Source organism: Peribacillus asahii (genome assembly GCF_004006295.1).
GTDB classification, from domain to species: domain Bacteria; phylum Bacillota; class Bacilli; order Bacillales; family DSM-1321; genus Peribacillus; species Peribacillus asahii_A.
In genome coordinates this window covers 3,152,207-3,209,877 of record NZ_CP026095.1, presented here as the reverse complement: position 1 = coordinate 3,209,877, position 57,671 = coordinate 3,152,207, and the positions used below count along the sequence as shown (strand labels likewise).

The 57,671-nt window shown below is 36.7% G+C and carries 55 protein-coding genes and 1 pseudogene (2 of these 56 running past the window's edge); 41 read left to right on the top strand and 15 right to left on the bottom strand.

Annotated elements, in window-relative coordinates; translation table 11 throughout:
* Both BAOM_RS15805 and BAOM_RS15800 read left to right on the top strand, forming a co-directional pair.
* Window positions 1-162: the final stretch of an ABC transporter substrate-binding protein gene (locus BAOM_RS15805; protein WP_127761098.1), read on the top strand. 855 nt of this gene lie to the left of the window's left edge; only the last 162 of its 1,017 coding nucleotides appear in the window; its start codon lies off the left edge, out of view; it ends in the stop codon at window positions 160-162.
* A 12-nt stretch (window positions 163-174) separates the two neighbouring features.
* Window positions 175-942: an SDR family oxidoreductase gene (locus BAOM_RS15800; protein WP_127761097.1), complete on the top strand. Its 768-nt coding sequence runs from the start codon at window positions 175-177 to the stop codon at window positions 940-942.
* A gap of 274 nt (window positions 943-1,216) precedes the next feature.
* Here BAOM_RS15800 and BAOM_RS15795 read toward each other — a convergent pair whose 3' ends face one another.
* A complete protein-coding gene (locus tag BAOM_RS15795) occupies window positions 1,217-1,780 on the bottom strand; it encodes a glutamine amidotransferase (protein ID WP_218973844.1) in 564 nt (187 codons plus the stop codon).
* A gap of 149 nt (window positions 1,781-1,929) precedes the next feature.
* Entirely contained in the window at window positions 1,930-2,109 is a 180-nt protein-coding gene (locus BAOM_RS15790; RefSeq protein WP_119115270.1) for a small acid-soluble spore protein H, read from the bottom strand.
* A gap of 713 nt (window positions 2,110-2,822) precedes the next feature.
* On the opposite strand from BAOM_RS15790, the gene BAOM_RS15785 reads away from it, so the two are divergent.
* The 5 genes and pseudogenes from BAOM_RS15785 to spxA all read left to right on the top strand — a co-directional run bounded on the left by BAOM_RS15785 (window position 2,823) and on the right by spxA (window position 5,755).
* Window positions 2,823-3,143 (top strand): 2Fe-2S iron-sulfur cluster-binding protein, encoded by a 321-nt coding sequence (locus BAOM_RS15785; protein WP_127762600.1) that lies wholly within the window; start codon window positions 2,823-2,825, stop codon window positions 3,141-3,143.
* Window positions 3,144-3,179: 36 nt separating this feature from the next.
* Window positions 3,180-3,296: pseudogene (locus BAOM_RS15780) on the top strand (transcriptional regulator); the annotation flags it as partial.
* Between the two features lie 31 nt (window positions 3,297-3,327).
* Window positions 3,328-4,269, top strand: a complete 942-nt coding sequence (locus tag BAOM_RS15775) for a ring-cleaving dioxygenase (protein WP_127761096.1) — start codon at window positions 3,328-3,330, stop codon at window positions 4,267-4,269.
* Window positions 4,270-4,390: 121 nt separating this feature from the next.
* Entirely contained in the window at window positions 4,391-5,038 is a 648-nt protein-coding gene (cdaS, locus tag BAOM_RS15770) for a sporulation-specific diadenylate cyclase CdaS (protein WP_127761095.1), read from the top strand.
* Window positions 5,039-5,359: 321 nt separating this feature from the next.
* A complete protein-coding gene (gene spxA, locus BAOM_RS15765; RefSeq protein ID WP_127761094.1) occupies window positions 5,360-5,755 on the top strand; it encodes a transcriptional regulator SpxA in 396 nt (131 codons plus the stop codon).
* A gap of 214 nt (window positions 5,756-5,969) precedes the next feature.
* Here the strand turns inward: spxA and BAOM_RS15760 are convergent, their stop codons facing one another.
* Window positions 5,970-7,538, bottom strand: a complete 1,569-nt coding sequence (locus tag BAOM_RS15760) for a bifunctional metallophosphatase/5'-nucleotidase (protein WP_127761093.1) — start codon at window positions 7,536-7,538, stop codon at window positions 5,970-5,972.
* A gap of 46 nt (window positions 7,539-7,584) precedes the next feature.
* On the opposite strand from BAOM_RS15760, the gene BAOM_RS15755 reads away from it, so the two are divergent.
* From BAOM_RS15755 to BAOM_RS15745, 3 genes are all read left to right on the top strand, one after another.
* Window positions 7,585-7,785 carry a hypothetical protein gene (locus BAOM_RS15755; RefSeq protein WP_127761092.1) on the top strand — a complete coding sequence of 67 codons (201 nt, stop codon included), beginning with the start codon at window positions 7,585-7,587 and terminating at the stop codon, window positions 7,783-7,785.
* A 254-nt stretch (window positions 7,786-8,039) separates the two neighbouring features.
* Window positions 8,040-8,420, top strand: a complete 381-nt coding sequence (locus BAOM_RS15750) for a hypothetical protein (protein WP_252282545.1) — start codon at window positions 8,040-8,042, stop codon at window positions 8,418-8,420.
* Window positions 8,410-8,892 carry a hypothetical protein gene (locus BAOM_RS15745; RefSeq protein WP_127761091.1) on the top strand — a complete coding sequence of 161 codons (483 nt, stop codon included), beginning with the start codon at window positions 8,410-8,412 and terminating at the stop codon, window positions 8,890-8,892. The genes BAOM_RS15750 and BAOM_RS15745 overlap by 11 nt, the downstream gene beginning before the upstream one ends.
* A gap of 212 nt (window positions 8,893-9,104) precedes the next feature.
* Here the strand turns inward: BAOM_RS15745 and BAOM_RS15740 are convergent, their stop codons facing one another.
* From BAOM_RS15740 to BAOM_RS24565, 3 genes are all read right to left on the bottom strand, one after another.
* The gene (locus BAOM_RS15740; protein ID WP_127762598.1) at window positions 9,105-10,541 is read right to left on the bottom strand and encodes an alkaline phosphatase family protein; all 1,437 of its coding nucleotides are present in this window, start codon (window positions 10,539-10,541) and stop codon (window positions 9,105-9,107) included.
* Window positions 10,542-10,720: 179 nt separating this feature from the next.
* Entirely contained in the window at window positions 10,721-10,924 is a 204-nt protein-coding gene (locus tag BAOM_RS15735; RefSeq protein ID WP_127761090.1) for a DUF1657 domain-containing protein, read from the bottom strand.
* Between the two features lie 51 nt (window positions 10,925-10,975).
* Window positions 10,976-11,143 carry a hypothetical protein gene (locus BAOM_RS24565; protein ID WP_164853259.1) on the bottom strand — a complete coding sequence of 56 codons (168 nt, stop codon included), beginning with the start codon at window positions 11,141-11,143 and terminating at the stop codon, window positions 10,976-10,978.
* Between the two features lie 274 nt (window positions 11,144-11,417).
* Here BAOM_RS24565 and BAOM_RS15730 point away from each other — a divergent pair, with 274 nt between their 5' ends.
* The gene (locus BAOM_RS15730) at window positions 11,418-14,864 is read left to right on the top strand and encodes a BadF/BadG/BcrA/BcrD ATPase family protein (protein WP_127762597.1); all 3,447 of its coding nucleotides are present in this window, start codon (window positions 11,418-11,420) and stop codon (window positions 14,862-14,864) included.
* Window positions 14,865-14,887: 23 nt separating this feature from the next.
* Window positions 14,888-16,540 carry a 2-hydroxyglutaryl-CoA dehydratase gene (locus BAOM_RS15725; RefSeq protein WP_127762596.1) on the top strand — a complete coding sequence of 551 codons (1,653 nt, stop codon included), beginning with the start codon at window positions 14,888-14,890 and terminating at the stop codon, window positions 16,538-16,540.
* 151 nt (window positions 16,541-16,691) lie between these two features.
* Here BAOM_RS15725 and BAOM_RS15720 read toward each other — a convergent pair whose 3' ends face one another.
* On the bottom strand, window positions 16,692-17,231 hold the full coding sequence (locus BAOM_RS15720) for a LysR substrate-binding domain-containing protein (RefSeq protein ID WP_252282544.1): 540 nt from the start codon (window positions 17,229-17,231) through the stop codon (window positions 16,692-16,694).
* On the opposite strand from BAOM_RS15720, the gene BAOM_RS15715 reads away from it, so the two are divergent.
* On the top strand, window positions 17,182-17,892 hold the full coding sequence (locus BAOM_RS15715) for a YbfB/YjiJ family MFS transporter (RefSeq protein ID WP_257467379.1): 711 nt from the start codon (window positions 17,182-17,184) through the stop codon (window positions 17,890-17,892). The two genes, BAOM_RS15720 and BAOM_RS15715, sit on opposite strands and share 50 nt — an antisense overlap.
* 428 nt (window positions 17,893-18,320) lie before the next feature.
* Window positions 18,321-18,593 (top strand): DUF3885 domain-containing protein, encoded by a 273-nt coding sequence (locus BAOM_RS25585; protein ID WP_127762595.1) that lies wholly within the window; start codon window positions 18,321-18,323, stop codon window positions 18,591-18,593.
* A gap of 18 nt (window positions 18,594-18,611) precedes the next feature.
* Here BAOM_RS25585 and BAOM_RS15705 read toward each other — a convergent pair whose 3' ends face one another.
* On the bottom strand, window positions 18,612-19,262 hold the full coding sequence (locus tag BAOM_RS15705; protein WP_127761088.1) for a TetR/AcrR family transcriptional regulator: 651 nt from the start codon (window positions 19,260-19,262) through the stop codon (window positions 18,612-18,614).
* Between the two features lie 240 nt (window positions 19,263-19,502).
* Between BAOM_RS15705 and BAOM_RS15700 the strand changes: the two genes are divergently transcribed.
* Complete coding sequence (locus BAOM_RS15700) at window positions 19,503-20,492, top strand: NADPH:quinone oxidoreductase family protein (RefSeq protein ID WP_127761087.1); 990 nt, start codon at window positions 19,503-19,505, stop codon at window positions 20,490-20,492.
* A gap of 55 nt (window positions 20,493-20,547) precedes the next feature.
* On the opposite strand, the gene BAOM_RS15695 is transcribed toward BAOM_RS15700, so the two are convergent.
* Both BAOM_RS15695 and BAOM_RS15690 read right to left on the bottom strand, forming a co-directional pair.
* Window positions 20,548-22,053 carry an ATP-binding protein gene (locus tag BAOM_RS15695; RefSeq protein ID WP_127761086.1) on the bottom strand — a complete coding sequence of 502 codons (1,506 nt, stop codon included), beginning with the start codon at window positions 22,051-22,053 and terminating at the stop codon, window positions 20,548-20,550.
* 658 nt (window positions 22,054-22,711) lie between these two features.
* Complete coding sequence (locus tag BAOM_RS15690) at window positions 22,712-23,203, bottom strand: hypothetical protein (RefSeq protein WP_127761085.1); 492 nt, start codon at window positions 23,201-23,203, stop codon at window positions 22,712-22,714.
* 219 nt (window positions 23,204-23,422) lie between these two features.
* Here BAOM_RS15690 and BAOM_RS15685 point away from each other — a divergent pair, with 219 nt between their 5' ends.
* The 8 genes from BAOM_RS15685 (at window position 23,423) to BAOM_RS15645 (ending at window position 28,819) form a co-directional block, all read left to right on the top strand.
* On the top strand, window positions 23,423-24,142 hold the full coding sequence (locus BAOM_RS15685; RefSeq protein ID WP_127761084.1) for a VCBS repeat-containing protein: 720 nt from the start codon (window positions 23,423-23,425) through the stop codon (window positions 24,140-24,142).
* Window positions 24,143-24,701: 559 nt separating this feature from the next.
* Window positions 24,702-25,037 (top strand): hypothetical protein, encoded by a 336-nt coding sequence (locus BAOM_RS15675; RefSeq protein ID WP_127761083.1) that lies wholly within the window; start codon window positions 24,702-24,704, stop codon window positions 25,035-25,037.
* Between the two features lie 18 nt (window positions 25,038-25,055).
* Entirely contained in the window at window positions 25,056-25,160 is a 105-nt protein-coding gene (locus BAOM_RS25205; protein WP_252282542.1) for a nitroreductase family protein, read from the top strand.
* A gap of 29 nt (window positions 25,161-25,189) precedes the next feature.
* Entirely contained in the window at window positions 25,190-25,645 is a 456-nt protein-coding gene (locus BAOM_RS15670) for a nitroreductase family protein (protein WP_252282541.1), read from the top strand.
* A gap of 370 nt (window positions 25,646-26,015) precedes the next feature.
* Window positions 26,016-26,243, top strand: coding sequence for a hypothetical protein (locus tag BAOM_RS15665; RefSeq protein WP_127761082.1), 228 nt, complete (start codon window positions 26,016-26,018; stop codon window positions 26,241-26,243).
* Between the two features lie 325 nt (window positions 26,244-26,568).
* Window positions 26,569-27,159, top strand: coding sequence for a TetR/AcrR family transcriptional regulator (locus tag BAOM_RS15660; protein WP_127761081.1), 591 nt, complete (start codon window positions 26,569-26,571; stop codon window positions 27,157-27,159).
* Window positions 27,156-27,596, top strand: a complete 441-nt coding sequence (locus BAOM_RS15655; protein ID WP_127761080.1) for a DUF5367 family protein — start codon at window positions 27,156-27,158, stop codon at window positions 27,594-27,596. Before BAOM_RS15660 ends, BAOM_RS15655 begins: the two co-directional genes overlap by 4 nt.
* A gap of 416 nt (window positions 27,597-28,012) precedes the next feature.
* Entirely contained in the window at window positions 28,013-28,819 is an 807-nt protein-coding gene (locus BAOM_RS15645; RefSeq protein ID WP_127761079.1) for a hypothetical protein, read from the top strand.
* Between the two features lie 100 nt (window positions 28,820-28,919).
* On the opposite strand, the gene BAOM_RS15640 is transcribed toward BAOM_RS15645, so the two are convergent.
* Window positions 28,920-32,630 (bottom strand): trifunctional glycoside hydrolase family 18/polysaccharide deacetylase/glycosyltransferase family 2 protein, encoded by a 3,711-nt coding sequence (locus tag BAOM_RS15640; protein WP_127761078.1) that lies wholly within the window; start codon window positions 32,628-32,630, stop codon window positions 28,920-28,922.
* A gap of 1,059 nt (window positions 32,631-33,689) precedes the next feature.
* Here BAOM_RS15640 and BAOM_RS15635 point away from each other — a divergent pair.
* Window positions 33,690-34,310 (top strand): hypothetical protein, encoded by a 621-nt coding sequence (locus BAOM_RS15635; RefSeq protein ID WP_127761077.1) that lies wholly within the window; start codon window positions 33,690-33,692, stop codon window positions 34,308-34,310.
* Here BAOM_RS15635 and BAOM_RS24560 read toward each other — a convergent pair.
* On the bottom strand, window positions 34,307-34,459 hold the full coding sequence (locus tag BAOM_RS24560; protein WP_164853258.1) for a hypothetical protein: 153 nt from the start codon (window positions 34,457-34,459) through the stop codon (window positions 34,307-34,309). The two genes, BAOM_RS15635 and BAOM_RS24560, sit on opposite strands and share 4 nt — an antisense overlap.
* Before the next feature lie 103 nt (window positions 34,460-34,562).
* Window positions 34,563-35,129, bottom strand: coding sequence for a permease (locus BAOM_RS15630; protein ID WP_127761076.1), 567 nt, complete (start codon window positions 35,127-35,129; stop codon window positions 34,563-34,565).
* A gap of 287 nt (window positions 35,130-35,416) precedes the next feature.
* Between BAOM_RS15630 and BAOM_RS15625 the strand changes: the two genes are divergently transcribed.
* The 3 genes from BAOM_RS15625 (at window position 35,417) to ku (ending at window position 40,328) form a co-directional block, all read left to right on the top strand.
* Complete coding sequence (locus tag BAOM_RS15625) at window positions 35,417-37,573, top strand: type IA DNA topoisomerase (protein WP_127761075.1); 2,157 nt, start codon at window positions 35,417-35,419, stop codon at window positions 37,571-37,573.
* A 228-nt stretch (window positions 37,574-37,801) separates the two neighbouring features.
* The gene (locus tag BAOM_RS15620) at window positions 37,802-39,253 is read left to right on the top strand and encodes a UDP-N-acetylmuramoyl-L-alanyl-D-glutamate--2,6-diaminopimelate ligase (RefSeq protein WP_127761074.1); all 1,452 of its coding nucleotides are present in this window, start codon (window positions 37,802-37,804) and stop codon (window positions 39,251-39,253) included.
* Window positions 39,254-39,488: 235 nt separating this feature from the next.
* Complete coding sequence (gene ku / locus BAOM_RS15615) at window positions 39,489-40,328, top strand: non-homologous end joining protein Ku (protein WP_127761073.1); 840 nt, start codon at window positions 39,489-39,491, stop codon at window positions 40,326-40,328.
* A gap of 50 nt (window positions 40,329-40,378) precedes the next feature.
* Here the strand turns inward: ku and BAOM_RS15610 are convergent, their stop codons facing one another.
* The gene (locus tag BAOM_RS15610) at window positions 40,379-41,404 is read right to left on the bottom strand and encodes a YeiH family protein (protein WP_127761072.1); all 1,026 of its coding nucleotides are present in this window, start codon (window positions 41,402-41,404) and stop codon (window positions 40,379-40,381) included.
* Window positions 41,405-41,540: 136 nt separating this feature from the next.
* On the opposite strand from BAOM_RS15610, the gene BAOM_RS15605 reads away from it, so the two are divergent.
* The 8 genes from BAOM_RS15605 to mntR all read left to right on the top strand — a co-directional run bounded on the left by BAOM_RS15605 (window position 41,541) and on the right by mntR (window position 49,506).
* Window positions 41,541-42,425, top strand: a complete 885-nt coding sequence (locus BAOM_RS15605; RefSeq protein WP_127761071.1) for a LysR family transcriptional regulator — start codon at window positions 41,541-41,543, stop codon at window positions 42,423-42,425.
* Window positions 42,426-42,450: 25 nt separating this feature from the next.
* The gene (locus tag BAOM_RS15600; RefSeq protein ID WP_127761070.1) at window positions 42,451-42,774 is read left to right on the top strand and encodes a thioredoxin family protein; all 324 of its coding nucleotides are present in this window, start codon (window positions 42,451-42,453) and stop codon (window positions 42,772-42,774) included.
* 288 nt (window positions 42,775-43,062) lie between these two features.
* Entirely contained in the window at window positions 43,063-44,718 is a 1,656-nt protein-coding gene (locus BAOM_RS15595) for an AraC family transcriptional regulator (protein WP_127761069.1), read from the top strand.
* Window positions 44,719-44,780: 62 nt separating this feature from the next.
* Window positions 44,781-45,743, top strand: coding sequence for an ABC transporter substrate-binding protein (locus tag BAOM_RS15590; RefSeq protein ID WP_127761068.1), 963 nt, complete (start codon window positions 44,781-44,783; stop codon window positions 45,741-45,743).
* Between the two features lie 367 nt (window positions 45,744-46,110).
* The gene (locus BAOM_RS15585) at window positions 46,111-47,127 is read left to right on the top strand and encodes a FecCD family ABC transporter permease (RefSeq protein ID WP_127761067.1); all 1,017 of its coding nucleotides are present in this window, start codon (window positions 46,111-46,113) and stop codon (window positions 47,125-47,127) included.
* Window positions 47,120-48,163 (top strand): FecCD family ABC transporter permease, encoded by a 1,044-nt coding sequence (locus BAOM_RS15580; RefSeq protein WP_164853257.1) that lies wholly within the window; start codon window positions 47,120-47,122, stop codon window positions 48,161-48,163. Before BAOM_RS15585 ends, BAOM_RS15580 begins: the two co-directional genes overlap by 8 nt.
* Before the next feature lie 11 nt (window positions 48,164-48,174).
* Window positions 48,175-48,927 carry an IucA/IucC family C-terminal-domain containing protein gene (locus BAOM_RS15575; RefSeq protein ID WP_127762593.1) on the top strand — a complete coding sequence of 251 codons (753 nt, stop codon included), beginning with the start codon at window positions 48,175-48,177 and terminating at the stop codon, window positions 48,925-48,927.
* Between the two features lie 150 nt (window positions 48,928-49,077).
* Entirely contained in the window at window positions 49,078-49,506 is a 429-nt protein-coding gene (gene mntR / locus BAOM_RS15570) for a transcriptional regulator MntR (RefSeq protein WP_127761065.1), read from the top strand.
* A 232-nt stretch (window positions 49,507-49,738) separates the two neighbouring features.
* Here mntR and metA read toward each other — a convergent pair whose 3' ends face one another.
* Complete coding sequence (metA, locus tag BAOM_RS15565; protein ID WP_127761064.1) at window positions 49,739-50,647, bottom strand: homoserine O-acetyltransferase MetA; 909 nt, start codon at window positions 50,645-50,647, stop codon at window positions 49,739-49,741.
* 165 nt (window positions 50,648-50,812) lie between these two features.
* Here metA and BAOM_RS15560 point away from each other — a divergent pair, with 165 nt between their 5' ends.
* The 6 genes from BAOM_RS15560 to BAOM_RS15535 all read left to right on the top strand — a co-directional run.
* Window positions 50,813-51,355 carry a hypothetical protein gene (locus tag BAOM_RS15560; RefSeq protein WP_127761063.1) on the top strand — a complete coding sequence of 181 codons (543 nt, stop codon included), beginning with the start codon at window positions 50,813-50,815 and terminating at the stop codon, window positions 51,353-51,355.
* Between the two features lie 38 nt (window positions 51,356-51,393).
* Window positions 51,394-51,876, top strand: coding sequence for a glutathione peroxidase (locus BAOM_RS15555; protein WP_127761062.1), 483 nt, complete (start codon window positions 51,394-51,396; stop codon window positions 51,874-51,876).
* Window positions 51,877-51,937: 61 nt separating this feature from the next.
* Window positions 51,938-53,821 carry an ABC-F family ATP-binding cassette domain-containing protein gene (locus BAOM_RS15550; RefSeq protein ID WP_127761061.1) on the top strand — a complete coding sequence of 628 codons (1,884 nt, stop codon included), beginning with the start codon at window positions 51,938-51,940 and terminating at the stop codon, window positions 53,819-53,821.
* Between the two features lie 344 nt (window positions 53,822-54,165).
* Window positions 54,166-55,302, top strand: a complete 1,137-nt coding sequence (locus BAOM_RS15545) for a conserved virulence factor C family protein (RefSeq protein WP_127762592.1) — start codon at window positions 54,166-54,168, stop codon at window positions 55,300-55,302.
* Between the two features lie 296 nt (window positions 55,303-55,598).
* Entirely contained in the window at window positions 55,599-57,284 is a 1,686-nt protein-coding gene (ilvD, locus tag BAOM_RS15540) for a dihydroxy-acid dehydratase (protein WP_127761060.1), read from the top strand.
* A 142-nt stretch (window positions 57,285-57,426) separates the two neighbouring features.
* On the top strand, window positions 57,427-57,671 hold the 5' portion of the coding sequence (locus BAOM_RS15535) for a BrxA/BrxB family bacilliredoxin (protein WP_127761059.1). Its footprint extends 190 nt past the window's final position; 245 of the gene's 435 nt are visible here — the first part of the coding sequence; the start codon lies at window positions 57,427-57,429; the stop codon falls past the right edge of the window.

The window sequence follows — 57,671 nt, the reverse complement described above, 5'->3', positions numbered from 1 at the left end:
AATGCTTCTAGCGTATCTCCTGAAACAAATCAACATGGTTTAGGAGCGCTTGATGCGAATATCTTGCAGGATGGTGCGGATACGTATCAAAAATTAGGATTGATTAAAGAAAAGCTTAATATGGATGAGGTAGTAGTTGATACATTACTTCCAAAAAAATAAAGGAGAACATACATGGGGAAATTTAGTGGAAAAGTCGTTCTTGTTACGGGCTCCAGCCGAGGAATTGGAGCAGCGATTGCCATTGAATTTGCAAGAGAAGGGGCCTTCGTTATTGTCAATTATTTGAAAAATGTTAAAGCAGCTGAACAAATTGTGTCAGCTTGTATCGAAGTTGGAGGAGATGCTTGGGCGATTCAAGCAGATGTTACGTCCGAAGAGGCTGTTCAGTCGATGATTCAGCAAATTGTGCTTGAAACGGGACGACTAGATGTCGTTGTGAATAATGCATTTAAACCTTATGTCTTTGATCCTGAACAACGAAAAATGGCTTGGCAGCTCACATGGGAAGATTATCAAGGACAGATTGATGGATCGGTAAGATCGACGCATTATCTATGTCAAGCAGTGCTGCCCATTATGAAAAAACAAAGCAGTGGAAGCATTGTGAATATCATTAGTAATTTAGTAGAAAGACCGTTGGTTCCTTATCATGAATACAACACGGCTAAAACAGCATTAATGGGGTATACGCGTAATTTAGCTGTGGAGCTAGGACCTTTTGGGATAAGGGTCAATTGTGTAGCACCGGGCCTTGTTTATCCAACCGATGCGAGCAAAAAAACAAAAGAAAGTTTGAAAGAACTAATCATTTCCCAAACCCCGCTTCGAAGAATTGCAAAGCCGGAAGATATCGCAGGTCCTGTTTTATTTTTATCATCTGATTGGAGTGAATTTATGACAGGGCAAACGCTATTTGTAGATGGCGGATTTGTGATGTGATTTTTATGAAAAAGCCAATCAAGAATTCAGTGCTTGATTGGTTTTTTTATCGTCTAGGAAACTATTTCGTATTTTTTGTTTCTGTTTGAAAGAATGTACAGCCGACAGAAGTGTTTGTTATAGGTAGTCCGGCACTTCTAACAAACATTTCTAACAAAATCCGGCCATAATCTTGTTCAATTACGGTTTCATGCAAAGCAGTTATAGAAAAACCATCCGCCTGTAATCGCTCTGCTTGTTCATCAATATAAGCATGAATAATAGGAGCTGTAAATTATGGATGAAATTGCACACCGAAAATATGCTGATCAATCATAAAAGCTTGATGTTGTTCAAAATCATTCTGTGCGAGAATCGTTGCTTGTTTCGGCAGAGTAATAACAGATTGATAGTGAGTGACATGCCCAAAAAATGTATGAGGAAGGATACTAAATAGAGGATGTTCTTTGCCTGCATTTGTTAGCTGGACACTTGTTGTACCGATTTCAATTTCTTTTGGATGATGACTTACTTGACCGCCAAATGCCTTTGCCAGTATTTGATGACCATAGCAAATGCCTAATATGGGGATGTTATCCTGCTTAATATCTTGTAACCAGCGTATCAATTGAACACTCCATTCTTCGTGATCGGTGACCATTGCATGTGAACCGGTTATAATGATTGCTCCAATTTTATTTAGAGAAGGTAAGCAGGTTGCATCTTTATATACAGGAGCGATTACTACGTCGTCATGTGAAATGCCAATACTTTTTATAATCATATCCTCAAAATCCCCGAATTGCTCTTTAATACTTGGGAATGTTTCACCACATTTGATAATAAGTAACTTTGTCATAATTTATTACCCTTTTATGTAATATTTTATAACAATTATCCATTTAGAGTGAGGTGAAGTAAAGAGAATATTTACAAAATTTACTCCGATACATGATAGATAACGAAACAAGACTCCAACTGTTTCAATTGGAGTCTTGTTTCATCGTATTAATGTTCGATTAAGTTAGTTAATAAAACCTCTTGTTCATTCTCTGGTTCATCGAGAGGATAAATTCTTGCTGTGTCATTTTCATCATTAACATGTTGAATATAAATGGCTGCCCCATTATAGGTAACATTCGCCATAACAGGTGAACTGGCAATTTCTTGTGCCCGTTGTTTGTTCATTTTCTTTCCTCCTTGAAGGTGTCATCCTATTTACTATTTATCAAAAAAGGGGAAAACATTCATGAGGAAATGAAGTTTTTAACTTTTGATTTAATTTATTTGCAAATTGTGAAAACTTTTATGGCTAGAAGATATGAAGGCGGTTTATGGAGTCACATAGATACGTTATGCATAAAATAGAGCAAGGCACATTATATACATTACCATAGAAGGGTTGTGATAAAAGTTTGGAAAATACTATTCTATACAACTGGGGGCTCTAGTATGGAAAAGAAAGAGTTATTGATATTAGAAAACAGCGAGAAGTCTGTTGATTTAAACGATGTTATATGCCTGGATGAGTGGGAAAACGAGGGTGGTAGAATTGTAAGGCTTGTGGAATAAGACAAGCATCCATCTCTGTTTTATTTTTGAGAATCAGTGTTTTTGTTAGCATAATGCTTCTTATTAGACCATATATTCGATCCTAAAAGCAGAGATGGGGAACATTAAAAGGAAGATGTATTTTGAGGTGTTGCAGTTGCGACAGCTCTTTTTAGTATGGAGTTAGTGAACTGAAATTTTAGCATAAATATTCTATTTCAGTTGACGAATAAATTACGCTCATGTAGACAAACTGAGAGTAAATGAGAGGGTCTCAACTATGTCACTTTATTTAATTATTTAATAGGTTGGACAAATAATCAATGGAAGAAAAGGAAGTAGGTAATAAAATGCCCAACGTAACAGTTTTCGGACAAGGAACTTTTGAAGTGGAGGAAGGGAAAAAGTTAGTATTAGCACTTGAAGATAATGGAGTAAATATTCTCCATCGTTGCGGAGGAAAGGCGAAATGTACGACCTGTAGAGTAGAAGTAATGGCAGGTGAGTTTTGTGATTTAACTAATGTAGAAAAGAAAGCATTTTCGGAAAAGGGGATTGAAGATCATTTGCGTTTATCTTGTCAAATCCGTGTGAATGCTGACGTAACCGTTCGCCCAATTATGACAGTAGAAAACTCTGGGTTAGAAACTGGTCCGAGACCAGCTGAATAAAAATGAAGGAACATTGGTTATTTATTCGATTAAGTTTTTGATGATGTTTTAAATGAGGAAGAAATGAAAACATTGTACACGTTGATGGCTCGTGTACATAAGCACAGCCAAAAAAAGAATTACCACCTGAGTAATTTTTACACCATCACTTGATTAATCAAGTTAAAAGTAAGGAGGAATTACTATGTATACAATTCCTGGACATCATCATATTTCGATGATTACAAAAAACGCTCAAATCAATAATGAATTTTATCAACAAGTGTTAGGTTTGCGGCGAGTTAAAAAGACCGTCAACCAAGATGATCCTTCTATGTATCACTTATTTTACGGAGATTTAACGGGAAGTGCGGGGACAGAGTTATCCTTTTTTGAAATGCCGATGGCTGGAAGAACGATTCGTGGAACAAATGCTATTACACAAATTGGCCTACTTGTACCATCATTGGAAAGTCTGGAATATTGGAAAAAACGCTTTGAGCACTTCGACGTCAAGCACGGTGAAATCACAACATATGCAGGCCGTGCAGCATTTCCATTTGAGGATTCGGAAGGGCTGCGCCTTATTTTACTGAATAATAATGGCGAAGAAATACCAGAATACTGGGCACCTTGGGAAGGCTCCAGCGTAGAGCAAAAGCATCGTATTTTAGGGATGGGGACTGTGGAAATAACAGTGCGTTATTTGAATCGAACGGCTAGAACTTTAAAGGATATGTTTGGCTATATAGAAGCGGCTCGTTCAGAAAATGAGGCAATCTATCAGTCCGTTGCGGGTCAAGCATTTGGTGAAATTGTAGTAAAGCAGCAGGTGGGGCCGAGTGAAAAGCCAGGTCGAGGTAGTATCCATCATTTGGCGATTCGTGTGAAAAACGAGGAAGAGCTTAGTTATTGGGATAAAGTGGTGAAAGATTGCGGCTTTCAGTCAACAGGCGTTGTTGATCGCTTTTACTTCCAAAGCTTATATTTCCGTGATTCGAATGGAATATTATTTGAAATTGCGACAGATGGACCTGGATTTACAGCAGATTCAACGGTTGAAGAGTTAGGGGGGAAATTAGATTTACCACCATTTTTGGAAGCAAGACGTGCGGAAATTGAAGCAAAGTTAAAACCGCTTGATTAAAAGGGATCTAATCCTTTTTGGTTTGATGAATAAATCATGCTTATGTAGACAAACTGAAAATAAATGCTCCAATAATCAATCAAAGAAAAGAAAGAGGATTAGAATGAGGGAGGCCCGCTCCATGAATGATGCAAATTGCGACTTTTCACCGATGAAGCAAACGTTAAAAGAAGATATACGTCAAGTGATCACGACGCTTCAGAGTAGCTTAGAAACAATAGATCATGAAAACGATTGTCTACTTGGAAATTTTGAAAAAATAAAAAATAGATTTGCATACATTGAAATGAAAGCCGCTACTTTTTATTTGAATTGTTATTTGTCCCCGTTTACGGATAAATATCCAGAATTATCAATCTGTGTACAAAATATGTCGGATCGAAGACATGGTGGTTTAATTGTCATTCAACGCAAAGATTCTCTTGAATCTTTAATTCATCCGGGGATTTCAATTGGAGCAGAGTTGAGCCATTCTTTATTAGAGTCCATCTTTTTTCCAGGAAATCCACTCCATGATGGTGCTGCAATGGTAAGTTTTAATCAGATTGTTTCTGCAGCAAATGTTCTTCCTCTTTCAAATAGATTTACAGGTGATAAAAAACTTGGTACACGACATCGCGCTGCTTTAGGATTAACGGAACGCAGTGATGCCCTTGTTCTAGTTGTTTCTGAGGAAACAGGTAGAGTTTCATTTGCCTTAAACGGAGAGCTCTATCCAATTGCTACACATGGGGGCTCAATAGATAGTTTATTGAAAAATTTACAGTAAAAAGGGTAATCAAAACTATCTTTTAATAGAACCTGCTGTCGAGCAATCTTGTTTAATAGCAGATTCTTTTTTGATTTTCTTACCAATATTCAAATGGAAAGGGGAAATACAGAACTCTCTTTCATGTATGACAAAAAGCTCTATTAATAGATATTTTTTATCTTTAATTAGAGATATTTTGTATTGAGATTTATGCCTATTAGGTTTATGATATATTCATAAGTTACAAAAGATAGCTGGTAAGACAAAGTGAGGACACATCAAAGTACAGAATGTGAATGAGCAAAATAGATTCTTTATATAAGGAGTGTAATTGTTAATATGGTGACCCTATATACATCAACAAGTTGTACGTCTTGTCGTAAAGCAAAAGCATGGCTTGAGGAACACGAAATTGCTTATATAGAAAGAAATATTTTCTCTGAACCTCTTACGATTGACGAGATTAAAGAAATTTTTCGCATGACGGAAGATGGGACAGATGAAATTATCTCGACAAGATCGAAAGCTTTTGAAAAACTGAATATAAACATAGAATCTCTATCACTTCAAGAATTATATAAAATAATCAAAAAGAACCAAGGATTATTAAAAAGACCGATTATTCTCGATGAAAAAAGATTACAGGTTGGATATAACGAAGATGAGATTAGTAGATTTTTGCCTCGTAAAGTTCGTGCATTTCAGCGTTGTGAAGCTCAACAAATGGTCAATTAATCATGAGACGTCACTTTCAACATATTAAGGATTTTTTCGTTTTCTTTAATCATCCATATGAACTTAGCTTTGATGAAAAAGATAATGATGTGAGTGGAAAAAGCAAATAAATGTATTAGAAAAAATAACTCGGTAGAATATATCGTTTAACTATAAACGATAAAGCAATTAAAAGAATGAAGATGATTATTCTTTTAATTGCTTTGCATAAGAATCATAAAACAACCTTCCAGTTATTGTTGCAAGTAGCTTTAATGATTTTTCTTTCTCGTATGTAGTCGGCAATAAGCTCAGTCATATCAATCGGTATATCTTTTATAACAGGCTTTTCTTTAAACATATTGAAGTTACCTCCTCCGCTAGCACGGTAGCTGTTCATGACAACATCGTATTGTTGATTGAGCTGTAATGGTGCCCCTTGGTGATTTAAGTGGATCACGCGTTGACCTATAGGGTTTGAAATTTTTAATTCATATTCAATACCTTCCCACATGTCATAATTATAATGCTGTGGTTTTGGATATGAAAAAGCAGGATTAACCGTTATGTTTCCGTTTTCGATAGTGAAATACTGGGCGGTTTGCTCAAGAGCCTCTTTAATATCCTGACCGCTTATCCGGATGACTTTTAATGTGTTTGGATAAATATAATTGGATACGATATCACGCATTGTGATGTTTGTTTGGAAACCTAGAGATTCATTGGTGAATAAGGCCGTATTTGAAATAGCAGCTCCGCTAGCGTTCATTTGTACGTTGTTAATAAATTCGATATATGGATTATCCTGTAGACGTGCGTGCAGTACGTCTTTAATGGTCATGTCTCCAATGACTGTTCCTATTGATTGATCAAGCCATTTTTGAGTTTCTTTTTGAAAATCATCTATGAAGGAGAGTGTTTCTTGATCTGCCTGGATAGATTCGTCTATTTCGATTAAATTGGCAGAGCAGTTTATACTTGAAATGAATCCTTCTTGTTTTGTTCCCTTTATACATATTTCACCTATATAACGTCCGTGATGACCTGGTTGTAGGAATGTAATGCCATTGATTGTTCCTGTCAGTGTACGGTGCTGATGACCTGTGATTAAAATATCTATACCTTCTAACTCTTTGCATATAGCATAGGCTTGATTTTCTCCCGTTAGCCGTTCTGTTTGTTCCCCTGTTTGTAAATCCCGTTCAAACCCTCCATGATAGGAAACAATTATTACATCTGGTTTTTCCTTTTGACGGATGTGACTGACCCACCATTTTGCGGTGAGTAAAGCATCGTTAAATTGTAGACCTTCAATATTTTTTTTCTCTTCCCAATTTGGAATGAAATGAGTCGTGATACCGAGAATAGCTATTTTGACTTCATCGATTACTTTTATTGTGTAAGGTGTTCCAAAGGCAGGCTCCTTAGTTGATGAATTGATAATATTTGCAGACAGCCATGGAAAAGTGGATTGTTGAATAGCTTCTTTTAAATAATCCAAACCATAATTAAATTCATGATTACCGCAAACAGCCAAATCGTACTGGAGGGAATTAGCGATTTTAATAATAGGATTTTCAGTATTTGGTTTGTATTTAGCATGATAATAGGTTAAAGGGCTTCCTTGAATTAAGTCACCGTTATCTAGTAATAATACCTTTTCTTTCATTCTTTTTTCTTTAATAATAGTCGCTATTTTGGCTAATCCAAAGTTTTCTTCCGTATAATCCCGGTATGTAGTCGGATAAATGTATCCGTGAATATCGCTTGTTACTAATAAGCGAATTGTAAAATCGTTTGGCATCGTTTCTCCTTCTTTCTAATAAGTCTAAAAAGTATGGGTGGTTATATTGTTTGTTTTAATGAAAGAAAAAGGTGTTGCTGAGGTTATTTTTCAATCTAACATAAGTGCTAAAAAAATCGCAACCACTGTTACGGTTGCGCGCCTTGTATCTAAATTTGAAAAAGTATATTTATCTATTATTTCCCTTAAATCTGTTCCCGTTCAAATAAGAGTGTTTATTGTTTGTTTATGTGCGGTGATATGTTAGACTTTCAATGAATATATTTTTCTACATCTCAATTCTCCATATGTCGAACAGAGCCATTAATAACTAGTCTTTTTTAATGGTAACATAGTCCTTGTGCAGTAAGATTGATATCAGAATGAGTACGATAATTAGTGAAATAGAGGTATAAATGCAATGACTATTGTGGTGTTTTATTGTTTTAAATCGAATTCTCGATTAAATCAATATATAATAAGGAAGCGAGATAATAGATTTAGATTAGGGAGGGACATAGAATGATGGAATGGGCGCTAGCCATTTTGTTTGGTGCTGCAGTGATACTGTTCATTTTGTCGTTTATTAAAACGGATTCACCAAAAGTTGAAGACCAGCTAGAACAACTTTCTCTTACTTTTGGGGGGGAAGTGAATCAACTACAAGAAAAAATTCGGACTCTTGAGATAGATGCTGAAATTACAGCACAAGAAGCTGGTATACTGGCAGCTTCTTCTGAACAGCGAATCTTGTTGCGTGAAGTACTCGACTTACATAAGCGTGGGTATTCAGTTGAAAGTATAGCAATGAAAACAGGGCAGACTATAAATGAAATAGAACGGTTGATTGCTCCTTATGTAAAAACAAAGCAGGAAAGGGGAAAAGTTGCCAATGACATCTAAATCAATGCGCAGCTTTGCCGGCGGCCTTCTTGTTGCAGCAGGTTTGTGTGGTGCAGTGTACTTCTTTGGACCTACTGAAGCGACGAGCACACAGACTACAGAACAACTTTCAAAAGACGAGATGAAAGACTTGCTATCTTCGGAAGGGTATGTCATCCATACAGAAAAAGAGTGGGAAGAGCAACTTGCTGAAGCGAAATCTAGTAAAGATAAAGCAGAAACTGAAGCAAAAACCGAAACAAAAACCGAAACACAAGAAAAGATTGTATACCGCACAGTACTGAGAGTTTCTAAAGGGATGACAAGTATTGATGTGGGTAAAAATCTGCAGCGAGCAAGAGTTATTAAAAGCGGGCAGGATTTCTTTAATGAAGTTGAACAGCGAGGCGTGGAAAACCATTTACGTCCTGGTACATATGTAGTACAAAGTGACATGACGACAGAAGAGATCATATCTATCATATTTAAATGACCATATTTTCATTAATTAAATAAAAAGGTCACTCAAAGTTTATACTTTTGGGCGACCTCTTTTTATTGTCATTTTTTAACCTCATTTTTATGATATCTATAAAAAATACAAATACTATTCTGTGACATTAACTTGAAAACATACTTAACAAATTGTATAACTTGTTTACAATTGTAGAAGAGTAAATCACGATTCCAGACCAAGTCGTTTAATTAACCAATCAACGATAAAACCCATTCTTTTATATCTACCATTCGTAAATATGAAGGTGTTGAATGTGTACCTGTTACGATCAAAGGTACTAAGGAATCCTGTTGGTGCAATCCTCCATGACTAGCCCCTCCTACGTGGGTAGGTGAGCCTTCACCAATAAATTCATAGCCTGGTTTAGCACTGACTATGATGAAATTTCCTTCATGTGAATTTAAGCTGCTATATAATCGGTCCAACGCATCTGGATAGTCACCGTAAAGAATTTGATTGTCATTTACAGTAATATCTAATAATTCATGGTCCCCTTCAATAAACCATGTTTGGTTATATGTATCAATAAATTCTCCGCCTTTTCGATAATCGAGTTCCCCTTTTTTTCCACCGGACTTGACCTTTATGGATGACCCTTCTCGCCATGCAATGACATCAATTCGGTTGTCATTTTCTAGCTCTGATACAAGTTTATGAATAGGTAACGTGTTCGTATCTAAAGTGTATATATAGGACATACGTTCATTTACGGCAAGCACAATCTGATCTTTTGGCTGAACTCCTTCTCTTAGTTTCATAATTCGATATGTCCCTAGCATTTTCCTAAGATCAATTAGAGCTACTTTGCGGTCAGGATCAATCCAGGCTTGTCCATTATCACCTATTGTAATCCATATATTGTTCTGTAATGCTTCTTCCCATGAATCATATACATTAAGAATCTTTTGTAAATGTTGATCGACTTTTTCAATTCCTTTTACATCCATACGTCCATGTTTATGAACACTTTGATCAAGATCGGGAAAGTAGACAATCGTAAAGGAAGGAAGGTGATCTTTCTTAATTAAATAAGTTAATTCTTGAACTGAAAAAGAATTGTTGAACCCAAACTTTTGCCAAAGTCGTTGATACCGTTTAGATGAACTAATTTTTTTTAATGACCCATATGTAAAAATATTGGCACCTAATGTTGAACGTTCTTTTTGAATAGAAGTAAACCATGTTAATAATTTCGGTAATTTATAAAAGTGGGGTGTATTTCCTCGATACACGAGTGCGTTTATCGAAGCCGAACTCTTACCTTTATCCTCTAACTCCTCATGTATGGTTTTTACTCTCTTACTGATATGATTACTGTTCAGATGAAATAAGATATCTTCAAGAGATCGACTAAAACCAAGCTTCCATAATTCACGAATATGACTACCATAATTAATGAGACGATTTTCTTTTATATTGAACCAAACTAGTCCAGGCAAATGATGTTGATTGCAATAGGTACCCGTAAGTATTGTTGTGTCAACATTAACAGACATTGTTGGAAAGGGACTGATTACATCTGGAAAGTACATGCCGTTCTCAATGAAAAACTTGAATGCCGGTGCTCGATTATTTTTGATGGCCTCTTGTAAAGGTGGGTCCATTAATGTATCAATAACGAGCATAATTACTGGTTTTGATTTTTGAACACTTTTTTCTTGTAAAGACGCCACTTAAATCATCCTTCTTCTCTTTCGATTGTTACTCTTTTTCTATATTAAATTAAGATTTTGAAGCATTTCATTTAGGACTCTGATATATGCCAAAAAAAGGTTGATGGAGTTTAACCAACCTTTTTTTGGCATTATTGTTTATATTGGGGTTCTTCTTCTAGGATTTGTTGAACCCGTGGAGAAAGCTCGTCCACAATGGCTTGCGTTTGTTGTGCCGCTTGTTGATACATTTGTTTTGCTTGTTCATTATCCGTTTGTAAAGCAAACGTCTCAAAACTTGCCTGAGCACTTTTTAATCCTGCTAATGTCTGTTGAACTTCGTTAATAACGGTCATGGTATCACCTCTTAAAATTTGGTTATCAACAATAACTGAGACTCAAACAAGTCATCTTGCTGTAACATCTTTAACCGCGTCAGAAATACGGTCAACTGCTGCTTTTCCAACATCTTCAACAGTATCAATTGCATTTTTAGCTGCATCGCCTGCTGCTTCAATCCCACGTTTTGTTCTGTTACGTCCTTGGTCAATAGCAGATTGATTTTGCTCAGTCATTCGTTATCCCTCCTTAAATTGGTTTCGACTTTAGTATAAGAAAATGTCATTTTGTTATTCATATAATGGGTACAGTACCTATTTATTAAGATAGGATTCAAAAGAATTGGATAATCATTTTTGTTTAAATTTGCTATTTCTCTTTGAACTCATGGATTTTTAAGTTTATTAATAGTATCTAGATTTATGGAAAATATAAGGTCAGTGTGATATTTGTCACTATGCTTTATAAACTAAAAAACTCATATATGTGAGGTGAGCTGAAGTGGAAAATATGATGATTGGAATTGACGTTGGTTCCACCACGGTAAAAGCAACCGTAGTCGATCCGAATACGAAAGAGATTCTATGGTCTGATTATCAGCGCCACAATACGAAACAGGCTGAAAACGTGTTAGAATTCTTGGTTCGTATCGGGAATGAATTTTCTGAAGTACAGAAAGAAAAGATTCGAGTGTTTATTACGGGATCCGGTGGCGGTCCGATTGCTGAGCATATCGGTGCCAAGTTTGTTCAAGAAGTGAATGCCGTTACGATGTCTGTCGAACAACTGCATCCTGATGTAGGCAGTGTGATTGAACTCGGAGGACAAGATGCCAAGATTATTATTTTTAAAGAAAACGAGGAGACAGGGGATAAGCAGGCCATTACTTCCATGAATGACAAATGTGCCTCTGGTACTGGTGCTACGATTGATAAGTGCATCATTAAGGTAGGAATGCCGGAAGCAGAAGTTGCAAAGCTCGCTTTTGATGACACCAAACTTCATCATGTTGCAGCGAAATGCGGTGTTTTTGCAGAAACGGATATCGTGAATCTGGTGAAAAGCAGCATTCCTTCTTCGGAAGTCATGTGTTCTTTGGCAGATGCTATTGTTATGCAGAACCTTTCTGTACTGACCCGCGGGAATACGTTGCGACATAAGGTTCTCTTATTGGGTGGGCCGAATACATACTTGCCTTTTCTTCAGCAATGTTGGCGCAAGCGAATTCCTGAATCGTGGGAACAGCGGGGATACAATTATCCGAAAGATATACCGATCGATGAACTAATTTTTGTTCCGGAAAATTCCCAGTATTATGCTGCATATGGTGCTGTCATATATGGACTTCATGAACCGAGTGAAGTTGGCCGTTACAAAGGTTTAGAAGAATTGAAGAAATTTATTACCCATGGCCGAAAGGAAAAGCTGGGTGAAAAAGCCGGTGCTCCATTAGTAAAAAGCGTAGCGGAATTGGACGAATTTCGTCGTCAGTACAGTATTCCTAAATTTCAGCCTGCTTCCTTTGAACCGGGACAAACAGTTAAGGCGGTAATTGGTCTTGACGGGGGGTCTACTTCATCAAAGGCCGTGGTGGTCGATGAAAACGGAACGATTCTTCTTAAGGAATATCAGCTCTCTAAAGGAAATCCGATTCAAGATACGAAGGAGCTTCTCGGGCGTATATATGAAAAGGTACATGCATCTGGTGCTAGACTTGAAATTATCGGCTTTGGGGCAACAGGATATGCTGCGGATGTCTTGGAAAAGACATTAAAAGCGGATGTCAATATTGTGGAGACAGTTGCTCATATGATGAGTGCCGTCCATTTTTTCGGGGATATTGACGTTATTTGTGACATTGGCGGCCAAGACATAAAAGTTCTTTTTCTGAAAAATGGAGATATCCGCAACTTCCGCTTGTCCAACCAATGCTCAGCTGGGAACGGAATGCTGTTACAGGCGATGGCTGACCAGTTTGGGATCCCTGTTCAAGAGTATGCTGAAACCGCCTTCAAAGCGGATCTGAGTCCGAAATTTTCTTATGGCTGTGCGGTATTTCTTGATTCTGACCGGGTGAATTTCCAGAAGGAAGGCTACGCAAAGGAGGAGCTGTTGGCTGGACTTGCCTTAGTTCTGCCAAAAAACGTATGGCAGTATGTGGTGCAAATTCCGCGCATGGCGGAACTGGGCCGAACGTTTGTCCTGCAGGGAGGGACACAACATAATCTGGCAGCTGTGAAAGCGCAAGTTGACTATATTAAAGAGCGGGTTCCGGATGCTGAGGTGCATGTCCATCCGCATACAGGTGAAGCTGGTGCAATTGGAGCGGCCATGGAAACCCTTCGTGTAGTAAAGCGCCGGGGGTACTCAACTTTTCTTGGGCTTGATGCTGCAATCGGCTTAAGTTATATATCCCGCAATGATGAATCAACTCGCTGTAACTTTTGTCCGAATAACTGCAGCCGGACGTTTATCGATACTACTGCACCTGATGGACAAACTGCTCGCTATATTTCAGGTTTTAGCTGTGAAAAGGGAACGGTGGAAAACAAGGAATCGATGATTCAGCTGACTCAAGAGCGCAATAAGCTGAAAAAACAATACCCTAACCTGGTGGATTATGAAGCGCGACGAATGTATAGGCATTTCTATGATCCTGTTTCCATGCCTCCGTCAGACCAAACTATTGAGGATATCAAAATCAAAACCGGTTTGCTAAGTCTTGGGAAGCGAAAAAGCAAATTTACTCGTTCGTTTCAACGTTCTTCTATAGAGGCGATGGAACGGCGGAAACAGCTGCGTATTGGAATTCCGAAAGTCTTGAATATTTGGTCTACGGCCCCATTTTGGCGAACTTATTTTGAAACGCTGGGCATCGATCAGAAGAATATCGTATTCAGTGACGACACGAGTGAGGAAATGTGGCAGGAGGGTGGAAAGTACGGTTCCATTGATCCTTGTTACCCGTCAAAAGTAGCACAAGCACATATTCATAATTTATTGTTCAAGCATCATACAGAGCGCAAGGTGTTAAACGCAATCGTTTTCCCATGCATCACCCATATTCCGACTCATCTACAGAATGTGGTGGATTCCACCAGCTGTCCGATTGTCGCCGGGGCTCCGAATGTCATTAAAGCCGCTTTTACGAAAGAAACGGACTTTTTCAAGGAAAGAGAGATCACTTATTTCGATCCGGCGGTAACGTTTACAGAACCAAATATGCTAAAAAAACAGTTATATGAGGCGTTTACTGATTTCCTACAAATAACAGAAGACGAAAGTAATTTTGCAGCAGATGAAGCATGGAAGGCTATGGAGCTTTTTGATCATGAGATGCAGGAAAAAGGAAGGATGATTCTTGAGCAAGTCGAAGAGGAAAATCGCATTGCCATTCTTATGATTGGACGTCCCTATCATTCGGATCCAGGGCTTAACCACAGCGTATTGGATGAGTTTCAGGTGTTAGGCTATCCGATTCTATCGATGCGCTCCATTCCGAAAGATGAAGCTTGGCTGCGCCGATTTTTTAAAGGTGATTTAGAAAGTGGAAGAGTGAATCATGCTTTGGAAGTGACCGATGTATGGCCGGAAAATTTCAGTTCAAATAGTGTTCAGAAGGTTTGGGCTGCTAAGTTTGCGGCTAGGCATCCTAATGTGGCGGTATTGGATCTTTCCAACTTTAAATGCGGGCATGATGCCCCTACCTATGGGCTGATTGACTCGATTATTTCAACAGCTGGCACTCCTTATTCCGCTCTTCATGATATCGATGCGAATAAGCCGAGTGGCTCCATTAAGATTCGTGTCAAAACCTATGCGCATAGTCTGGGACTGCATGAGGAGCGGCTTCAGGATTTAGCGCAAAAGAAGATGGAATTGCAGCAACTTATTGAACAAAAGCGCCATGAATTTCTGCGTCAACCGAACCAGGAGAAAAAAGCGATATCTGAATAACACAACAAGGAGCTGATTTGAAAGTGCGTACATCAAAAGAACGCGAAGCTGTTAAGGATAGCCGTCAGCCGGATTATCTTCGTAACTTTGAGGAAGAATTAGACCGGTATCAGGCCGAACAAGAAGCAAAATTAGGACTGAATCAATCAAATGCACAATGGTTTGATCCGGTTCCCCGCCAATTTTTTGCAAAGGACAAAGATTCCACAACCATTCTTTTCGGCGGTCTTACCATGGCCCATGACTACTTGATGGAGGGAGCGCTAAAAGGATTGGGATATACTGTCAAACACATGGATTGCCCGGATACGGAGTCTCTCCGCTTTGGCAAGGAATTTGGAAATCGCGGGCAATGCAATCCAACGTATTTTACTGTAGGGAATCTAATCAAATATCTTACTTATCTTCGAGATGTTGAAGGGAAATCAAAGGAAGAAATTGTGAGCAAGTATCTTTTCATTACGAGCGGTTCCTGTGGACCTTGTCGTTTTGGTACCTATGTAACAGAGTATCGGAAGGCACTCAGGGATGCCGGATTTGATGGGTTTCGAGTGTTGCTCTTTCAGCAGCAGAGCGGCTTAAAACAGGCTACAGGTGAAGAGTCTGCGCTTAAATTAGATAGTTCATTTTTCCTTACTTTTTTAAAGGCTGTATTGATTGGAGATATTTTGAATGCACTAGGGTATCGCATCCGGCCTTATGAAGTGGAAGAGGGATCCACCAATACTGCGCTTGAACGCTGCAAGCAGCATTTATATAAAGCTTTCAGCGAGCGTAAACAACTAATACCAGCTTTATACCGATGCCGAAAAGAACTACAAACGGTGAAAGTCGACAGAACCCGGGTAAAACCGAAAGTAAGCATCATAGGGGAGTTTTGGGCGATGACGACAGAAGGAGACGGCAACTATCAGCTGCAAAATTTTTTAGAAAGTGAAGGGGCCGAAGTAGAAGTGCAGTCTGTTACGGCATGGATCTTATTTTTGATTTGGGAGGGGCAATACGATACTCGCAAACGGATGCATTTACGTGAAGCGGATTCCGATAGTAAGGGCTTAAAAGGAAAGAATCCTTTAAAACGTCTACTAATATTAGAATTAGCCGATCGTACTGTCCGCGGGATGTTCCATACCTATGCCAGAGCGATTGGGCTTCGCGGATATCACTTACCTGATATGGATGAAATAGCTGAGGTGGCCCACTCCTATTATAACAACCACCTAAGGGGTGGAGAAGGACATATGGAAGTTGGTAAGCTTATACTTAATGTGAAGAAACGGAAAGTAAATATGACCATTTCTGTTAAGCCATTCGGATGCATGCCTTCATCCGGTGTTTCCGATGGAGTACAGTCACTCATTACCGAGATTCATCCTGAAGCGATTTTTCTTCCCATTGAAACGACGGGAGACGGGGCAATTAACGTTTATAGCAGAATACAAATGATGTTGTTTAAGGCTAAACAGGCTGCTCAGAAAGAATTTGATGAAGCTTTAGCCAAAAAGGGCTTCTCCGTAGATCAGCTTCAGAAAAATATTTTTAGCCGTTCACCTATAACGGAACCTTTGAAGGTAAGCAAACATTCTGTTGCTTGTACATCAGCAAATGTTGTTTATCAATTGCGCGAGATTCCAAACAGGTTTTCTTTTCGCCGCCATAAAGTGAAAGAAGTATAAAAGTATTTTAACTAGAATGAAACATCGGGTACCGATTGAGCGTTGATGAATGGAATAGACTAAAAGTATAAAGCTGATTTTTCCTACGTTAAGGAATGATCAGCTTTTTATTTTTACATTTTCCCATTTTCATTGGAAGTTTAAAAAATCATCAGTTTGTCACTTCATTTGCTGAATCGTTACTGTACCCCATAAAGGAGAGATTTAATGAAAGTATCCAAGAGTATAGAAGGAGAAAGGAAAGGGGAAGGCTAATTGTAATAAGCACTAATTCCTCTTCTATTACTGTTTTCTGAATCAGTTCAGGGTGATCAATGGGGCCGGCCACAAATGCTCCATCTAAATCGTACTGAAGAACTCCTTGGATATTTTGCTCCGTTGGCCCTGTTTTTAAAATTAAGTCTACGTCAGGATAAGCGTGATGGTATTTTGTAAGTAGTGAGGGTAAGCGAACGGCAGCAGTTGTCTCCATAGATCCGATAATCAAAGGGCCTTTTGGTGTCTGATCATCTTTCATCACTTTAGTAGTTTCTTCTATAAGTTGAAAGATTTGTTCAGAGTATGTCAATAACATTTTTCCTTTGGACGTTAAGGTAGTACCACGATTATGTCGATAAAATTGGGAAGGCACATGGATAGGATTGGCTGTCGTAAGTGCAATCCTTGCTTTCTTAGTATGGATCTGGCTCATAGATACCCCCCTCATTCTTGATCGAAAGATTGAACAAGAAATTTTTACACAGGTACCTTCAGTCAAATGGCTTCCTTGGCTGATTGTAGCCTATGGATTAGAGGGATTAGGGTACATCGTTACAGGTACGTTTATCGTATCTATCGCTGAAAAGACCCCAAGCTTTAATGGAGATGCTACCTTTGTTTGGATGATAGTGGGGTTGGCAGCTGTTCCATCATGTATCATCTGGTCATCGCTAGCAAAAAAATGGGGGATTGTAAAATCATTAGTGCTTGCAATGATTTTACAATCCATTGGTATTGCGATGCCAGTCTTCTTGATGTCCAAAACTGGTCTAGTTATAAGTGCATTATTATTTGGAGCTACGTTTATGGGGATTACTACACTTGCCACCACATTAGCACGCCAAATGAGTCCATCTAATAGTAGTCGAATCATTGGCTATCTTACAGCTATTTATGCTGTTGGCCAAATGATAGGACCAACAATTGCCGGAATTTTATCATCATTCAGTCATGATTATAATTCTGCTTTGATAGGAGCAGCAAGTGTAGTATTAGTTGGTGCATGCTTGCTTTTAAATGGAATTCGATTTGAGAAGAAGCCCAACATAGAAGGAACTTGTCAAAAAATGATGAACAACACTATTCAAAAGTAGGTGCTGTGCGTTCCTGTTAAAATCGAAACTGTTTAAGCTGAAAAAACTATAAAGGTAGATTTAAAGGATGGTGGGTGAAGGCCTTGAAACGTATTCATTGCTAAAGTAAAGCAGATGTATTAATAGTTGGAATGGACGAACTAAAATGGATGGTGTTCGATTACGAGTATAATCTAGTGTTATCATTAATTAATGAAAATCTTTATCAAAGTAACTATATAAAGACAAAGATTTACGCTTTCGTTTAAGTCAGTAAACAATGCCATCGATGTTTGATGATGAGGAGGAAGCAGAGGAGTGTTATACTTCTCAGTTTTCTTTAAAATGTTATAAAACGCGATTTAGTTAAAGCAACTTGTAATAAGGATTTCCTTTAAAAACTAGGATTAGGCGATAGGTTTTTTGTTTACTATGCAGATGTCTTTTTTATTAATATTACGAAAAACATTATCTATTTTGTTTATGACGATAGAGGATATGAGACTATTGCAAACGGTAGAGAAGTTATTTGCCCCCTCTATGAGAAGTATTATGATTGGATAGATGATTATTGTCGAGAAGAGATTGAGTTTTGTGAACCTATTTGGTTTATTGGTAATTACAAAGTTGTACTATGTTTTTTCCAGATTAGTGTCATTTCCTCTCATGACAAGGGGGGCCGTTTGTTAAATAGTATTACGATAAAGAAATATATTCAGTAAAGGACTCGAGTATAGATTTTATGTAGTGGTTCCTTTTTCTTCTTCAGATGTAAAACTAGGTTGCTTACTGTTTTGATTATTTTTATTTCTTAAGTAACTCGAGAGAGTTTCTAGGCAATTATCGCGATAGAATGTGTGTAATTGATCGTTGTTTTGCATCAACCATTGAATAAGGGATCCGTCTATCAAAGCACGAATTGTGTAAGAGGCTTTATCAATGTCAACATTAGCGAATGTTCCTTCCTTTTGACCTAGCTGGATAATTTCACGCCCAATGGACCAACAATTTTCATAAAACCGGTCATTAGTTTGACGAAATTGTTCATTGTGGTTCGCTTGAGCGAGAAATTCAAGATACACTCGGTAAAATTTACGGTTATCACTCGGATTGGCAAAAGCTGCATGGACATAGGCACGTAACTTATCAAGTGCATTGTGCTCCTTACTGATTGCTACATGTTCATTTTTATAAATTTTTTCAGTAACCCACTCCAGCAGGTGACGAAAAACATCTTCTTTATTTTGGAAGTAATAACTTGTCACCCCTTTGCTTACGTCAGCATAGTCGGCGATATCCTGAAGGGTGACGCTATGAAAGCCTTTTTCAGAGACGGCTTGAAAGGCGGCTCTTAAAATTTGTTCGCGCCGTTTTTCAGCTTTGTTATTCATTAAAATCCACCATCCTATTTTTAATAGTTCCATTATACACAAAAAATGACCGGACAAAATAATGGATAGTAAAGATAAATGTTTTGAGACTTCTATGCTAAAAGGATATTTTATTCTGACCGGTCAAAATTATATTGACTGGTCAAATAGTTAATACTATAATCGATTCATGGGATTAATTGTATGAACGAGTGATACAGATATAATAATATCTGTAAAAATAATAAAAGAGGTGTTTAGATGAAATCATTTGACGCACTAGTTGTTAATAAGCAAGATGACCAGTTTTCTGTAGGGGTTCAACAGTTTTCACTACAGGATTTACCAGAGGGCGAAGTACTAATTCGTGTTCAATATTCAGGCGTTAATTATAAAGATAGTCTTGCGAGTATCCCTGATGGCAACATTGTCAAAACTTATCCATTTGTACCAGGAATTGATTTAGCAGGGGTCGTAGTTTCTTCAGAAGATCCTCGCTTTCAAGAAGGCGACGAGGTTATTGCAACTAGCTATGAGATTGGTGTTTCCCATTTCGGTGGATATAGTGAATACGCTCGTATTCCGGCTCAGTGGATTGTTCCACTTCCAAAAGGCCTTACGTTAAAAGAAGCGATGATTATCGGAACAGCTGGTTTTACGGCTGCATTATCCGTACAGCGCCTTGAAGAAAATAATCTAACTCCTGACAAAGGAGCTGTTCTTGTAACTGGAGCAACAGGTGGAGTTGGCAGCTTTGCTGTCTCTATTCTATCTACCCTAGGTTATCAAGTAGAAGCGAGTACAGGAAAAGAAGCTGAACAAGAGTACTTAAAGAAACTTGGAGCAACTACGGTTCTATCACGCGAAGATGTATATGATGGAAAGGTTCGAGCATTAGGTAAACAAAAATGGGCAGCTGCTGTCGATCCAGTTGGCGGCGAACCACTTGCCTCTGTTTTAAGCCAAATCCAGTACGGTGGCTCAGTTGCGGTCAGTGGATTAACAGCTGGGACAAAGCTGCCAACAACAGTCTTCCCGTTTATTTTAAGAGGAGTAAATTTACTTGGAATTGACTCTGTGTATTGTCCTATGGAGACAAGATTGAAAACATGGAATCGTCTAGCAACTGATTTTAAACCGGCAAATTTAGAAGAGCTAATTCAACAAGAAGTGACACTTCAGCAGCTTCCGGAGGCCTTGCCTACATTACTAAAAGGTAATGCTCGCGGAAGAATCATTGTGAAATTATAACCCAAAAGTGACGAGATATATAAATTCTCGTCACTTTTTCAATGTTAACTTTGAATCATTTTGATAGAGGTATACGTATTTTGACGAGAGTTCCTTTATTAAGAGTACTTTGAATAGAAATATCTCCTTGATAGGTATCAATAATTCGTTTACAGATTGTTAATCCTAATCCGGAACCATGCTTCTTCATAGAGAAAAATGGATTGAAGACTTGGTCTAAGCTATCTTTTGGAATACCTACACCAGTATCTTCTATCATAATGAAACAAAAATCAGCGTCTCTTTCTATTGAAATCGTTAATTTTCCACCATCGGGCATAGCGTGTAAAGCATTTTTAGACAAATTGAGAATCACCTGTTTTATATGATCTTGGACACAAGATATAGGCACATCATCAGCACAATAGGAAATAGAGAGTTGGACATTCATATAATTAGCTTCCGATTGTAAAATAGGTTCTATTTCTCTTAAGATATCTATTGTATTGTAGGTGTTTAATGTATATGCAGTTGGTTTTCCAAGGACTAGTAATTCACTAACAATGGCATTTATTCGAATGATTTCTTTTTGTATCACTTCAAAGTAATACTGGGCTTTCTTATCTAAATATTCTTCGCTAAGTAGTTTAATTAATCCATTTATTCCTGTTAAAGGGTTTCTTATTTCATGGGCAGTGCTAGCAGCCAGATTCCCAAGTAATTCTAGTTTTTGATATTCATTTTGTTCTTTTTCTTTCTTTACTTTAAATTTCAGTCGAAGGTTGTAGATTAATAGTAGTAAAACATTCATAATAATAAAAACCGCCACTAGGTAATAGGTAAATGTATGACGATATAAGTGTTTATTTTCAGGGCCTAATTTTGCCGTAATAATCCAAGAGGGTTGTTTCAAATCGATACGATAATCTACTAAGTTTTCAGTCGAAGTTAGTGAGCTTGCCTCTATTACTGTTCTCCCTGATTGATCTGTTACGACAATCATTTCATCTTTTAATAACATTTTTATGGTATTTTCTAATTCATCTAATCGTAAGCTGGCCAGCAACACACCTTTAATTTGTTCATTCTCAGTAACAGGGACGGCGATTGTCATAATATAACGCCCTGTTACTCGACCAATATGTGCTTCTGAAAAACTCGTTTTTCTTGACTTCAGTGCTTGCTGAAAGTACGGTCGATCACCTACATTAACAGGAGGATTGAGGGAATTTGAGCTTATTAATAAGTCTCCTTTTGGATTGGCCCAATAAAAGCCTGAAAAACGTTTATCCTTTTCTTGAGTTTCCTTGAAAATTTCCTCTGTATCAATTAAGCTACTATGCTGAACTTTAATCAGGATAGCAAGCATTTCTAACCGTCCGACTGTTTCGCCAATAAAATTCTCTATATTTGTTGCATGAAGATTTGCATTCCGTTGAGCTTTATTTTTATATTCATTTTCATATTTTTTCATTTGTAGCTCTGCTAAAATGCCGCTGATAATCAGCGTAGGAACCACTGCTATCAAAATATAAATAACAAAAATCTTTGCAAATGGTTTAATGTTATGTGTTCGTATCAAAAAGTTCTTCCCCTTTAATGTTCTGCTTAAGCAGCTTCCAGCTGAATATATAAAGTGTAAAATATCCCCTTATGATTGACATGAAAGCTTTCAGTTATATTTTCATCATAAGATATTTAGGACTAAGTATCAATATTATCAGAAGCATAATAGTCATATGGTCGCCTTTGTTGTACAGTGAGGGGTTATAGTTGTTTTACTCATTCTACATATTAGTATCAACTAAGAGAAATTTTCTAGGATTAAATGTGGTGAGCCGTACCATAAGTAAATGAGGTTATTTTATATAAAAACGACTATTGAAATAATTAGATATGGTTCCTGTAAAAAAGCTGCAATATACATGAGTAACAGAATGTAAAAGGCCACTTGCTTAGCAAGTGGCTGATTCGACGTAGTGGCCAATTTTAGGAATTAAGTGTAAGTGGAACTACATCTCTGTCTTCGCCTTAACAGGCTCGCCAATCAGCGAGTTTTCTTAAGGTTATCCTGATTTAGTAAATTTGGTTCACCCTTTACTCCTTACCTATTTACTGTTGGTTTTAATATATTCTTTATAGGCTGTTGAGTAAATTAGATAAAAAATACCTCAAATCTCGAGAAAAACGAAATATACACGATAAGGGGCTGCTACGCCCCTTAAATTTTCTAAATGCGATTAACACAAAACAATGATTTTATAGGGAGTAGTTTGGGCTGGAATGCTAAATGTGGCGGGACCATATACAACAAGTAGATTTCGGTTTGTAGGACTAAGTGTGAAGGATTGATTGTTTTGTAATAATATCGGAGTATAACTAGAGATATTCAATTGTAACTGACCATCACTACTTACCAGCAGGCTGTTAAAATAGTCAACCTTAACATTTTGATAAGGGCTATCTTTTACGATAATGAGGGCCTGATATTGGGGCGGGTAAATAAGAATGACAGGTACATTGACATCATAAAAACCAGTTACACGGTCTCCAACTGAAACCATAACATGGTCTAGAAAATATGTTGTTGGGCTGATAACAAAATTTACTATCGAACCATCTTCTCTTAATAAGGACATTAATTTAAAACACCCTTTTAATTCCTCATTTGAACCTAATAAATAATCTTGAATCATGGTAACCGTACCAGAAAAAGAATTGTATTTCTTCATTTTTCCCCCTCCTTTATGTTGAATAATAAACGTAATTCACTCTTTAGGAAACTTCGAGGACGGGGTGCGTATAATATTTTAATGTTAGTTTAGTTGGCCTTATAAATTTTATGAAGCTGGTGATTAGATATTACTTAATGAAGGCTAGTTATAAAGAGTAATAATTCTTTAAGACTGTTAGAAAATGATGATGCTAGTCCGCATAAAAAGGAGTTTATTATGTATAACTATTATTCTAGTACAACTATGAATCAGCAAGATATTGTTTCGTTTGCTCGTGGTGATATAACGGGGGATAGAGTGCCTGATAATGTTTATTTAACCGGAATAAAGACTCCAGCTAGTCCATTTACTCAAAATATTACTCTGCTCGTTCAAGATGGAAGAACTGGCACTGTAAAAAGTGTTACACTTCGAGAAAATGCTGGCTACAATCCTACTGTATTCTTAGGGGATTTTACTGGGAATGGAGTAGATGATATTTTAATAAGTATTGCTACAGGTGGTAGTGGTGGAATCATGTACCATTATATTTATTCCTTTGTGGAAAATATGGCATATTTACTGTTTGATTTCAATGTATATAATGAGCAATATCAATATGACGTTACTTATCAAGACCAATACAAAGTGGAAGTTGTCAGTAAAATCAATAATAAAAAGTACATGATAGATATTTCAACAAAGGGTGCTGAGTATTTAACTGAAATATATGATGAAAATGGTAAACTGAAAAGTCCTATTACAGGTTTTGTAAATCCTCTAAGTGGCTTATATCCTGTTGACTTTAATTCGGATAAAAGGTACGAGCTATTGGCTTATCAAAAAATTGCCGGAAGATATAATGCAGATTCTTTAGGGTATATTTTGAACACTTTAGGATGGTCGGATAATCGATTTGTTTTGCAAAATCAGAATGTAGCTATTTTGGGATATTAGAGCAACTTATCTAATGAGGTTTTAGAAGCATGAGAATTCTATTATTTTATTAATAATTATTATCTAGGTAAAAAGAAAAAGCTGATTTATAAACATTCTATAGACTGTTTATATAACTACACTTATGTTTGGTTAGTAAATGGGGAGGGATTTTGGTTTTACCCGACGTACCTCCAATATGGTGAAGTTGCAGGATATAGGTGGAACCGTACATTCTGGACGTTCTATGGTTTTGATGAAAGATTTATTGAAACGGTTGCCTGTTATCCAATCCCTACTTTGTACTAAAAACAAAATCCCCTTGTAGAAATTAAAACCACGATAAATAGCAAAAAATAATAAAATCCCTCATTTAGATACATCACGGAGAACCGTACACATAAGTAGGTGCGGTTTTTTATATAAATGCAGCATGGACCCATCTCCGTAAAATTAATCTTATGAAACGTTTCCTTTTTATTTACTATTAACAAAATGAATTTGACTATTATGTATACAATTGTATACAATAGAAACGAATTCAAATGTATACAATTGTATACAGAGAGGAGAGCATATTATGAGACATGAAGGACATAAGGGACAGCATAAACATCATGAAGGCAGACATCGTGGACGTCGCGGGGAGCATGTAGAGGTAAAATCAGAAGGAGCGAAAACGTTCCGACGCAAGCGTGCGATAATGTTTTTAGAGCATTTAGAAACTAAGCAGGCGGTACTGAAAAAGCAATTGCAAACACCAGAGTTGCAATCCGTTAATCCAATTATTGTTGGTGAATTAAAGGCAACACAGTCGATAATAGATGAATTTGTGCAACTGTTTGAGTTATATGAGTTCGAGGAATATGCGAATTTACGATTTAAAAAAGATACCGAAAATAACACGGAAGCTTAGAAAGAGGATATTGAAAATATGAATATAGAATCAAATTTGACTGTTGAAGAGGTTATCCGTTCCCGCCGAACGATTAAAAAGTTTAAAAAGGACCCGATTTCTTTAGATACGCTTAAAGAGTAAATATTGAGATTTGGGCACCGAATCATAAAATGCGTGAACCTTGGCGTTTTATCGCCTTCTTAGATGAGGGAAAGCAGCATCTTGTGGAAGTTTTAAAAAATGAAAAGGAAAAAGGGAAGTTCCCTAGACCGATGAAGCCAGAAAGGCTTGAACAATTACTTTCAATTCCAGCGTTCGTTGTTGTTGTAATGCAAGCAGATCCACGACCAATGATTTTTGAAGAGGATTTTGCTGCGGTGAGTGCTTGTATTCAAAACTTTCAATTAGCAGCTTGGGAGCGTGGAATTGGAATGCTGTGGAATACGGATCCAACCATTTATTCACCAACATTTCATGCACAAATCGGTGTGAAGCCAGGTGAGAAGGTTGTCGGAATTATGCAAATTGGCTACCCAGACATGACACCGAAAGCACAGCAGCGAACTTCGATTGAAGAAAAGTTAACGGTTATTACTAGCGCTTCTCAGCTTGAAGAAAATAAGTAGTATCGAATAATATTTGTCAGTAATCGGGTGCAATTCCGAAGGGGAAATTGCGCTCTTTCTTTGTGTAGCGAGCCCGGATTGTTTAATAACGAAATGGAAGATTTAGCTTATGTTTAAAATCTGGCTGATAATGGCTGTACGGTTGAAGAAGTGAAAGTATACAATGATTGGATATTAGATTACGACAAGGACGAAATAGATAAAGTGTTTAAATAAGAATTAATCCTTGTTAAACGAGTGCGTTACATAAATAATGAATGAGGCTGCCTTTTCTTTTTGATAATCTGTGCAGGTTGGTTGAAAATAGTGAATAAATATAAATATAAAGTTAACTCTATAATTAAAAGAATGGTAAACGAGGAGATTAATCATGAAGCCTTATCAAATAAATAAAATGATCATTGATGATGAATTTGATGGTGAAGAATTCGTGACAACTGATTTTGCTTACCAAAATAAAGATTATAGCATTACTTTTAAAAAAGCAGACCTTGAAATAATTAATACATGGATTTTTAAAGATGGTACGTCTCTACCGGCAAATTTATCTGATAATATTATTGAATTAATAAGAGAAGATGTTAAAAAGAGAATCTAGTCACATGTAGTAGTTCTAATTTATTATGGGTTTTAGAAAAGTTTTGATTATTAATATAAAGACTTACGTGACTAGCAAAGGAGTGATTTCATTGAACGAATACGATGGGCTAATGACGACGATTTTTAATGATTAGAAGACCAAATCGTATGTGATTTGGTCTATTGTATTTGTTGACATATCAGTATTTTATTAAAAAATGTGAAAGAATGTACTTAAACCAAACCAGCTAATAGTTTAACAAGAAAATATTGTAATTATAAATAATGAATGGTAGTATTTTCTTATAGTTAGTTAGTTGAATAACTAATAGGGAGATGTAGAAATGGCAAAACCTAATGTAATTAGTAAGGATGTTTTAATTCAATACGCAAAGGAGTGTTTAGTAAACAACGGAATAGAAAAGTTTACTTTAAGGTCTGTAGCAGAGATGGCAGGAGTAACACAGGGAACAATTTACTACCATTTTAGAACGAAGGAACAGTTGTTATTAGCTATTGTTCAGAATGTTTGTGAAAACTCTTGGACTGAAATATCTGAACAAAATGAACAGCTTTTTTTAAGCCAAGCAATCGAATCTGCAAAAAGTCGTTGTTCATACGATTCTTTTTTTCATAAGTTATTTTTCACCTTGGTTGCTTCGAGTTTCAATAATGAAAAAATAAGAAATCCATTAAGTGATATCGTTACTGAAGAAAATAGTTCTTTAATTAGTAACTTATCAGGGTTATGGGGTAAATCACCAATAGAAGGTGTAACGTTAGAAACATGGGGGATTCTCATAAACGCTATTGTAGATGGAATTGCTTTACAAGCACTATTACAAAAAGATTTTCCAGTAGAAAGAACGTATCAGGAGGTTGAACAGCTTTTTAAAGCTTTTAGTAAATTAAAGGATATGGGGATTAATAAATGAAGGGAAATGCATTTGCTCTCATTTTTGGTGTGTTAGTATGGTTTGTTGCTACAATGTTTTTCGTAATTCTTGGTGAACGTGTCCTCTATCCTCCTGGAACAGTCAGCTTTGCAATTAGTATTACACTATTAGTAGTTGGGACAGGGTTCTTGCTATGGGGTATTACATATATTTATTTATTATTTGATAAAACCGAAAACGCACCATTAAAGTTTGGAATAATTGGCACAATGATTGGATTAGCATTGGACACCTTTTCATTATCGTTTCACCAATTTATTTTTCCTAATTTGGCTGAGCCGCAGGTTATTGCATTTACAGCATGGATGTCTTTTGCATATGCGTTATATTTATTTATTCCTGCATTTATTAACCAAAAAAGAAATAAGTCCAAAAGAGAATATAAGGTGCCAAGAGATCAAATCTTCCTAAAGTAACGGGGCTTTAATGCAAGAACAGGACTGTCCATAGACAGTCTTTTTTTTTTTGTATTCAAGTCTATAAAGCTACTCCATTTTAGACAGTGTAGTCTTGCTCTTAAATAGTGTCTATTTAATTCGAAAGTAAACCTTTATAACGTTATTAAATCAATTGACCATTTAGAGCTTAATAAGCCGCAGATTAAAGAGTACTTAGAATATTTCAAGCAGAATGGTATTCGAGTAAAAGAAATTAAAGAATCCGAAGAGAAGTTAAGAAGGTATTAATGTATAAACACGATAGATGAAGCAGTGAGAGAGTGATTTAATAGTATTCAAAATTCTGTTTTTTTTACTACCCCCATAACCATTTTGGTTCGTTCGTATTCTTTTAATATAAATATAATCATAGAAAAAACACGAGGGGAATAAAGATGAATAAACTAACCAAGGGAGCCCTTGCCATGGTTTTAGCGGGATCGGTGACGTTTTCTATTGCTAATGTCTTGTTAGTCGATCAATCTTCTAAACGGTTAATAAAAGAAAATGATTTAACCATATCTGAAGTACCAAAGAAACCGGATGTAATTAACCAAGGGGAAAAAACGGCGAAAGATCAAACGTCAGCAACGAATGTGAAAGACGTGCAAACCAAGCCTTCTCATAATACTGCGGCTATAAAAAATAGAAACGAGAGTAAGACGACCGTAGTGGCCAGTCACCAAAATACGGAAAAATCCACCGAGAAGAAGATGACAAATTCTGCTAATACGAATACGACAATAACTACAACGTCTGCTGCAACTAGAGGAAAAGAATCAACGACAACGACTACATCTACGACGGCGGCAACTAATGCAACAAGAGTAAAAGCACCAACGACAACAAAAGCACCAACGAAAACGGGAACGAATACAACCGGATCAAAAGCACCAACGACAACAAAAGCACCAACGAAAACGGGAACGAATACAACCGGATCAAAAGCACCAACGACAACAAAAGCACCAACGAAAACGGGAACGAATACAACCGAAACAAAAGCACCAACGACAACGACTGCACCAACGACAACGGAAACGAATACAACCGGATCAAAAGAAGCACCAACGACGACGGCAACTAATACAACAAGTGCAACCAAAAAGACAACCAACCATGGACAACAAGTTTCTCAAGACGCAAAAGCAAAGGCTGCAAGTTCTCAGGACAAAAAAGAAAACAACGGAAAGAAAATGTAATTCTTTCAAAAAGGATCACCAAAAAATGGTGGTCCTTTTTCTTTAATAAATCAATATAAAAAAGACCTTCCCAAATGGAAAGGCCTGTGCAGGTATTCTATTATATTTTTTCCTTAACCTCCGCAATATAGGTCTCTTGAGTAACATTTCCTTTTCTTTTTAGTTTATTCCAACCAACGGTTACTCCCTTTATTGCCGAGAAGATGGATTTTATTACGACATAAGCCATAAGCTGCTTGTATAAAATTCGTTGTAGAAACAAGGAAGCTAGTGGTTTAGGACTTTCTTTCTCCAATCGAAACGCATATAGAGAAGTAAAGAAATCCAGCAAGTAAAACAGTATAAATCCAATGGCTGCTTTACCAGGGTGCTTGCCAAAAAGGGCCATAATGAACAATATATCCGCAATAGGTGATATGGTTTGATAAATATATTGGAAAATCCACATGTTTGGAAGACCGATATACCCTAATGAGTTATGTTTTTTATTAAATAATGCCCCGCGATGTTTCCATAAGCATTGTAATGTACCATAAACCCAGCGGTAACGCTGTTTTTCAAGACTTTTAATATCCTCTGGTACTTCTGTAAAGGCATAAGCCTTTTCTTCAAATTCAATCTTTTTCCCAAGACGTAAAAGAGTAAGAGTGATATCGGTATCCTCTGCCAGTGTATCTTCTTTATAGTATCCAGCTTCTTCTACTGCTGTCTTTCTCCATGCACCGATTGCTCCTGGAACAACCGTAATGCAATTGAGAGCGGCAAAGGCTCTTCGCTCTAGATTAAAGCCTGTCACATATTCGATATGCTGCCAGTTTGTAAGGAGATTCCCCTTATTGCCTACTTTTACATTACCTGAAACAGCGGCAACATTTTCATTTTTAAAATGGTTTACAAGCAGTGAGATAGCATTTTCAGCAATGAGTGTGTCAGCGTCTAGAGCAACTACGATTTCCCCTTTTGCTTCTTTAAAACCAAGGTTAACAGCAGAAGATTTTCCCCCATTGTTTTTTTTCATCAATCTCACGAGAGGATGACTTGCATACGTTTTTTGAACAACAGCAGCAGTATCATCCTTTGATCCATCGTCGATAATCAGTACCTCGAAGTTTGAGTAATCGCTGGATAAAATTGAATCAACTGTTTTGCAAATGACTTTCTCCTCGTTATAGGCTGCAATAACGACACTTACAAAAGGTGTAAAGCTAGGGTCGATTTCGATCTCTTTGTACTCTTTTACCTGCTTTCTAGATAGAAAAACGAAGATAGCAAGCCGCAAGATTCCTAAAAGGATAGCTGAGTAGAACAAGAAGTTTAAGCCTGAACTCCAGCCTTGCATGATTTTAAATACAGCCTTGTCATAGATTAAATAAGGGCTATCCTGCTTCGTAACAGGGGGCATAATTTGACTATCACTTTTTTCAATTAGATCACCAATGGTGGTAAAGGTGTAGCCGCGCTTTTCAAGTTCTTTAATAATAATGGGCAAGGCCTTTACTGTGTTGGAGCGGTCGCCTCCAGCATCATGCAGCAAAATCACATTTCCTTCTGGCAGTTGATCCAATACCCGTTTTACAATTTCATTACTAGAAATTCTTTTCCAATCGTTAGAGTCAATAGATTCTCCAACCATAGTATAACCCATGTCCTGTGCCCGCAATATAGGCAACAGTTGACTCTTGGTGCTTGGTTCTGCATCGGCTTCAAACGGTGGGCGGAAAAGGTTCATTGAATGACCTGTAATGGCTTGAAATAAACGTTGAGTTGCATTAATCTCCATTTTTGTTTGAAACGGTGTGATGGATGCAACATTAGGATGGCTAAAGGTATGACTGCCAATTTCATGACCTTCCTTATACATCCTTTTAACGAGGTCGGGATGCATCATAGCATTCTCTCCAACTATAAAGAAGGTTCCTTTTATATGATTCTTATCCAGAATGTCCAATATTTGTTTTGTATAGGTTGGATCCGGACCATCATCAAAGGTAAGGACGATTTCTTTCGTTTTCGATTTCCCATACCTAGCCACTTGAAAAGGCTTTGGTAATTTCACATAGGTTTCGGCTTCAATCAATCCATGTGAATTCAATTGAATGGTTCTTTGTCCTTTTTCTGATTGAGAAACAATTTTTAAAATCTCTCCAGCCCCTGTATAGTGAACAGGATCAGAGCTGACCAAGGTTTTAAGGGCATTGGATGGATTGTCTATTTCCTTTGGTTTATTAATGTAATTCCAGATAGCAGGATCTTCAGAACCAAGGCGCCAAACCGCTATTCCTTTCGAACCGCTGTCTATCGATAACTTCATTTGATTATAAAATGTAGCAGCATCTAAAAACCAAACAATGTGTTTTTTTCCGTTCTTTTTATAGCGTAAATAAGGGTTGCCTGCTTCTTTATTCCAGTGGATTTTGGGATTTATTTTAATTCCCAGATTCGTGATATCCCCGAATGTCATTGCATCTGCGGGCTGATTAGAGTTTTCCTCCCAGTCGTAGCCATAGTTTCCTAAACTCACAATTAATTTTTCGGAAGGAATATCGAGCTGCTGTAAGTTCTCTTTTACCCAATTAGATGGAGCTATAGGTCCGGGTTTACTCATGGCGTGGTGCTGGTCATATAGCATGACGAACATCCGATCAACGCTAGTTGCTAAAGAAGCATAGTCAAAACTATTGTTATTCGGAGGGACATCCACTGTGACCATGAGATCATGTTGATGAAATGCTTTAGAAACTTTATTCATAAAACGAGTGAAATGAGCTTTGTCCTTTTGATTAATTTCTTCAAAGTCTATATTAATACCGTCAAAGCCATTTGTTCTCACATAAGCCAACAAGTTTTTAATAAAACGATCTTCAGCACCGGGAGTAGTAAATAATCGATGCAGTATATCGCCATCCCATTTATTATCAATAAAATTGTTAACTAATGGGAGAATCTTTACATCATGTTCTTTTGCCTCTGCAACAATAGAGTTGTCAGTACTGTCCTCAAGAGTAAGGCTAGAAGTAAGTTGCAGCCACTCCGGCACTAACGTTGTAATAGAATGAATATTATTTTTAAAAGAAGTTTTGCTTTTCTCGTCCCAATTGACATAAAAACCATAAACTTCTTGTTTGCTAGCTATTTGTTTTTTGTTCAACAGACCCATATTTTCTTGAATAATAGGGGAAGGCTTCGTTTTTTGAATCTGTGAAGCAAGCTCTTCTTCACTTAAACTTGTATTAATCGGCTCAATCCCACTTTTTGCTGTGCTATTATTCAATTGAAGTTCAGGAAATGCTGGGTTAGTATTAAGGCTTTCGATAAAAAAAGTCGATACTAAAACAATTAAAACAATAAAGCCTGCACTTATTCGTTTAATAATGGACCAGCGTCTTTTGGCAGGATCAAGAAAAACATGTTCTTGATTTCTCTCCTTTTTTTTCAGTCCTAAATTGTAAAACCAGTGGAAGAAAAAATAGCAAACAAGACCGATTCCCCCCCCTAGGACACCTGCTGCAATCGCTTGCGAAAGTTGTATTTTAGCTTCTAGGACAGAAAATAACCAAAAATCTTCTAGTATATGTAAATCTAGAAAGGGTAAATGGCTAATGTTGGGGATGAAAATGGTAATCAACGTTCCAAGAAATAGGGCGATAATGTTAAGACGCAACAAAAGTGAAAAAGCAAGCAATAATGGAACTCTTAAATTATCTAAAGGCAAAAAGGCCAGAAAAAACCCCAGTGTACTTGCAACTGCTCCTGCATTTCCAGTGACAGGTGCAAACAATGATCTGATAACCCACATAAAAACTCGATTCACTTAGATTCCTCCTCATAGGTGTAGTGTCGAAAAATTTATAATTATATTTAATAGGTTGATTTTATACAATTAATCTCTCTAAAAAATTTATTTCACTCTTAACGGGCAGCAAGACCCCCACCTCAAGATTCAGAGTGAACAAGGAAGATAGGTGGGGGACAACTGCCCGTAAAGGTCCGATTGGTGAGATACAGTGAAACTTACCTTTGCGATTTTCAAAGGTATAGTTGAACCAATCAGGTTCGTACGGTCACTTGATTGAAGCGAAGCGGGGATCTTAGTGACCGTAGAACGTGACTAACCATCAGTGGGGGATGAAGTAAAACCCCCACTGATGGAAGTTTCACTTTATTGGAACATTAACCAAAAGTGATCCTAAATGTTGCTCATCCATCAGACAAACTTTTTCGACAAAAAATGACCATCAATAAAGGTTTAGGTAGTCATTTTGAAATTTGGGGGGTCGGACAAAAATTCTTTTAATTTACAATTGGTTATTAAGGGTATTTTTGGTTTTTAGTTGAATTAATTTCGATGGAGCAGTAAAGAGGAAGGTGTTATACGGACCATGAAAATAGTAGGGGGAATCTCTTATTAAAATATGAATCTAGTATAAAAGATTTGTTGAGAAATGAATGAGAAGGAAAGTATATCTGGATAGCTGTTGAATGGAACTCATTACTTAATTCATTAGCGGATCACAAGTCCTTATATTGTGGGTGAGAGGTTTTAGGTGCAGTTAGAAATTGCTTTCAACTATAAAAAAGCCAGTTTCAATCTGGCTTTTTTGATTTAAAAAGTTTAGTTACTTCGGCAACTCTTAATATACTTTGGATGAGGACGGGTGCTTTATAATTCTTCTCTGTTGTCTTCAACTATTTTTTTGTAAATAAAAGTGACCTAGATTGATTTAATTATTTAAATGAATATACCGGGTATTTTATCCTGTTTTTTGAAGTGTTAAATCAAATAATAGATTTATTATGATAATATTGGTTAATATGGATATATATTGAAAAAACCTACATTAACAAAGAGGATAGAAGTGAGGGAGTTTTGATGAAACAAAGAAGAAAGAAATTAAAAAAAGGTATAATCATGTCAACGATTCTAGCATGTAGCCTTTTATTTGGCTCAATAGGAGTCGGAGCAGAAACTAAAGTTACACAGCAAACATCTACATCTGTCAGTGTGACAAAAGCATCTGCTACTGTTTCGAAAAAAGGGGTACTAACTTTCCCTAAGAAATTTAGCATGAAAAAAGTGACAAGTGAATTAAAGCCGGAAGCTGTTAAACTTATAAAAATTTATGGTGAGTCTCTTAATACAGGAAAAACTAAATCTTTCAATTCATATGTTAATAAACATGTAGCTGAGAAAGCAGATAGTAACTATTTACTTGGCCGCAAATATGTACGTGATAATTACAGCCAAAAAGTAAAGGAAATGAGAAAAGTCAATTCGAAAAAAACTCTTTCCACTTATTCGAAGGCTGTTAAAGAAGTCAAAACGTCCAAGTTGAAAGTTGACAATACGTATAAAGGAACGGGATTTGCTACATTCACGTACCAATTCCAACCAAAAAACTTTGATGCCTTTGGTTGGGTAACAGTCAAATTTAAATTTACCCAATTAAAGAATGGCAAATATGTGTTAGAGAATGTTTATTTTATTTATTAAGAAACTGGAATGATTGTAGGCTGTAAATCTTTACAGCCTACATTTGTTGTGTCTGCTTTTCCTTTTTTAGCATGGTGATGTTTGATGCTCTTTGTTGTATTTGAAAAAGTAAATTTCTGAATGTTTTCCTTTAAATCAATTTGAAACATCCATCTTTAAAGGGAATAGATTAGATAGTTTCGGTTTTGAGAAGAGCATAAAAACTTATTTAGATATCCTTATTATAAGTAAATGAGGTTTCCGCCCGTATATTTATGAGAAAACGTCAATGGCCAAAGAAAGGAAGAGAAAGACAGTCATGATAAATCCAGCTGCAATCCCTTTTCCTCTGCGTTCAGGACCTGATGACTGAAGAGCATGCTTGAAATAAAAAAAAGAACCGACTGCAATTAAGAGAAATTCTATTAGAATGCTTAAGGGAACAGATTCCCATAGTCCGAAACCAAGAAGTGGAAGATTACCTGCATTTCCTGGGAGAATAGGCAGATCCGGGCGATGAACAATTAAATCTAGTATCCAGTGGCTAAATACGACAGCGCCTATAATAGTTCCTGATTTTTTACCCCAAAATACTCCAGCAAGACATGCTGCTAGAATAGTAAGCAATAGTGCTCCCACGAAAGAATGAGTATAGAATGCATATATCATCATGTGGGCATAGCCGCCTTCACCTATTGGCTCCATTGACTCTATTCCAGCTAAATTAAATGGAACAAACGCAATGTCGAGCAATTGTGTGCTGACCAGCAGCGACCAAAGCGGAAGTTCTGGTGCTTTATTTTTCACTGCAGCAGCAACTCCGAAATGTCCGGCGAACATTTCAACCACCTCCTAAACGACTTCACTTATTTCATCAAAACAATAACGAATCAATTACTATTATAGCGTTCTAGTACAGATGGAATTTTAAAAAAATGTAAATTTTTCATATGATTGTAACGATATTGAACGATTATTTTAAATAATAATAAAGGTATGTAACGACAATTTAAATGTTTAAGTAAGTACACTTATATGATCTTCTGCCAATTATAAGCTTGTCTATGATAAAATAAAAAACTAAGCAAGTGTGCTTCGGAAATTTTAGATGTAAGGTGATTAATTCAATGAAGTTAATTATTGCAGAGAAGCCATCTGTATCGAAGAATATTGCAGATGCACTGAAAATAAAAAATCGACAAGACGGTTATTTTGAAGGGAATGGCTATATTGTAACATGGGCGTTCGGCCATTTACTTCAACTATATGATGCAAAAGATTATGATGAGAAGATGTCTACATGGAAAATGGAGAACTTCCCTTTTGTTCCGCCAACTTTTAAATATAAAGTGAAAAGTGATCCGAGGAATAGAGAAAAGCCAGATACGGGCGCTAAAAAGCAACTAAAGATTATTCAGAGTTTAATGAAAAGACGAGATGTAGAGGCTATTATTTCAGCTTGTGATTATGACCGTGAAGGACAAGTTATCGGAGATAGTATCATCTATAACTTGGGCACAGATAAAGCGGTATATCGATTATTATTAAACGAATGGACTCCAGCTGAAGTGATGAGAGGGTTAGAAAATATTAAGCTCAATTCAGAGCTGAAGCCCTTGCAAGATGCTGGTGTTAGCCGCCAATGGGCAGACTGGGTAATAGGAATAAACTTAACATCCGTAGCCACTCTAAAATATCAAAAGGGGAAGGGTAAGGCGTTAAATATTGGACGCGTACTGTTGCCGACGTTAAAAATTATTTATGATCGCGATAAAGAAATTGAAAGCTTTGTTCCAGAAAACTATTTTAAGCTGCAAGCTACTTTTCAAACAAAGAAGCATGAAGAATATGAAGGAACATATATAGAAGGAAAAGAAGAGAAGTTTAAAAGTAAAGAAACACTGGAAGAGATTCAACAGATGTTAGCTGACAAATCCGCAATCATACACGATAAGCAAGTACAGAAGAAAAAGGAATATCCACCGTTTTTATTTAATTTATCGAATTTGCAAGGACATATTACGAGTAAATATAAAGGATGGACATCGGATAAAGTATTAAAAGTCGCCCAATCGTTGTATGAGAAAAAGTTCATTACCTATCCACGAACATCGAGTATCGCTTTAGAAGAAAGTCTAGTCGGGAAAACAGCAAAAGTGCTAGAAACGTTATCAGAAGATTTACCATATCGAGATGAAATTAAGTTTGTGAAGTCAAAAAGGGTCTTTGATAATGCAAAAGTAGAAAGCCATAGTGCGATTGTGCCTACTTACTTGAAGCCAAAAAATCTCACTCAGGATGAAGCACAAGTATATCAGGCAATTAAAAACCGATTTATTATGCAGTTTATGCCGGTTGCTGAATATGAGGAAACGAGAATTGAAACAAAAATTGCGAATGCAGATTTAAAAGGCATCTTTCTCTCGAAAGGAAAAGTACAGCTTGTCGAAGGGTGGAAAAAGGTTGAGAAGGTTCAATCGAAAGATACGATTTTGCCACTCGTACAAGTGAACGATCCTATAGAGATCATCAAGCATGAAATTACTTCTCATGTTACAAAGCCGCCTAAGCAGCATACTGAAAAAACATTGCTTCGCGTGATGGAGACATGTGGAAAGAACTATGACAGTGACGGTGAAAGTGAAGAAAATGTGCATGCTATTTTAAGCGGTTTTAGTATAGGTACTCCTGCTACACGTGCCGAAACCATTAAGAAGCTAAAAGATGTCGGCTATATTTCGATGGAAAATAAAAATTTGGTTTGTACAGAGCTAGGCAGAAAGCTTGTTGAAACGTTTCCAATCAAAGACTTATTCAATCTAGAATTTACAGGACGCCTCGAAAAATCTCTGTTCGATATTGAAAAAAGAAACTTCAGTAAAAATGATTTTTTAGAGCTTATTTTTAATTTCACAACAAAAGCCGTTGAAACAATCAAAACTGAAAAAGAAATCACGATTCATGAAGTAACGACAGAAAGGAAGCCGAATGAAGTATTAGGAAAATGCCCCCTTTGTGGTCATGCCGTCATTGAAGGACAAAAAGGCTTTGGCTGCAGCAATTGGAAAAATGGCTGTAAATTCGTCATTTGGAAAAATGATAAATTTTTAGCGACGATGAAGAAGAAGCCTACAAAGACGATGGTGAAGGCACTATTGAAAAATGGCATAGCACCGGTTAAAGGATTAACAAGTAAAAAAGGCAATAAATTCGATGCGAAGTTACGCTATGAGAAAAATCCGGATAATGAGTATTTTAGTTGGAAGATGGAGTTTGACCAGTAATTTAATGGATAGCAGTCCAAGTTGATTGGGCTGCATTTTTTATTTTTCTAAAGCTTAAAAAGCTAAGAAAAGAATAATCTGTCTACGCGATGAAGAAGCTCATATTTTTTGGTTATGAATTTTGTAATTGGTTATAAATAAAGTAAATTCTTTTAAATAGAAAGAGGAAAATTTCAACGAATTCCCAAAAATCATCAACCATTATATAACTTCAGGAGTGAGAAGGAATTGAAATTAAACATCCTATTAGAATGTGTTGAAAAGCTTGCACATAAATCTATTCCTAATATGAATATTGAGGGGATAAGTACTAACTCAGCTGCTGTAAGACCAAATGAGGTATTTGTTGCAATCCCGGGTTACAGGGTGGACGGTCATGATTTCATTGAAGCGGCTATAAAAGCTGGGGCTAGTGTAATCGTGGGAGAAAAAAACTTAAAGGATTTACCTGTTCCTTATATTAAAGTATCTAACAGTCGTTTAGCCTTAGCTAAACTGGCTTGTCAATTTTATGAACATCCTTCACGAAAGAAGATTTTAATTGGGATAACAGGGACAAATGGTAAAACGACTACTGCTTTTATGCTTAAACATATTTTAGAAGCGTTAGGCCGAACCTGTTCCGTATTTGGTACGGTGCACAATGTGATAAATGGTCAAGTTTCTCCTTCTCAAAACACTACTCCTGATGCTCTTGAATTGCAGAGACTGCTTGCGTTAAGTGAAGACGAATGTGTTATTATGGAAGTTTCGTCCCATGGCCTATCACAATACCGAGTAGAAGGTGTGGAGTTTGACTACTGTTTATTTACCAATTTGGATCATGACCACCTTGATTACCATCATGATATGAATGAATATTTTCTAGTGAAAGCCAAATTGTTTAATCAATTAAAACCGCATGGGAAAGCGATTGTTAATCATTATAACAGTTGGGGAGAAAAGTTGGTGAATCTTCTAAACCTAAAGGATGAAGATATATGTATCATAGGGGATGAAAGCCACCATAATTTAAAAGTTGACAAGGTAAAATCAAATGTTTTTACATTGATTTTTGAAAGGAACCAAAGTTTTAACCTAAATCTCAAGATGTTAGGATATCACAATATTCTGAATGCCTCCATGGCTTTTTTAACGGCTCAAAAAATGGGTCTTCCTAGCAGCCAAATTATTCAGGCATTAGAAATGTTCTCTGGTGTTCCCGGCAGGTTTGAAATGATGCAGCATCCTAATAATGGAGCCACTATTGTGGTTGATTATGCTCACACTGCCGATGCTTTCTATCACTGCTTGCAGACGGCCAGAGACGAGGGGGCTAAACGAGTGTTTCATATCTATGGCTTTAGAGGAAATAGGGATACCGATAAACGTAAAGAAATGGTAAATCTTTCTCAAACATTCAGTGATAATAGTGTTCTTACTTTAGATGATTTAAATGGTGTTTCTTATGACGATATGGAGCAAGATCTTTATAAGTTAAATCAAAGCGGATCTGTCATACCTGATCGTACTTTAGCAATAAAAAACGTTTTGGATCAAGTGGATGAAGGAGATTGGGTTTTTATTACAGGGAAAGGTGCTGAAACGTATCAACAACAATTCGAATTACCAACAGCTTCAGATATAGAAACTGTTCAATATATTTTCCAACAATTAAATGACGGAGAAGTGTTCTTATAATAAGTGATGCTGAGACCGATAAATCTTGTATCCTGGGAGAAAACTTAAATCTTCATTAATAGATGGGGGAATCCAACTGTAACAATGCCAATTACCAGCAACTTCAGATAAACTGTTCAATATGTTTTTCAACAATGAGCATGATGAGCCTGCGAAAAAGAGAAATGGGATGCATGATTGGTTATGTTTTTCTTGTCTTAGGACATAGTAATGGAAAAAGAGTATAGGTGATCGCATGCATACAGTTTGGAAAGGCAATCTATCGTTTGGTTTGATCAATATCGGGATTAAACTTCACAGTGCTATTGAAGACAAAGACGTTAAGCTTATTGGCATTCATAAAGATTGTCTTGTGCCGATTCAATATGAAAAGGTAGCTCCGGGGTGCGAAGAAGGACCGGTTGAGCCTGAGGATATTGTCAAGGCTTATCAATATGGTGCCAACAAATACGTTATTGTCAGTGAAGAAGAGTTACGTAATTTAAAGCAAGAATACGAAGTGGAGTCAGTTGACCTGATTTCCTTTGTACAATTAGAGGAAATTGATCCGATTTATTTTGAACGTTCGTACTTTATTAATCCAATGGAGGGCTCTGAAAGAACCTATGTCCTTCTTCGACAAGCGTTAGAGAGAACTGGAAAAATCGGTATCGTAAAAATTTCACTGCGCAGCCGACAGCATTTAGCTATCATTCGTGTATATAAACATGGACTTATTCTTGAAACCATTCATTATCCAGACGAGGTACGTTCGATTCAACAAGTGCCTAACCTGCCTTCTGAAGAACAAGTAACGATTCAAATGAAGGAACTTATTGCAGCAACTACTCTTATTAATCAGTTGACGGTACCGTTCGTGCCCGAAGATTATAAAGATGAATACCGAACAGCTTTACTTGATTTGATTGAGACAAAAATTGAGAAAGAAGATGTCCAAGTAAAATCTGTTATAAATCCGAACAAGGAAAATATCATAAGTATTATGGAAGCTTTAAATAAGAGCATTGAACAAACTAAACCAGAGAAATCACCAAAAGTGAAATCGACTTCCAAAACGAAAAAGGCAACAAGCTAAAAAAGACTACCTTCCGAATGAAATGGAAGGTAGTCTTTTGTTTATAAAGCTTAAACTAAATTCAAAAGATGCATCAGTACATATCCTAAAATTGATAGCAAAATAGAACCAATCAATCCAGCACTAAAAGGTTTAAGGCCTAATTTTTTAAAAGTGGCGATATCAACATTTAATCCTAATCCAGCCATAGCCATTGCGATGAATGTATAAGCAAGAAGAACAATGTAGTGGACTAAATAAGCCGGAATAATGCCTAAAGAATTAATCACGCTCATAGATAAAAATCCAAAAATGAACCATGGAATTGGAATCGGTGTCCATGAAGTTGTATCTCGTTTATTATTTTTTGAACGGTTCATCCATATTCCAATGACAATAGCTACTGGAACAAGCAATGCGACTCTTGTTAATTTCACAATAATGGCGGTATCGATAGCGTCCTTTCCCGCAGGTTCAGCTGCAGCAATGACATGCGCAATTTCATGTAAAGTAGCACCGGAAAAAATACCATAACCGTGTGAACTTAAATGCATAATAGGATAGAGTACTGTGTAACTCATTGTAAAAATGGTTCCTAAAATTGCTACCGTTGCAGCGGCAATGGCTATTTCATTATCTTTTGCTTTTAGTTGTGGAGCAACGGCTACAACAGCGGCAGCTCCACAGATGGCCGTTCCGCAGGCTGTTAAGATTCCTAAATTTTCATCTACTTTAAAAAGTCGAGCTAATCCATACACGATAATCAAAGTAAGGACAATATTAATAACAGCAAGAATAAAAACGTTAGGGCCCGCATCTATCATATCAACGAAATTAAGCCGCATTCCTAATAAAATAATGCCAAAACGAAGTAGTTTTTTACTCGAAAAATTCGAACCGGCTAATAAAACATCTGGTACTTTGAATACAGCTTGCCACGTCATTCCTATTAAAATCGCTATCACGAGTTGTCCCATCATATTGAAAAAAGGGAGCCATGCTAAACATTTAGCAAATAGAGCAATAACGAATGTTAATCCAATCCCTCTAAAAAAGAATATTTTTTTCTGCTGTTCTTCGGTGTACGGCTGCTGCATTTTAATCACTCCAACATAACGGTTTGCACTTTCTTACCTAAACTATAAAGTGCTTTCTTTCATTAGTTAAATATATATATAATATAGTAAGTATTAAAAAAACTAATGATTGAAGTGAGTGGATAGGAGTTTATATATGATTGTAGATGTAATGAAGGTGTTTGTAACAGTCATTGAACAAAAAAACTTTACTCGTGCAGCAGAGCTATTGCATATTTCTCAGCCGAATGTTAGTTTGCATATTAAAAATTTAGAAAATGAATTAGGAGCTAAGTTGATTCATCGTTCACCTAAGCAAGTAAGCCTTACCGAAGCGGGAGTCATTTTATATAAACATGCTAAGCAAATTTTATTACATTATGAGGAAGCAAAATATGAAATTCATGATTTGCAGCATATTGTAACAGGGAAATTACGAGTAGGGGCTAGTTTCACAATCGGAGAGTATATTCTTCCAAAGGTATTAGCGAAGTATGCGACTCAATATCCTCTTGTTGATATTCAAACGATTATTTCAAACACAGATGATGTCATTCATGGAGTACGAATGAACGAATTAGATATAGGGTTAATTGAGGGAAAAGCGGATTTTCAAGATCTTATTATTGAGCCGTTTATGGAAGATGACATGATTATTGTTGCCCCAAAGGAACATCCTTTATCTCAAAGAAGTTTAATCGAAAAGGAGTTGTTTCAAAATCAAGTTTGGATTTTGAGAGAACAAGGTTCGGGAACGCGGACGTATATGGATAGATTGATTGATGATTTGAATTTAACAATCAAACGTTCTTTTATTTTTAGTAGCAATCAAGGGGTAAAAGAAGCCGTCAAAGCTGGATTGGGAATTGCTTTATTATCTCGATGGGCAGTGAATAGTGAGTTAGAAACAAATTTATTATATGCTCTCTACATCAAAAATCACAAAGTAAAAAGACCTTTTTCTATCGTAAAGAATAAGAACGCTGAAATATCTAAAGCCCTTCAAATTTTTCAAAGTAAAATCGAGGAGTTTGCTCTTTAAATGAAGTAAGAAATTAGGTGATTGTATGCAGAAAATGATGAATTTAAATGAAATAAAGGAAACAATCCAAGGAAGTCCATCAGTTCTTCTATTGGTTAAGGCAGGAAACTGCGGTGTATGTGAATCTGTTCAATTCAAGATGAGCGAGCTATTGAAATCATATTTACAAGTTAAAGGGATGTATGTGTTTAAGGAGGATGTTCCCGAAATTACGGCCGAATATGTGGTTTTCTCAGCACCGACTTTACTTCTGTTTGTGGAAGGAAAGGAAATATATAGAGTTTCTCGATTTGTTCGCTTCGATGAATTAAAGCATATACTCCAATTATACGAAGAGAAGCTGGAATAGATTTTGTCAATGGAGGAGCTGTCCTATAAGTCTGTTAAACAGATTTATGGGACAGCTTTAATTGGATCTATAGTTAATTGTGAAGATAAACGTCTAGCAAAAGAATCATTTATTTACATATTTGTAGATATGAAATCTCAAAGTAATTGTCTGAAAAGCGTCTTAGCAACAATGTTCTTTAATATAGCCAATGATTAAGAGCGCCTATTCGTTTAGATAGCATTTTATTTTGGCATTATTTATTATATAATGAGAATGATTGTCATTATATATAAAAGGTGGATGACTATGTATAAAAATAAAAATCTGATTGGAAAATTATCTTCCTATTTATATAAATTGGGAGATATTAAACATGTTCGCTCGGTTCCCTCTCTTTTCTCTCGAAAGACCTCCATGTTTACTCTTTTGTTATTTAAAGAAGCTAGCGGGGAGATTATTATGAATGGACGAAGCTATCCATTACATAAGCAACAAGTTTTTCTTGTTTCTCCGAACGTGTCTGTAGAATTTCTTTTTGATAGAGACGATTCAATAGATTACTATCATCTTCAGTTTTTCGTTCTTCAAACGACAAAAAATCATAGTCATTATGTAACAACAGACTTGAAGTATGCAGATGAGATTTTTACAAGCTATTTTGATTATTTGCTCGGTCGAGTGGAGGAGATACAAAAGAAACAGCAAAGTCAGAGTCCATGGGATGTAATGAGTGGAAATATTATTTTTCAAGAATTGCTTGTCGCTTTATTTAAAGCGAATTTTCAAGAGCAAAAACGAGATGTTAATCAGGCTATTAAAAGTACTCAAGATTACATAGAACAACATTTTTCTTTAAATATTACGCGTGAGTATCTAGCTGCACTTTCTGGCATGAGTCCAGATTATTATTCGCGAGTATTTAAATGTAAAATCGGAAAAAGTCCAATGGAATATTTGACGGAAGTTCGCATCAATCGAGCAAAACAGCTGCTCATTTTATCGAAAGATCCTTTGCGTTCGATTGCAAACAGCGTGGGATTCAATGATGAATTTTATTTTAGTCGAAAGTTCAAAGCCGTGACTGGATTTTCACCAACTGCTTATGTAGAGAGAATTAAAAATTCAAGTAAAATTGCTTCCTTAAAGCATTTGCTGACCGGTCATTTAGTTGCTCTTGGTATTGAACCGTATGCGACTGTCAAGAATCATGCATATCCAATTTCCAATCAGTTACGTCATACGATATCAATCGGTGACTATCAGCCTAATTTGGAGAAATTGATCTCAGTAAACCCTGATTTAATTTTGACATGTGAGTTTCGCGATTTTGAGAAATCTCAAAAAGAGAAACTATATGATCAAATTGCTTCGACAATCACACTTCCTTTCTTTCAAGATTGGCGCATTCATTTTCAGACAATTGCAAAAGTCGTTGGTAAAGAAGTAGAAGCAAGAAGGTGGTTAGAGAATTATGAGAGAAAAGCTGAAAATATTCGTAAGCAGTTAAAGAAAAGTATCGGAGAGGAGAACATTTTAATTGTTGGAATTGGTGATGGGAAAATGTGTGTGTATGGAAAACGGAATGTAGGTACGGTTCTTTATGGAGATTTACACCTTGCTTTCCCTAAAGGAGTAGAACAGATTGATCATTATAAGGAGATCACGCTTGAAGACTTAGCAGAGTTTGATGCAGATCGAATTCTTCTCACTACTTATCAGCATGATGGTACAGAATATATGGATCAAGCTATTCAAGATCAAGTGAATGCATTGTACGCTCATACTGTATGGAAAAATTTAAAGGCTGTCCAAAATGGAGCTATTTATTGTTTACATGACACTCAGCATCTGTATACATGCTATACATCATTATCGCATGATTTACTGTTGGATAAAATCAATGGATTAGTTCATGATGACGGAAATGTCCAAACATTAAACGTAAATGTTCATGGTTATTAAAGTTCGTCTCGGTATAATTAACAGTGATAATAATTATCATTACCAATTAAAGGGGAGTACATATGTTTTCTAGCAAAAAGTTATTATCTATTCTTTTATATGTCGTAGCATGTTTGCTCATCGTGACAGGCTGTGGACAAAAGTCAAGCATAGATGAGAAAAAAGAAGATGCACCAGCTCAAGAAGAGCGTGTTATTAAACATGCTGGAGGAGAAACAACGATAAAAGGTACGCCGAAAAGAATTGTCACTTTATATCAAGGAGCGAATGATACAGCTGTTGCACTTGGTGTGAAGCCAGTAGGTATCGTTGAATCATGGGATCAACAACCAATTTATGAATATTTAAGAACTGATTTAGAAGGTACGACAATTGTTGGTCAAGAACTGCAACCGAATTTAGAGGAAATTGCTAAATTGAAACCAGATTTGATTATTGCTTCTATCTATCGTCATGAGAAAATTTATCCGCAACTTTCTAAAATCGCTCCAACAATTATGGATGATACGATTTATGAATGGAAAGATACACTGCATTTAATGGCTGATGCGATGAATAAACAAGATAAAGAAAAAGAATTAGTGGCTGAGTGGGATAATCGAGTAAAAGATTTTAAAGAGCAAATGGGCGACAGTTTACCAATTACAGCAGCTATTACAAACTTCCGTTCAGATCATATGCGTGTTTATTACAATAGTTATGCAGGTTCTATTTTAAATGAATTAGGTTTTGAGCGTCCAAAAGGGCATGATTCAGAAGAGTGGGGAGAAAAAATTACATCTAAGGAACGTATTCCAGATTTAAATGCAGATACAATTTTTAATTTCAATGCATCTAAAGATACGGAACTTGTTGAGAAGAATTATAAAGAGTGGACAGGCCATCCACTTTGGAAAGAACTTGATGCTGTGAAAAACGACAAAGTGTACCAAGTTGATGAAGTGTATTGGAGCGCAGGTGCTGGTTATAAATCAGCGAATTTAATGCTTGATAGTTTATATGAGATATATGATTTGAAAAAATAAGTCATAGATTGATTCTTTTCAATGATTTCAAAAATATAACCTGCTGAGAAATGAACAAATCATGTTCATTATTGAAGCGGGTTTTCTTTATACTTTGGCTGTGTTAAACAATATTGTTGATAAAAATCAACATATAACATAGCCGATCCTTTAAGAACGTTTAACTTCTTTAAAGGGTAAAAGTATAAGAAAAGAGGGCCTTCAGGTCATACCTTTAGGTACAGCGGCTTTCGTCATTAGAGGCGATAAGTCGTGTTTTTCTAAAAAGGTAAGAAAGTATACAAGTTTCGATACGTTTTGGTGCCTAGTTTCAGGCGCCTTACGCTGTTTTTATGGAATGATGTCGAAAAGAATGAATGGTGATTAAATGGGACGAATCGTACGACAAGATAAAATGAAATGGATAGGTTTATTTTTATTAACTCTTTTATTAATTATTTGTATGTTAGCTAGTTTAATGTTTGGCAATACGAATTTTATGCTGACGGATATTTACAAAACGCTAACATCGTCTAATTCCAAAGATGTAGCACATATTATTATTTGGCAAGAACGCTTTCCACGTATGGTGATAGCTGTTGTGACAGGAGCTTCATTAGCTGTAGCAGGTGTAATCAGTCAATTATTGACGCGTAACCCATTAGGTTCTCCTAGCGTATTAGGGATTAACTCAGGTTCGATTTTTGTTATTGTTGTTTGCGTTGTATTATTTAAAGTTTCAGATTTACATATTCTTGTGTATTTTGCTTTTTTAGGTGCGTTATTAGCCGCTTTTCTCGTTTATCTTTTAGGTTCATTAGGCCGCTCAAGTACCTCAGCTATCAAACTCATTTTAGCTGGAATCGCTGCGAATGCGATGTTTGTTTCATTTACACAAATTATTTTATTGATGAATCAAAAAGGGATGAGTGATGTTTTATTTTGGATGGCGGGTACGATTAGTGGAAGAACATTAGATATGATTCTAGCTGTGTTGCCATACTTGCTTGTTTCACTTGTTGTTACTTGTTTTCTAGGCAGATCGATGAACATTTATGCATCTGGAGAAAGTATTGCGAAAGGTTTAGGGCAAAATGTTTTCATTATGAAAGTGACATTACTTATTTTAATGGTTGTACTAGCAGGTGGTTCGTTAGCGGTAATTGGAAATGTTGGTTTCGTTGGCTTAATTATTCCTCACTTAGCGAAAGCGATTGTTGGAAATGGATATCCGTGGTTAACACCGTATTCAATTTTGTTAGGGAGTATCTTTTTATTAATTGCTGATTTAAGTACAAGACTTATTCATCCGCCTGCGGAAATTCCTTTAGGGGTTATCACAGCATTTATTGGGGCTCCATTCTTTATCTATGTTGCTTTTAAAGGAGGGCGTGCACGTGAATGATAGATGGGTTGTTCGTACAAAAAATGAGAAAGTATCTTTTTTTCTGATTAAAAAAGAAGTATATAAAACGATTGCGGTATTCGTGAGTTTAATAGGGGCTCTTTTATTAGGTTTAATGATTGGTACAGATGTGATCCCATTTTATGAAATTATCAATTATATATTTCAATTAGCACCGATTGAAAATGAATTTGCATTAGGTGAATTAAGAATGCCGCGCGTGTTATCTGGCATGATTGTGGGGGCAGCACTCGCCATTGCAGGATTAATTGTTCAAGGAATTATTCGCAATCCGCTTGCTTCACCAGACGTTATTGGGGTTACTGGTGGTGCTTCTGTAAGTGCTGTTTTATTTTTAACATATTTTAGTGAGGGGATGGGTGTTCAATGGACGCCAATCTTTGCTATTTTGGGGGCTATTATTACCTTTTTCATCATCTATCTTTTTTCTCTACATCCATTGATAACGGCAAATCGTCTTGTGTTGATTGGAGTTGGTTTATCTTCACTAGCCGATGCCATTATTTTGTATATTCTTGTTACATCCGCTTCTTTTTCATCAGAGAGAGCGTATTTATGGCTTACTGGAAGTTTGTATGCGGTCAATTGGGTTCAAACAATCTCTATTTTAATTGGTTTCTTTATCTTATTTATTATGGTTCTATGGTCAACACGTAAGTTTGAATTATATAGTTTTGGAGATTCTATTGCTGAAGAGCTAGGTTTAAACTTAAAAAGCTTTAGAATCGTTTTCTTGCTGTTTAGTGCATTGCTTTGTGGATTATCTGTCTCTGTTGCTGGAGGAATCGGTTTTATCGGCTTATTAACACCACATATTTCACGAAGAATTGTTCGGCACCATACGTCGCTCTTATTCATTACAACAGCTGGCATTGGCGCAATCTTAGTCGTTCTTGCCGATTGGATTGCACGATATGCTTTTCAACCATTAGATATTCCAGTAGGTGTCTTTACAGCTGGCATTGGCGCCCCATTTTTTATTTATTTACTGATTAAGAATCGTAATTCATTTTAAGGGTGATATAAATGAACAGTTCTAGAACGAATGAGATCTTGTTGATCAAGAAAAAATTTCATATATATGACGCATCACAAGTTGCCGAAGTAATGACAGTAACTGATTTGTTAGAGGAAGAAAAGTGTAGGTTGTTTCTTCAAAAGCAGATGCAACAGCTACAAGCACCTAGTTTATCAGTAACAGCGTCGATGTTTTCAAAAAGGTATGCTTATCTTGTTGTGGCGTCTACATTATATAGCATGGTTGAATTTAATGGTGTATTCGTTTTACCACTAAAAGCATGCTCGTTCAGCACAAAACAAACCTTATCTATTCAAGAATACTTGTGTCAATGGAATCAAGGAATGGATGGTACGAGAGAACAGTGGCGTGAAAAGCTATTACAGGAGTTGTTCTCCAATCATATAACACCTGTTTGGAATATGTTAAAAAAAATATCGGGTATTTCTTCGGCAATATTATGGGAAAATCTAGCTGTTCGAATTAACTCTGTGTATCGTAAAGTTTTGGAGCAAGAAGTAACGTCTATAAAAAAGCAGAGAGTAGATAGCGATTTTCACTACTTAAAAGGTGCTAGTGGAGAACTGTTTGATTTGTTAGAAAATCCAATTAGTCGCTTTTTGAAAATAGGAGAAGAACTTCATATCCATCCAGATCGTCAAACATGTTGTTTATATTATCAATTGAAAGAAGATATGGAAGGAATAGGATATTGCACAAATTGTCCAATTGGCAGAAAGCGTAAAAGGAGAGAAAAATAAAAACGATAGGAGTAGTTCATATCCACCTACATCTGTACAGCGTATATAAAATATGGCATCATTAGAATAGTTTGGACAACGTGATTCTTGTCTCAAGGATATATGTATAGTACAATTTTTTTTATATGCGTTTGAATGGGAGGATTCTGGATGCCTACACCGAGCATGGAGGATTACATAGAACAAATTTACTTATTAATTGAAGAAAAAGGATATGCGAGAGTTTCTGACATTGCGGAAAACTTGTCTGTTCACCCATCTTCTGTTACGAAAATGGTTCAGAAGTTAGATCAAGAAAAATATTTAATTTATGAAAAGTATCGAGGGCTTGTTTTGACGGCAAATGGTCGAAAAATTGGCCAACGTCTTGTATATCGCCATGAGCTGTTAGAGCAAATGTTACGCTTAATAGGTGTGAAGGAAGAAAATATTTATCAAGATGTAGAAGGAATCGAGCATCACCTTAGTTGGGATTCCATTGATCGCGTAGGAGATCTTGTTGAATATTTTGAAGAGTCTCCTCAGCGTATCGCAGATTTGCGAGCAATTCAAAAAAGAAATGAAGAAAATACTAAATAAGGCCGTTATATACGGCTTTTTTTATTGTAGATGATGAGAAATTATCAAAAAGAGCATGACTCAAAAGGCATCTATTCGACCTTTGAGTTACGCTCTTTTCATCATTAAAAATGCAGCGAATTTAGCATAAGAACATGCTGAATTGAGGCATAACTGTGTCAATTTTTTTACATAATTATGCTAATTAGCTCGCTTCTTATACTAGAATAGGTTTTTGGTTAATCTTTCCTCTTCAATCCCATTCGAATGGAGTTAATTGATATACGTAATAATTTAACCAGTTAGAAAACATTAAGCTGCAATGACTTTTCCAGCGATGTAAAGGTGTGTTATCAGGGTTATCTTGTGGAAAATAATTTTCAGGCAGCTGTGTAAAAATGCCACGTTCATGATCGCGGTGATATTCATCAGCAAGCGTTGTTGCATCATATTCGAAATGACCTGTAATCATAATATTTTTACCATCCTTGGAAGAAGCGATTAAAACACCGGCTTGATCAGATTCGGCTAAAATTTTCAGTTCGGGATGGTTTTTGATTTTTGCATAATCAATATCTGTATAGCGTGAATGCGGAGCCAAAAAGAAATCATCAAAGCCTCGAACAAGGTTTTCGTTTGGCAGCAGGACTTCATGTTTGTATACACCAAAGCATTTTTGTGGTAATTCGTATTTGTGAATGCCGTAATGATGGTACAATGCGGCTTGAGCACCCCAACAAATATGTAGAGTAGATGTGACATTGTCTTTTGACCAATTCATAATGTCTTTCAGCTCTTCCCAGTAGTTGACGTCTTCAAATGGAAGTTTTTCAACGGGAGCTCCTGTAATGATTAAGCCATCGTATCTTTTGTGTTTGACTTCAGAAAATGGTTTATAAAATTGATCTAAGTGAAGCTTACTTGTATTTTTAGAATTATGCGTGCTAAGACGTAGGAATGAAATATTCACTTGGAGTGGTGTATTACCTAAAAAACGAAGTAGCTGTACTTCTGTTTTTTCTTTCTCAGGCATTAAATTTAAGATTAATATATTTAAAGGGCGAATATTTTGACTAGTCGCACGCTGTTCGTCCATAACAAAAATATTTTCTTGTTCTAATATTTCTTTTGCTGGCAATTGGCCAGGAATTTTGATTGGCATAGTTCTCCCCCTTTACCCACGATTAAATTAATAATATTTCTATTATATAGAATATTGAAAAATAGGAAAGGGTTTTTTACAAATTCTTATACAGGTTGATGTTTTATAACGTGGTAAAATGAAGAATATAAGCTTGTTGTAAATGAAAATGAGGTGAATGAGTATTTGTTTGACCCAACGGCATTTGATAATATGAAAGTAATACTGGAGGGAGCGGTGTATGACCGGGACTTCTATGGAGATATTCTTGTGATTAAACGAGATGATTTGATGAATTTGGCTACGCTGTCACGACAGTATTCGGTAGAATTTGAATTAAAGGAACCGCGTATACATAAGAAAGTCAGTGGAGGTATCCGTCTGTCAGCTTCTCTTGAAAATTTAAGTTCGGAGTTATTAGCGGGATATAATAACGAAAGTTCGAATGGTTCAACCGTAGAAATTTTTGTGAATTTGCTGGAGCAGTTAACAAAAGAGCAGGCGGTATCTATATTAACAGGTTTAGCAGGCATTTGGGGTGAACAACGATCGATTGCTTGGACAACAGTGGCTACCATGATGAATACAAAGCAGGAGTCCTTCTCTTCGACCTTTACGATTTCTTTTGATAGGCTGGTGAAGGAAGACCAAATCGACGACTTAGTCGATATGATTGAGTACTTAATTCAGTCGCTGCAATGGATGGAAACGTTTTTTAAAAAGGCATGAATCAGTAGTATCAACTTATATAGTTGGGAGAGATTAGCGTGTCTATCTATCATTTCGAAGTAAATAAAATCAATGGTGAGAAAATTTGGCTTGAGGAATATGCAGGAAAGGTTATTGTTATTGTGAATACGGCAAGTAAATGTGGGTTTTCTCCTCAATATGGAGATTTGCAAAAGCTGTATGAGCGCTATAAAGAAGAAGGTCTAGTCATTTTAGGGTTTCCATGCAATCAGTTTCTTGGTCAAGAGCCTGGAGATTCGTTAGAAATTGATACGTATTGTAAATTAAATCATGGAGTTACTTTCCCTATCTTTGAGAAAGTACATGTAAATGGAAAACAGGCTCATCCATTGTTTGACTATTTAACTGAACATGCACCCGGAATGATGGGGTCCAAATCGATTAAGTGGAATTTTACGAAATTTTTAATTGATCGAGAGGGAGAGATTGTAAGCCGTTATGCTCCTCAAACAAAACCGTTTGAAATGGAAGAAGATATCAAGAAATGTTTGCATAAATAATGAGGGAACAATAGACCTTTACTAGGTTATAACTAATAGATTGGGGAATGGGATAGACGATATGAAAGTGTTTAGCATGGAGAAAGTAACGAAAACACAAGGTGAAAAGCTGCTTTTTAAAGATATTTCTTTTTCGGTTTCAGAAGGAGAAAAGATAGGGATTGTTGGTATTAATGGAACGGGGAAATCGACGTTATTAAATATTATTGCAGGCAAGGAAGAGAGCGATATAGGCGAGAAAACTCATCCGAATGATTATCGCATTTCTTATTTATCGCAAGATCCGAATTTTGATGAATCGTTAACGATGATGGAATATATGTTTGCAAGTGATACTCCGATTTTTTCATTAATTAGAAAATATGAAAAAACACTTGTCGAGTTACAAAACGATCCGGAAAATTCAACTCTTCAAAATCGCTTATTACAAGAACAGCAGGAAATGGATGCACTAAATGCATGGGATACAAGTGCGAATGCGAGAACTGTTTTATCGAAGCTTGGAATGCAGGATTATTCAAAAACATTAGGACAATTATCAGGTGGCCAGAAGAAGCGAGTAGCACTTGCCAAGACGCTAATTGAGACACCGGATTTATTGATTTTGGATGAGCCGACAAATCATTTAGATTACGACAGTATTAAGTGGCTTGAGGATTATTTAGTGAAATATCCTCGCGCTGTTTTATTCGTTACGCATGATCGTTATTTCCTGGACAATGTTTCTAATAAAATTTGGGAAATAGCAAACAGTCGCCTTTTTGAATACAAGGGAAATTATGCGGCCTTTTTAGAAGCTAAAGCCATTCGTGAAGAAAATGAGTCGATTGAGCGCGGTAAAAAAGAAAGCTTGTTTAAAAAAGAATTAGCCTGGATTCGTACAGGAGCAAAAGCAAGAACAACGAAACAAAAGGCGAGAATTCAACGATTTGAGTCTCTAGAGGCTGGTTTGAAGCATAAAGGTAATAACGATCAACTAGAAATGGAGTTAAGTGGAGCACGGCTTGGGAAAAAGGTGCTGGAACTAAAGTCGATTTCGAAGTCCTTTGGGCCGGAACCTATTATCGAGAATTTTTCGTTTCTTTTTAAACCAGGAGATCGAATTGGAATTGTTGGAAGCAATGGAAGCGGTAAATCAACGTTACTAAATATATTAGCAGGTCGCGAAACGATTGATGCTGGTGAAATAGAAGTTGGTCAAACGGTCAAAATCGGCTATTATACACAGGAAAATGTCGATATGAATGAAAATATGCGAATGATTGAATATATTCGTGAAACGGCTGATTCAATTCAATTGAAGGATGGCAGCCATATTTCAGCGGCGCAAATGCTTGAGCGTTTCTTGTTTCCAATGCATACGCATGGAACACCGATTCGTAAGCTATCGGGTGGAGAGAAACGCCGCCTTTATTTATTAAGCATTTTAATGTCAGCTCCAAACGTTTTGCTGCTAGATGAACCGACCAATGATTTAGATACGCAAACATTAACGGTGCTTGAAGATTATTTAGAAACATTTGCAGGCGTTGTTATCACCGTGTCACATGATCGCTATTTCTTAGATAAGACGTGTCAGCAATTGTTTGTGTTTAAGAAAAAAGCAGATATCCAATTTTATTACGGTAGCTATTCAGAGTTTTTAGAAGAAAAAATAGAAGAAGTGGTCGTGGAAAAGGCAGTTGAGGCGCCTCCTGTCCCAAAGCGTACCGAAAAGAAAAAGAAGAAATTAACGTATGCTGAAACGAAAGAATGGGAAGAGATTGAGGGCAAGATGGAAGAAGTAGAACAAAGACTAGCCGAAATTACTGAGGAAATGTCAGCAGCCGGAAGTGATTTTGGAAAGATTCATGTGCTCGTAGAAGAAGAACGTGAACTAAATGAAAAGTTAGAATATATGATGGAAAGATGGACATATTTAGCAGAGAAGCTGGAAGAGGAATAACAGTGAGAAGGCTGCCCCAAAAATCATGAAAATGGCTTTTGGGGCAGCCTTCCGGTTTGTTGAACAATCATTCTTCTCAAATCATTACTTTTTTACCGTCCTTAAAAAGTATGTTTAAGGACAAAATGGAGGAATTCAGCCAGGAAAATGTCGTTTATCAGAGCCATGAACAATAAAATCCAGCAAAGGAATGGCGCTGTCCATTGGCTTTTCGTTAATGCTTTTTATTTTAGGGGCTTTTTAGACGGTCACTTTCTTACCTTCAGTCCGGATTGCATGAGATTCTCCGTTGAATATGATAAAATCGATGGAGCGAACAACGTGTGAATGAAGGAGATTAAATGATGCAAATTAAATCAATTGAACCTACACCAAGTCCAAATACAATGAAAATTAATTTAACAGAAGAACTGCCAGCTGGTAAAAGCAACAATTATAAAAAAGATGGGGCGGATCAAGCGCCAGCACTTATTCAAGAGCTGTTTAAAATTGACGGTGTGAAAGGCGTGTATCATGTAGCCGATTTTTTAGCTGTAGAGCGAAATGCCAAATATGATTGGAAAGATATATTAGTTCAAATTCGTCAAGTGTTTGGTGAGGAAACAACTGAGCAGTCGCGGCAAACAGCGATGCTTGAACATTTCGGTGAAGTAACGGTCATGATTCAACAATTTAAAGGCATTCCAATGCAAATCAAAATGAGTGATGGAAATAGTGAGAAACGATTTGCCCTGCCTAATTATTTTGTTAAAGCGGTAGCAGCTGCTCAAAAAGAGGATGACAATGTTGTGATGCTTCGTAAGTGGAAAGATTATGGAGTACGCTATGGAGATATGGAGGAAATCGGAAAAGAGGTAGCGGATGAGCTTGTCGCTGCTTATCCAGAGGAACGAGTCAATCAATTAGTCGCAGCTGCACAGGAGGCACAGGATAAAAAAGATCCAATCGTTAAGCGACCTAAAATCAAACTTACTGCAGATATGCTTGATGATGAAAATTGGGAAAAACGCTATCAAGCATTAGAGCAAATGGAAGATCCGACCGTGGAGGATATTCCTCTACTCGAAAAAGCATTAGATGATAACAAAGTGTCTATTCGTCGTCTAGCCGTTGTGTATTTAGGAATGATTGAAGATCCAAAAGTTTTACCAAGTTTGTATAAAGCATTGAAAGATTCTAGTGCAGCTGTTAGAAGAACAGCGGGTGATTGTTTGTCTGATTTAGGATTTGAAGAAGCGATGGGTGAAATGGCGCAAGCATTAGCGGATAAAAATAAGCTTGTCAGATGGAGAGCAGCAATGTTTCTCTATGAAGCAGGAAATGAGTCAGTGCTGCCTGCTTTAAAACAAGCAGAGAAAGATCCAGAGTTTGAAGTCGCACTACAAGTAAAGATGGCGATTGACCGTATTGAAAATGGAGAAGCAGCAAAAGGTTCTGTTTGGAAGCAAATGACGGAAGCAAGACAAGCGGATGAGAGATAAATTTTATGAAAATCTTATGATAAAGGAAAAATAAAAAAGTAGCCTTCGCGGTTACTTTTTTATTTTTTAAGAAGTTTAACTTTTCTAAAGGATTAAAGTGTGAGAAAAGACTTCGACTTTCGCCATTAGGAGCGATAGGTCGTGTTTTTTACTTATTTATTTTTGGGTAAAGCACTTTTTAAGAGTACAACGGTTGCATTTGTCTTCAAATATGTTAGAATTTTTAGAGAATAGTGAATGGTTGAACTACACTAAGTAATCAAACATTTTAGTTTAAATTGGGGGTATCACATCAAATGTCTAAACCAAAAATGAGAAGTGACATGATTAAAAAAGGTTTCGACCGTGCTCCACACCGCAGCTTATTGCGTGCAGCCGGCGTTAAAGAAGAAGATTTCGGTAAACCGTTTATTGCGGTTTGTAACTCTTATATTGATATTGTTCCTGGACATGTACATTTACAGGAATTTGGTAAAATTGTAAAAGAAGCCATTCGCGAAGCGGGCGGAGTACCATTCGAATTTAATACAATCGGTGTAGATGACGGAATTGCAATGGGACATATTGGAATGCGTTATTCACTGCCAAGTCGTGAAATTATCGCAGATTCTCTTGAAACGGTTGTTTCTGCGCACTGGTTTGACGGAATGGTTTGTATTCCAAACTGTGACAAAATTACACCAGGTATGATGATGGGTGCTCTTCGTGTGAATATCCCAACGATGTTTGTTAGTGGAGGACCGATGAAAGCTGGTAAAGATAAAAATGGGAAACCGCTTTCCTTATCTTCTGTTTTTGAAGGAGTAGGTGCTCACCAAGTCGGTAAAATTGACGATGAAGCTTTATTAGAGCTTGAACAATACGGTTGCCCAACATGCGGTTCTTGTTCAGGAATGTTTACAGCGAACTCCATGAACTGTTTAGCTGAAGGTTTAGGACTTGCTCTTCCTGGTAACGGTACGATCTTAGCTGTATCAGAAGACCGTAAAGAGTTTGTTAAAAAATCTGCTAAGCAATTAATGGAATTAATTAAATTAGATATTAAACCTCGCGATATTGTAACAATCGATGCAATTGACAATGCGTTTGCTTTAGATATGGCAATGGGCGGATCGACAAATACAGTTCTTCATACATTGGCATTAGCTCATGAAGCTGGATTCGAATACCCAATTGAGCGCATTAATGAAATAGCAAATCGTGTACCGCATCTTGCGAAAATTGCTCCAGCTTCAGACTATCATATTGAAGATGTACACAATGCTGGCGGCGTAAGTGCAATCATTAACGAACTATTGAAAAAGCCAGGTGCTTTCAATGGCGATCGTATTACAGTAACAGGAAAAACACTTCGTGAAAATGTAGCAGGCTGTGAAATTTTGGACAAGGATGTTATTCGTCCATTAGATAATCCACATTCAGAGCGTGGAGGTCTTGCTGTATTATTTGGTAACCTTGCACCGAACGGCTCTATTATTAAAGTGGGAGCTGTTGATAAATCAGTAGGCGGTTATCACAGAGGCCCTGCTATTTGCTTTGATTCACAAGAAGATGCATTACGAGGCATTGCGAAAGGTCATGTTAAAGAAGGTCATGTTGTTGTTATTCGCTATGAAGGTCCAAAAGGTGGACCAGGTATGCCGGAAATGCTAGCACCTACTTCGCAAATCGCCGGAATGGGTCTTGGAGCGAAAGTTGGCTTAATTACAGATGGACGTTTCTCAGGTGCATCACGCGGAATCAGTATCGGTCATATGTCTCCAGAAGCAGCGGAAGGCGGCCCAATTGCATTTGTTGAAGATGGCGATATCATTGAATTAGATTTGGAAAACCGTACAATCACATTAGAAATTTCGGATGAAGAATTTGAAAAACGTAAAGCTAACTGGAAAGGTTTTGAACCAAAAATAAAAACAGGCTACTTAGCGCGTTATTCTAAACTTGTTACGAATGCTAGCACAGGCGGAGTAATGAAAATCTAATACGTCTGCAGCAGTGAAACAGCAGTGGAAACTTAGCGTTTCTGCCGCTGTTTTTCTTTGGTAAGCGCGATTTTTGCATAATCTTCATAAAGTATAGTATCCTTATAATTATCATTGTTGTTTTTTGAGGAGGAATGTTAGTATGTCAATGGCATATGAGGAATACATGAGACAGATGGTCATGCCAATGCGTCAAGAATTAGTGCAAGCAGGTTTTCAACAATTACAAACAGTAGAAGAAGTTGAAAACTTTATGGAATCGGTAGAAGGAACAACACTTGTTGTTGTAAATTCTGTATGTGGCTGTGCAGCTGGCTTAGCTCGTCCAGCAGCTACTGAAGCAGTTGCAGAGACTAGCAATAAACCAGATCACATTGTGACTGTATT

Bases quoted from the DNA above. Each gene is read 5' to 3' on its own strand.
- BAOM_RS15800 (WP_127761097.1), top strand. From the start codon at position 175: ATGGGGAAATTTAGTGGAAAAGTCGTTCTTGTTACGGGCTCCAGCCGA.
- BAOM_RS15795 (WP_218973844.1), bottom strand. From the start codon at position 1,780: ATGACAAAGTTACTTATTATCAAATGTGGTGAAACATTCCCAAGTATT.
- BAOM_RS15790 (WP_119115270.1), bottom strand. From the start codon at position 2,109: ATGAACAAACAACGGGCACAAGAAATTGCCAGTTCACCTGTTATGGCG.
- BAOM_RS15785 (WP_127762600.1), top strand. From the start codon at position 2,823: ATGCCCAACGTAACAGTTTTCGGACAAGGAACTTTTGAAGTGGAGGAA.
- BAOM_RS15775 (WP_127761096.1), top strand. From the start codon at position 3,328: ATGTATACAATTCCTGGACATCATCATATTTCGATGATTACAAAAAAC.
- cdaS (WP_127761095.1), top strand. From the start codon at position 4,391: ATGAATGATGCAAATTGCGACTTTTCACCGATGAAGCAAACGTTAAAA.
- spxA (WP_127761094.1), top strand. From the start codon at position 5,360: ATGGTGACCCTATATACATCAACAAGTTGTACGTCTTGTCGTAAAGCA.
- BAOM_RS15760 (WP_127761093.1), bottom strand. From the start codon at position 7,538: ATGCCAAACGATTTTACAATTCGCTTATTAGTAACAAGCGATATTCAC.
- BAOM_RS15750 (WP_252282545.1), top strand. From the start codon at position 8,040: ATGATGGAATGGGCGCTAGCCATTTTGTTTGGTGCTGCAGTGATACTG.
- BAOM_RS15745 (WP_127761091.1), top strand. From the start codon at position 8,410: ATGACATCTAAATCAATGCGCAGCTTTGCCGGCGGCCTTCTTGTTGCA.
- BAOM_RS15740 (WP_127762598.1), bottom strand. From the start codon at position 10,541: ATGCTCGTTATTGATACATTAATGGACCCACCTTTACAAGAGGCCATC.
- BAOM_RS15735 (WP_127761090.1), bottom strand. From the start codon at position 10,924: ATGACCGTTATTAACGAAGTTCAACAGACATTAGCAGGATTAAAAAGT.
- BAOM_RS24565 (WP_164853259.1), bottom strand. From the start codon at position 11,143: ATGACTGAGCAAAATCAATCTGCTATTGACCAAGGACGTAACAGAACA.
- BAOM_RS15730 (WP_127762597.1), top strand. From the start codon at position 11,418: ATGATGATTGGAATTGACGTTGGTTCCACCACGGTAAAAGCAACCGTA.
- BAOM_RS15720 (WP_252282544.1), bottom strand. From the start codon at position 17,231: ATGAGCCAGATCCATACTAAGAAAGCAAGGATTGCACTTACGACAGCC.
- BAOM_RS15705 (WP_127761088.1), bottom strand. From the start codon at position 19,262: ATGAATAACAAAGCTGAAAAACGGCGCGAACAAATTTTAAGAGCCGCC.
- BAOM_RS15700 (WP_127761087.1), top strand. From the start codon at position 19,503: ATGAAATCATTTGACGCACTAGTTGTTAATAAGCAAGATGACCAGTTT.
- BAOM_RS15690 (WP_127761085.1), bottom strand. From the start codon at position 23,203: ATGAAGAAATACAATTCTTTTTCTGGTACGGTTACCATGATTCAAGAT.
- BAOM_RS15685 (WP_127761084.1), top strand. From the start codon at position 23,423: ATGTATAACTATTATTCTAGTACAACTATGAATCAGCAAGATATTGTT.
- BAOM_RS15675 (WP_127761083.1), top strand. From the start codon at position 24,702: ATGAGACATGAAGGACATAAGGGACAGCATAAACATCATGAAGGCAGA.
- BAOM_RS25205 (WP_252282542.1), top strand. From the start codon at position 25,056: ATGAATATAGAATCAAATTTGACTGTTGAAGAGGTTATCCGTTCCCGC.
- BAOM_RS15670 (WP_252282541.1), top strand. From the start codon at position 25,190: ATGCGTGAACCTTGGCGTTTTATCGCCTTCTTAGATGAGGGAAAGCAG.
- BAOM_RS15665 (WP_127761082.1), top strand. From the start codon at position 26,016: ATGAAGCCTTATCAAATAAATAAAATGATCATTGATGATGAATTTGAT.
- BAOM_RS15660 (WP_127761081.1), top strand. From the start codon at position 26,569: ATGGCAAAACCTAATGTAATTAGTAAGGATGTTTTAATTCAATACGCA.
- BAOM_RS15655 (WP_127761080.1), top strand. From the start codon at position 27,156: ATGAAGGGAAATGCATTTGCTCTCATTTTTGGTGTGTTAGTATGGTTT.
- BAOM_RS15645 (WP_127761079.1), top strand. From the start codon at position 28,013: ATGAATAAACTAACCAAGGGAGCCCTTGCCATGGTTTTAGCGGGATCG.
- BAOM_RS15635 (WP_127761077.1), top strand. From the start codon at position 33,690: ATGAAACAAAGAAGAAAGAAATTAAAAAAAGGTATAATCATGTCAACG.
- BAOM_RS24560 (WP_164853258.1), bottom strand. From the start codon at position 34,459: ATGTTTCAAATTGATTTAAAGGAAAACATTCAGAAATTTACTTTTTCA.
- BAOM_RS15630 (WP_127761076.1), bottom strand. From the start codon at position 35,129: ATGTTCGCCGGACATTTCGGAGTTGCTGCTGCAGTGAAAAATAAAGCA.
- BAOM_RS15625 (WP_127761075.1), top strand. From the start codon at position 35,417: ATGAAGTTAATTATTGCAGAGAAGCCATCTGTATCGAAGAATATTGCA.
- ku (WP_127761073.1), top strand. From the start codon at position 39,489: ATGCATACAGTTTGGAAAGGCAATCTATCGTTTGGTTTGATCAATATC.
- BAOM_RS15610 (WP_127761072.1), bottom strand. From the start codon at position 41,404: ATGCAGCAGCCGTACACCGAAGAACAGCAGAAAAAAATATTCTTTTTT.
- BAOM_RS15605 (WP_127761071.1), top strand. From the start codon at position 41,541: ATGATTGTAGATGTAATGAAGGTGTTTGTAACAGTCATTGAACAAAAA.
- BAOM_RS15600 (WP_127761070.1), top strand. From the start codon at position 42,451: ATGCAGAAAATGATGAATTTAAATGAAATAAAGGAAACAATCCAAGGA.
- BAOM_RS15595 (WP_127761069.1), top strand. From the start codon at position 43,063: ATGTATAAAAATAAAAATCTGATTGGAAAATTATCTTCCTATTTATAT.
- BAOM_RS15590 (WP_127761068.1), top strand. From the start codon at position 44,781: ATGTTTTCTAGCAAAAAGTTATTATCTATTCTTTTATATGTCGTAGCA.
- BAOM_RS15585 (WP_127761067.1), top strand. From the start codon at position 46,111: ATGGGACGAATCGTACGACAAGATAAAATGAAATGGATAGGTTTATTT.
- BAOM_RS15575 (WP_127762593.1), top strand. From the start codon at position 48,175: ATGAACAGTTCTAGAACGAATGAGATCTTGTTGATCAAGAAAAAATTT.
- mntR (WP_127761065.1), top strand. From the start codon at position 49,078: ATGCCTACACCGAGCATGGAGGATTACATAGAACAAATTTACTTATTA.
- metA (WP_127761064.1), bottom strand. From the start codon at position 50,647: ATGCCAATCAAAATTCCTGGCCAATTGCCAGCAAAAGAAATATTAGAA.
- BAOM_RS15550 (WP_127761061.1), top strand. From the start codon at position 51,938: ATGAAAGTGTTTAGCATGGAGAAAGTAACGAAAACACAAGGTGAAAAG.
- BAOM_RS15545 (WP_127762592.1), top strand. From the start codon at position 54,166: ATGCAAATTAAATCAATTGAACCTACACCAAGTCCAAATACAATGAAA.
- ilvD (WP_127761060.1), top strand. From the start codon at position 55,599: ATGTCTAAACCAAAAATGAGAAGTGACATGATTAAAAAAGGTTTCGAC.